Annotated in this window: 42 protein-coding genes and 1 pseudogene (1 of these 43 only partly in view); 32 read left to right on the top strand and 11 right to left on the bottom strand. The window is 61.0% G+C overall.

The window, feature by feature from the left end; all coding sequences use genetic code 11:
* Positions 1-107: 107 nt before the first annotated feature.
* A complete protein-coding gene (gene rtcR / locus ACQ7C1_RS24160; RefSeq protein WP_430960072.1) occupies positions 108-1,715 on the bottom strand; it encodes an RNA repair transcriptional activator RtcR in 1,608 nt (535 codons plus the stop codon).
* A 210-nt stretch (positions 1,716-1,925) separates the two neighbouring features.
* On the opposite strand from rtcR, the gene ACQ7C1_RS24155 reads away from it, so the two are divergent.
* The 3 genes and pseudogenes from ACQ7C1_RS24155 to ACQ7C1_RS24145 all read left to right on the top strand — a co-directional run bounded on the left by ACQ7C1_RS24155 (position 1,926) and on the right by ACQ7C1_RS24145 (position 5,919).
* Positions 1,926-3,479, top strand: a complete 1,554-nt coding sequence (locus tag ACQ7C1_RS24155) for a vWA domain-containing protein (protein WP_430960068.1) — start codon at positions 1,926-1,928, stop codon at positions 3,477-3,479.
* Positions 3,480-4,032: 553 nt separating this feature from the next.
* A complete protein-coding gene (locus tag ACQ7C1_RS24150; protein ID WP_430960071.1) occupies positions 4,033-5,445 on the top strand; it encodes an RtcB family protein in 1,413 nt (470 codons plus the stop codon).
* A 220-nt stretch (positions 5,446-5,665) separates the two neighbouring features.
* Positions 5,666-5,919: pseudogene (locus ACQ7C1_RS24145) on the top strand (DUF2934 domain-containing protein).
* Between the two features lie 63 nt (positions 5,920-5,982).
* Here ACQ7C1_RS24145 and ACQ7C1_RS24140 read toward each other — a convergent pair.
* On the bottom strand, positions 5,983-6,627 hold the full coding sequence (locus ACQ7C1_RS24140; RefSeq protein ID WP_097598229.1) for a ThuA domain-containing protein: 645 nt from the start codon (positions 6,625-6,627) through the stop codon (positions 5,983-5,985).
* Positions 6,628-6,872: 245 nt separating this feature from the next.
* Here ACQ7C1_RS24140 and galE point away from each other — a divergent pair, with 245 nt between their 5' ends.
* Entirely contained in the window at positions 6,873-7,856 is a 984-nt protein-coding gene (gene galE, locus ACQ7C1_RS24135; RefSeq protein ID WP_183706412.1) for a UDP-glucose 4-epimerase GalE, read from the top strand.
* Positions 7,834-9,408, top strand: coding sequence for an alkaline phosphatase family protein (locus ACQ7C1_RS24130; RefSeq protein WP_430960067.1), 1,575 nt, complete (start codon positions 7,834-7,836; stop codon positions 9,406-9,408). The genes galE and ACQ7C1_RS24130 overlap by 23 nt, the downstream gene beginning before the upstream one ends.
* Before the next feature lie 91 nt (positions 9,409-9,499).
* Here the strand turns inward: ACQ7C1_RS24130 and ACQ7C1_RS24125 are convergent, their stop codons facing one another.
* Complete coding sequence (locus ACQ7C1_RS24125; protein WP_430960066.1) at positions 9,500-9,997, bottom strand: DUF1993 domain-containing protein; 498 nt, start codon at positions 9,995-9,997, stop codon at positions 9,500-9,502.
* A gap of 366 nt (positions 9,998-10,363) precedes the next feature.
* Between ACQ7C1_RS24125 and ACQ7C1_RS24120 the strand changes: the two genes are divergently transcribed.
* The 13 genes from ACQ7C1_RS24120 to ACQ7C1_RS24060 all read left to right on the top strand — a co-directional run bounded on the left by ACQ7C1_RS24120 (position 10,364) and on the right by ACQ7C1_RS24060 (position 31,472).
* Positions 10,364-11,293: a sugar ABC transporter substrate-binding protein gene (locus ACQ7C1_RS24120; RefSeq protein WP_430960065.1), complete on the top strand. Its 930-nt coding sequence runs from the start codon at positions 10,364-10,366 to the stop codon at positions 11,291-11,293.
* A 69-nt stretch (positions 11,294-11,362) separates the two neighbouring features.
* Positions 11,363-12,904 (top strand): sugar ABC transporter ATP-binding protein, encoded by a 1,542-nt coding sequence (locus ACQ7C1_RS24115; RefSeq protein WP_430960064.1) that lies wholly within the window; start codon positions 11,363-11,365, stop codon positions 12,902-12,904.
* A gap of 34 nt (positions 12,905-12,938) precedes the next feature.
* Complete coding sequence (locus ACQ7C1_RS24110; RefSeq protein ID WP_064805578.1) at positions 12,939-13,964, top strand: ABC transporter permease; 1,026 nt, start codon at positions 12,939-12,941, stop codon at positions 13,962-13,964.
* Between the two features lie 158 nt (positions 13,965-14,122).
* Entirely contained in the window at positions 14,123-15,181 is a 1,059-nt protein-coding gene (locus ACQ7C1_RS24105; protein ID WP_097598236.1) for a dipeptidase, read from the top strand.
* 99 nt (positions 15,182-15,280) lie between these two features.
* The gene (locus ACQ7C1_RS24100; protein WP_430960063.1) at positions 15,281-16,924 is read left to right on the top strand and encodes an ABC transporter substrate-binding protein; all 1,644 of its coding nucleotides are present in this window, start codon (positions 15,281-15,283) and stop codon (positions 16,922-16,924) included.
* Positions 16,925-16,942: 18 nt separating this feature from the next.
* Positions 16,943-18,010 carry an ABC transporter permease gene (locus ACQ7C1_RS24095; RefSeq protein WP_430960062.1) on the top strand — a complete coding sequence of 356 codons (1,068 nt, stop codon included), beginning with the start codon at positions 16,943-16,945 and terminating at the stop codon, positions 18,008-18,010.
* Complete coding sequence (locus ACQ7C1_RS24090) at positions 18,007-18,942, top strand: ABC transporter permease (RefSeq protein ID WP_097598239.1); 936 nt, start codon at positions 18,007-18,009, stop codon at positions 18,940-18,942. Before ACQ7C1_RS24095 ends, ACQ7C1_RS24090 begins: the two co-directional genes overlap by 4 nt.
* Positions 18,939-19,772, top strand: a complete 834-nt coding sequence (locus ACQ7C1_RS24085; RefSeq protein WP_430960061.1) for an ABC transporter ATP-binding protein — start codon at positions 18,939-18,941, stop codon at positions 19,770-19,772. The genes ACQ7C1_RS24090 and ACQ7C1_RS24085 overlap by 4 nt, the downstream gene beginning before the upstream one ends.
* A complete protein-coding gene (locus ACQ7C1_RS24080; RefSeq protein WP_430960060.1) occupies positions 19,769-20,518 on the top strand; it encodes an ABC transporter ATP-binding protein in 750 nt (249 codons plus the stop codon). The genes ACQ7C1_RS24085 and ACQ7C1_RS24080 overlap by 4 nt, the downstream gene beginning before the upstream one ends.
* Positions 20,519-20,679: 161 nt before the next feature.
* Entirely contained in the window at positions 20,680-20,871 is a 192-nt protein-coding gene (locus ACQ7C1_RS24075) for a hypothetical protein (RefSeq protein ID WP_430960059.1), read from the top strand.
* A gap of 122 nt (positions 20,872-20,993) precedes the next feature.
* On the top strand, positions 20,994-21,158 hold the full coding sequence (locus tag ACQ7C1_RS24070; protein WP_430960058.1) for a hypothetical protein: 165 nt from the start codon (positions 20,994-20,996) through the stop codon (positions 21,156-21,158).
* 453 nt (positions 21,159-21,611) lie between these two features.
* Positions 21,612-30,131, top strand: coding sequence for a GH36-type glycosyl hydrolase domain-containing protein (locus ACQ7C1_RS24065; RefSeq protein ID WP_430960057.1), 8,520 nt, complete (start codon positions 21,612-21,614; stop codon positions 30,129-30,131).
* 102 nt (positions 30,132-30,233) lie between these two features.
* Positions 30,234-31,472 (top strand): OpgC family protein, encoded by a 1,239-nt coding sequence (locus ACQ7C1_RS24060; protein ID WP_430960056.1) that lies wholly within the window; start codon positions 30,234-30,236, stop codon positions 31,470-31,472.
* Positions 31,473-31,596: 124 nt separating this feature from the next.
* On the opposite strand, the gene ACQ7C1_RS24055 is transcribed toward ACQ7C1_RS24060, so the two are convergent.
* Together ACQ7C1_RS24055 and ACQ7C1_RS24050 are read right to left on the bottom strand one after the other, a co-directional pair.
* Positions 31,597-31,950, bottom strand: coding sequence for a VOC family protein (locus tag ACQ7C1_RS24055; protein WP_430960055.1), 354 nt, complete (start codon positions 31,948-31,950; stop codon positions 31,597-31,599).
* Positions 31,951-32,194: 244 nt separating this feature from the next.
* On the bottom strand, positions 32,195-33,958 hold the full coding sequence (locus ACQ7C1_RS24050; protein WP_085779801.1) for a glucan ABC transporter ATP-binding protein/ permease: 1,764 nt from the start codon (positions 33,956-33,958) through the stop codon (positions 32,195-32,197).
* Between the two features lie 382 nt (positions 33,959-34,340).
* On the opposite strand from ACQ7C1_RS24050, the gene ACQ7C1_RS24045 reads away from it, so the two are divergent.
* The 3 genes from ACQ7C1_RS24045 (at position 34,341) to ACQ7C1_RS24035 (ending at position 39,493) form a co-directional block, all read left to right on the top strand.
* The gene (locus tag ACQ7C1_RS24045; RefSeq protein WP_430960054.1) at positions 34,341-35,096 is read left to right on the top strand and encodes a helix-turn-helix transcriptional regulator; all 756 of its coding nucleotides are present in this window, start codon (positions 34,341-34,343) and stop codon (positions 35,094-35,096) included.
* A 174-nt stretch (positions 35,097-35,270) separates the two neighbouring features.
* Positions 35,271-38,735 carry a pyruvate carboxylase gene (gene pyc / locus ACQ7C1_RS24040; protein WP_430960053.1) on the top strand — a complete coding sequence of 1,155 codons (3,465 nt, stop codon included), beginning with the start codon at positions 35,271-35,273 and terminating at the stop codon, positions 38,733-38,735.
* A 185-nt stretch (positions 38,736-38,920) separates the two neighbouring features.
* A complete protein-coding gene (locus ACQ7C1_RS24035) occupies positions 38,921-39,493 on the top strand; it encodes an NADPH-dependent FMN reductase (RefSeq protein ID WP_430960052.1) in 573 nt (190 codons plus the stop codon).
* A gap of 56 nt (positions 39,494-39,549) precedes the next feature.
* Here the strand turns inward: ACQ7C1_RS24035 and ACQ7C1_RS24030 are convergent, their stop codons facing one another.
* From ACQ7C1_RS24030 to ACQ7C1_RS24015, 4 genes are all read right to left on the bottom strand, one after another.
* Entirely contained in the window at positions 39,550-40,311 is a 762-nt protein-coding gene (locus ACQ7C1_RS24030; protein WP_430960051.1) for an amino acid ABC transporter ATP-binding protein, read from the bottom strand.
* On the bottom strand, positions 40,308-40,988 hold the full coding sequence (locus ACQ7C1_RS24025; protein WP_097598247.1) for an amino acid ABC transporter permease: 681 nt from the start codon (positions 40,986-40,988) through the stop codon (positions 40,308-40,310). Before ACQ7C1_RS24025 ends, ACQ7C1_RS24030 begins: the two co-directional genes overlap by 4 nt.
* Before the next feature lie 209 nt (positions 40,989-41,197).
* Positions 41,198-41,971, bottom strand: a complete 774-nt coding sequence (locus ACQ7C1_RS24020) for an amino acid ABC transporter substrate-binding protein (RefSeq protein ID WP_430960050.1) — start codon at positions 41,969-41,971, stop codon at positions 41,198-41,200.
* A gap of 153 nt (positions 41,972-42,124) precedes the next feature.
* Entirely contained in the window at positions 42,125-42,994 is an 870-nt protein-coding gene (locus ACQ7C1_RS24015) for a DMT family transporter (protein ID WP_430960049.1), read from the bottom strand.
* A gap of 206 nt (positions 42,995-43,200) precedes the next feature.
* On the opposite strand from ACQ7C1_RS24015, the gene ACQ7C1_RS24010 reads away from it, so the two are divergent.
* From ACQ7C1_RS24010 to hisC, 4 genes are all read left to right on the top strand, one after another.
* Complete coding sequence (locus ACQ7C1_RS24010) at positions 43,201-43,977, top strand: DeoR/GlpR family DNA-binding transcription regulator (RefSeq protein ID WP_097598250.1); 777 nt, start codon at positions 43,201-43,203, stop codon at positions 43,975-43,977.
* Positions 43,978-44,041: 64 nt separating this feature from the next.
* Positions 44,042-45,235, top strand: a complete 1,194-nt coding sequence (locus ACQ7C1_RS24005; RefSeq protein WP_097598251.1) for an MFS transporter — start codon at positions 44,042-44,044, stop codon at positions 45,233-45,235.
* Between the two features lie 95 nt (positions 45,236-45,330).
* Positions 45,331-46,581, top strand: coding sequence for a flavodoxin-dependent (E)-4-hydroxy-3-methylbut-2-enyl-diphosphate synthase (gene ispG / locus ACQ7C1_RS24000; protein ID WP_430960048.1), 1,251 nt, complete (start codon positions 45,331-45,333; stop codon positions 46,579-46,581).
* A 16-nt stretch (positions 46,582-46,597) separates the two neighbouring features.
* On the top strand, positions 46,598-47,659 hold the full coding sequence (gene hisC / locus ACQ7C1_RS23995) for a histidinol-phosphate transaminase (RefSeq protein ID WP_430960047.1): 1,062 nt from the start codon (positions 46,598-46,600) through the stop codon (positions 47,657-47,659).
* Positions 47,660-47,667: 8 nt separating this feature from the next.
* Here hisC and ACQ7C1_RS23990 read toward each other — a convergent pair whose 3' ends face one another.
* Positions 47,668-48,582 carry a polyprenyl synthetase family protein gene (locus tag ACQ7C1_RS23990; protein ID WP_430960046.1) on the bottom strand — a complete coding sequence of 305 codons (915 nt, stop codon included), beginning with the start codon at positions 48,580-48,582 and terminating at the stop codon, positions 47,668-47,670.
* A gap of 134 nt (positions 48,583-48,716) precedes the next feature.
* On the opposite strand from ACQ7C1_RS23990, the gene mtgA reads away from it, so the two are divergent.
* The 5 genes from mtgA to ACQ7C1_RS23965 all read left to right on the top strand — a co-directional run bounded on the left by mtgA (position 48,717) and on the right by ACQ7C1_RS23965 (position 51,823).
* On the top strand, positions 48,717-49,454 hold the full coding sequence (mtgA, locus tag ACQ7C1_RS23985; RefSeq protein WP_430960045.1) for a monofunctional biosynthetic peptidoglycan transglycosylase: 738 nt from the start codon (positions 48,717-48,719) through the stop codon (positions 49,452-49,454).
* Positions 49,455-49,550: 96 nt separating this feature from the next.
* Positions 49,551-50,273, top strand: a complete 723-nt coding sequence (locus tag ACQ7C1_RS23980; RefSeq protein ID WP_430960044.1) for a DUF1868 domain-containing protein — start codon at positions 49,551-49,553, stop codon at positions 50,271-50,273.
* Positions 50,274-50,286: 13 nt separating this feature from the next.
* Positions 50,287-50,934, top strand: a complete 648-nt coding sequence (locus ACQ7C1_RS23975) for a glutathione S-transferase family protein (protein WP_430960043.1) — start codon at positions 50,287-50,289, stop codon at positions 50,932-50,934.
* Between the two features lie 155 nt (positions 50,935-51,089).
* Positions 51,090-51,275, top strand: coding sequence for a 50S ribosomal protein L32 (gene rpmF, locus ACQ7C1_RS23970; protein ID WP_085779815.1), 186 nt, complete (start codon positions 51,090-51,092; stop codon positions 51,273-51,275).
* Between the two features lie 140 nt (positions 51,276-51,415).
* Positions 51,416-51,823, top strand: coding sequence for a hypothetical protein (locus tag ACQ7C1_RS23965; protein WP_085779816.1), 408 nt, complete (start codon positions 51,416-51,418; stop codon positions 51,821-51,823).
* Here ACQ7C1_RS23965 and phaR read toward each other — a convergent pair.
* Positions 51,818-52,393: a polyhydroxyalkanoate synthesis repressor PhaR gene (phaR, locus tag ACQ7C1_RS23960; protein WP_430960042.1), complete on the bottom strand. Its 576-nt coding sequence runs from the start codon at positions 52,391-52,393 to the stop codon at positions 51,818-51,820. The two genes, ACQ7C1_RS23965 and phaR, sit on opposite strands and share 6 nt — an antisense overlap.
* Positions 52,394-52,631: 238 nt before the next feature.
* Between phaR and ACQ7C1_RS23955 the strand changes: the two genes are divergently transcribed.
* Entirely contained in the window at positions 52,632-53,813 is a 1,182-nt protein-coding gene (locus ACQ7C1_RS23955) for an acetyl-CoA C-acetyltransferase (protein WP_430960041.1), read from the top strand.
* 69 nt (positions 53,814-53,882) lie between these two features.
* Positions 53,883-54,401, top strand: partial view of a beta-ketoacyl-ACP reductase gene (locus tag ACQ7C1_RS23950; RefSeq protein WP_064805631.1) — the 5' portion only. Its footprint extends 207 nt past the window's final position; 519 of the gene's 726 nt are visible here — the first part of the coding sequence; the start codon lies at positions 53,883-53,885; its stop codon lies off the right edge, out of view.

Below are 54,401 nucleotides of genomic sequence, written 5' to 3'. Positions count from 1 at the left end.
CTCTTGCACATCCCGAAGACACAGGTACGGAACGGACTCAAGCGGCAGCCTGCCAGCGACCGGTTGGCGATGGTTCGCAAGGGCCAGGTCTGATGAGGAGACACCGCCTAGCGGGATTTTCTTACGTCTTCGAATTTCAGATCAAAGCGCGCGAGATATTTGGCAAGCCGATCGCCGTCGTTGCTGCTCTTCTTTTCCAGCCGCGAGTTTGCAAACAGTGCCCGGCCCGCGGCACTGGCGCTGACATGCTCCTGGCAGGTGTGAAGAACGGCGGCGAGTTGAACGGCGTCGAAAGGATCGAGGCTGTTAACGGCGTCCTCGCCGAGCAGATCGATGAGGATGTCGTCGGATGACCGGCGTCCCGAGGAGCCGCGCCAGGCTGCCTTCAGGCGTCGGATCTCGTCATCGACTACCTCGACAGTGATTCGGCCTTGAGGCGCGAGCGTTGCCATGCGCGTGACGGAAGCGGACAAGTCTCGGAAGTTCGCGCTCCAGACAGCTTCCGAGCCGGTTGCAAATGCGAGATAGCGGCTTCGCGCCTCTTTGTTGAACGTCACGTTCTGCCCTTCACGTTCAAGGAACCGTCGAAGCTCGAAATCGAGATTGGGCTCGATATCTTCCTTGCGCTCGCGCAACGCCGGCAGCTGGAAAGTCCATAGATTGAGCCGGGCAAAGAGATCTTCGCGGAATTGACCGTGGTGGACGGCTTCACCGAGATCGCGATTGGTACCCGCCAGAAGCTGGAAGTCGGCGGAAACTTCGCGGTCCGCGCCGACCGGCAGGAAGCGCTTCTCCTCGATCGCCCGCAGGCACATGGCCTGTTCATCCAGGCCGAGTTCGCCGATCTCATCGAGAAAGAGCACACCCTTGTCCGCCGACTTCAGCAGGCCGGGCCGTTCGCCTGCCGCGCCGGTAAAGGCGCCTTTGACATGGCCGAAAAGCGCCGACATGGCGTGATCGCCGCGGAGCGTTGCGCAGTTGACCTCAACGAACGGACCGCTGACTTTTCGCTCGACCCTCTTGAGTTCGTAGATGCGCTTGGCAAGCTGGGATTTTCCCGCGCCGGTCGGGCCGGTCAGCAAGACGGGAGCGGTAGAACGGATCACAACGCGCTCGATCTCGTCGATCATGCGGTTGAAGGCGGGGTTTCGCGTCGAAATACCGGATTTCAGAAATGAGGCGGCATCGGCCTGTTCGGATGCGAAGCGCTTGGCGATTTCGTCATAGCGCGAGAGATCAAGATCGATGATGCGATGGGTTCCCGCGAAATCCTGTCCCGGCTCGCGCTCGCGCGGCGGAGAGAGCTGCAGCAACCTGCCGGGGATGATGCGCGCTTCGGTCAGGAGGAACCAGCAGATCTGGGCGACATGGGTGCCGGTGGTGATGTTGACGAAATAGTCTTCAGCCTCGGGATCGAAACTGTAGTCCCGGGCAAAATCCCTGAGGCTCGTATAGACTTCGGAAAAGTCCCAGGGGTCCCGCAGATTGATGATGCGCTGGCGAACCTCCGTCGCGGGCGAAATCGTCTCGATATCCCTGATCACAGTTTTGGCCAGCCAGTCGGAATGGTTGTCGTGGATCAATTCCAGCCGATCGATAAAAAGACCGGCCTGTTGGCAAAGGCCGACGTTCGGCCGCCAGCGCGTCCATCGGTCTTCACGCCGGCCCACGTCGAGAGTCGTTCCAAGCATGCTGATGGCGACTCGGCGCTTCATCATTTATCCAAAATTATAAAATCCTATATCATCAGATAGACTATTCCCCTTTCTCGAACTTGGCAATTTGCAAGGCAGAAATTGTCTTATAAGTTTTTATCATTATAATCAAAAGTTTATGATCTATTTCGCGGAAACTTGTCGCGGACTTTAGAAACTGGCACGCCACTTGAATTGTATTGGGCAGAACCAAATCAAAGAGGTGCTGCCATGGTGAACAAGGCAATCTTCAAATCCTATTTCGGAAAGCTGCTTGCCGGCACGACGACGACCAACCACGAAGGCGCAGCAGCCTATGCTCTCTCGCCGCGTGAAGCCCTGGCGCAATATGCCGTCACCGGAACATTCGGCGACACGTTCTATGCGGATGCCGGGGAACAGCTCGATGCCGTGATGCGCCTAGGTGCGGAGGTCGAGCCGGAATTCCTGGCAAAGCTCGCGGTCTACGCGGCGGAGAAGGGCCATATGAAGGACATGCCGGTCATGCTGCTGGCGATGCTTTCGGGCCTCGAAAGCGATGCCTTTGCGCGGGCGTTTCCGCGTGTCGTGAAGAGCGGCAAGATGTTGCGCGGCTTCGTGCAGGTCATGCGGTCGGGTGTGACCGGCCGGAAATCGCTCGGATCGCGGCCGAAGAAGATGGTGCAGGCCTGGTTCGACCGGGTGACGACGGAACAGTTTCTGCATGCGATGGTCGGCAATGATCCGTCGCTGCCGGATGTGATCCGGATGGTACATCCGAAGCCGCGAGACGCGGAGCGTCAGGCGCTCTACGCCTGGGCAGTCGGCAAGCCGTATGATTTCGCCGCATCGCCGGTGGAGGTAAAGACGTTCGAAGCGTTCAAGCGCGATAGCAGCTTGCCGCTGCCGCCCGTGCCGTTCCAGATGTTGACCTCGCTTGGTCTGAGCAAGGAGCAGTGGTCGGAAATCGCCTTGAAGGGCTCGTGGCAGATGGTGCGCCAGAACCTCAACACCTTTGCCCGAAACGGCGTGTTCGAGGTGAATGGCATGGCCGCACGGCTTGCTGCGCGGATCGCCGATCCGGAAGCGGTGCGCAAGGCGCGTGTCTTCCCCTATCAGTTGATGGTGGCGTGGCATATGGCGAACCGGACGGTTCCGGCTGTCGTTGCGGATGCTCTGCAGGATGCGATGGAGGTGGCAGTCTCCAGCGTGCCGACGATCGGCGGGAAGGTCGTGGTCTGCCCGGATGTCTCCGGCTCCATGTCGTCCCCCGTCACCGGCTACCGAAAGGGCGCGACATCAACCGTCCGCTGCATCGATGTCGCAGCACTCGTGGCTGCGTCGTTCCTGCGGCGTAACCGGCAGACGCGTATCATCCCGTTCGAACAGGACGTCGTGAACGTCCAGCTGAACGGGCGTGACAGCGTGATGACCAATGCGGCGAAGCTCGCGGCAGTCGGCGGTGGCGGAACGAACTGCTCCGCGCCGCTGCGGCTGCTGGCAAAGGAGAAGGCGGCGGTCGACCTCGTGCTCTTCGTCTCAGACAACCAGTCCTGGATGGATGCGCGGGGGCACGGCCAGGCGACCGGGATGATGGCTGAATGGGCGCGGATCAAGAGGCTGAACCCGGCGGCGAAGCTGGTCTGCCTCGACATCCAGCCCTACGTCCAGACGCCGGCAACGGGAGAGGACGTGCTGAATATCGGCGGCTTCTCGGATGCCGTCTACGGAGCCATCACCAGCTTCGCAGCCGGCAAGTCCGGTCCGGGCGAATGGCTTCGCCGGATCGAGGCGACCGATCTTTGAAATTGCTTCGCGCCGCCAGTGAACGGCGCGAGGCACCGTGACGAATGCCGGATGGAACTACAGACTGTCACTCTCCAGGTCGCGGGTTCGAATCCCGTCGGGTCCCCCAGAAAACAAGGACCCGTAGCTCAGCGGATAGAGCGGGTGTTCCACCACATCTCGTCGTCACGGACCAATCGAAAGACATCTAAAAAGACATGGCGAATGCCGGGGAAACTACAACGGTAACCCCGGGCGCGGGTTCAAGGCCCGCCTTGTCGCCCGAATCCCGAAAGGGAGAAGGATGCGCAAGATGTTTCCTCAGGACTTGTCGCCATGACGAGAATTGCAGCGGCGAATGCCGGACGAAACTACAGCCTCCGTATCGAGGTGGCCTGACAGGTTCGACTCCTGTCCCAGCGGCGCTCTCTGGCACGAGCGGGGCCACTCGGTTTCGTCCACCTTTGTCGCCGCTGCAAAAATGCCTGGCGTCCGGGAAAATCGTCGCCCAGGCGAGCATGAAACGTAACCAAGAAGAAGGACTGCAGACGCAGAAAAGAAGATGACCGAGATAATGAGCGGACAGGATCTGATCGACGCAGGCATGAGCCAGGGCAAGTGGTTTCGTCCGGCTCTCGATGCTGCCAACAGGGTTTTGAGCCAGGGCGGTTCGGCCGCGGAGGCGCTTGAAGCAGCAAGGGCTTTTCAGCCGGGGCCGACGCTCGCCCTGAGATCGGATAACGATATCGAGATCTATTCCAATATCCGCGCGGAGAACGCCTTCGAGCAGGACAATGTCGAAAAGGTCAATGCTACGATGCGGGCGCTGGTGTGCACGCCGGTCGTCCGGGCTGCGGCGATCATGCCGGACGCCTGCCCGGCCGGGCCGGTCGGCACCATTCCGGTTGGCGGTGTCGTGGCATCCGAGGCGATCCATCCGGGCATGCACTCGGCTGACATCTGCTGCTCCATGGCAATCTCGATCTTTCCGGATGTCGATCCGAAATCGCTTCTCGACGCCGTGCATGCGGTAACGCATTTCGGGCCTGGTGGCCGTCCGCGCGGTGCGCAGATCAAGCCTTCCGAAGCGACGCTGTCGGCCTTCCAGCAGAACCCGTTTCTGCGCGACGGGGCGCTCAGTGCCGGCATCGAACATTTCGGCACGCAGGGCGACGGCAATCATTTCGCTTTTGTCGGAACGATGAAATCGACCGGCGAGACCGCGCTCGTCACCCATCACGGGTCGCGTGCACCGGGTGCCCGGCTCTACGACAAGGGCATGAAGGCCGCGAACCGCTTTCGCGAGCAGATCTCGCCGGAAACCCTGCGGGACAATGCATGGATTCCCGCCGACACCGAAGAGGGCGACCTCTACTGGTCGGCTCTGCAGGCCATCCGGCAGTGGACGAGGGAAAACCATTATGTCGTGCATGACATGGCGGCAGAGGCACTCTCGGCGAAGGTGGCCGATCGTTTCTGGAACGAGCACAATTTCGTTTTCCGGAAATCGGACGGCCTCTTCTATCACGGCAAGGGAGCGACACCGGCCTTCGACAAATGGGCTGAGGATGCCACCGATCTGACGATCATTCCGCTGAACATGGCGGAACCGATCCTGATCGTCCGCGGCTCCAACGCCGCCCATGGCCTCGGCTTCTCGCCACACGGCGCCGGCCGAAATTTTTCGCGCAGCGCCCATATCAGGCGCCTGGCGGAAGAATATGGCGCGGATGCCCGCGGCTTGAGCCCGAACAACATGGCGGCGATCATGGAAAAGGAGACGGCGGGTCTGGACGTTCGCTTCTTCTCGGGCTTTGCCGACGTCTCGGAACTGCCGAGCGCCTACAAGTCCGCCGCCAATGTGCGTGCGCAGATCGAGCACTACGGTCTGGCCGAGGTAGTCGACGAGGTCGTTCCGTATGGAAGCATCATGGCCGGCGACTGGCAGAAGGACGCACCCTGGCGTCGCAAACGGGAACGCCGTTGATTGCCTCCAGTGCTCCGGCCTTTGCCGTATTGGCAAGGGCCGCAGCACGATACGTGCGGCAATTCTGCCGCCGGTTCCTATTACTTTATCAGGGCCTAAGTATCCGCATCTCTTCGCATTATCTAAAAACTAACGTTGCCTCGTAACCACTCCTAAAGCCAACTCTGGCACCTTGTCGGCTATCGAAATTTGCTTCCAAATTTTTCGGCTGGGGTTTGTTATGAGTCACAATCGGGACGCCTGGGTCAGCCAGCGCGCTTATTCGCTGTGGGAATCGGAAGGTCGGCCGGAGGGGCGCGGGGAAAGCCACTGGATGCAGGCGCTCAAGGAATTCGAGCAACTGGAATTGACCAAAGCCTCGCCCGACGGAAATGACCTTATCGAGAAGCTGAAGGCGGCCGGACGGCTGATGCGGGTCTATGACGGGCGGTCCCCGCCGTCGAGAACGGCCTTCAGCTGAAAGCGGCGCGTTAAAACCTTTTCCAGTCGAATTGAAGCACTCATTCCGCCCGGATGCAGCAATGTGTCATCCTGATACTACTGGCGGGCGGCCCAGCCGAGGCCGCGCCGCAGGATCAGTGGCATAAAGGGATGGTCGAACTCGGCGGCGACATGGCCGAGTGCGGAATAGAAGATGCGGCCGGCGCCGAAATGGCGTTTGAAGACGACGGGCATCACCACATTGCGCGCCGCCGGATCGTAGGCGCCGGTGAAAGTGGTGGTCGCAAGGATTTCGACCGTCGGATCATAATGCAGATAATATTGCTCCGAACGGTAGTCGAAATCGGGAATGCCCTCCATGACGGGATCGTCCTGGCGGGTGACGGCGACACGGAAATCGATGATGTTGCCGGGATGGGCGACCCAGGTGACGCCGGAGACGTAGCGGAAAGGCGCGCTTTCCTTGAAGGAGGTGGCGAGTGCGCCGTGATGGCCGGCTAGTCCGAGACCTCCGCGTACAGCCTCGACCAGGGCGCTAGCATGGGGCTTTTCCAGCGTTCCGCCGGTGATGATGGGCACCAGCAAATCCGCCTTGGCCAGGATCGGAGATCCGAATATGCCGAGATCGCCGGTCACCTCCACGGCGAAGTCGTCCTCGCGCAGGAGATCGGCGACGATATGGGCGCATTGTTCCGGCTCATGGCCCTGCCAGCCGCCCCAGACGATCAATGCCTTCCTCATTCCCGTTCTCCTTGCTGTCTGTCGCGGATCGTTGAGCATCGCCCGATGGTACAAGCCGCTTAAATCGAGCGGTCATGCAAATCACGCGAATAATTGATCGACTTCCCCGTTTCGGCCAAATCGCAAAACCGCCGGTTTCGGCATTTGACGTATTGTCCGCTCGCGCCGATCGAAGTTCCTTCTTTTTATTGACGTGTATCTCGTCTAGGTTTCTTCCATCTCTCACTGATAATTAAGGGTGGTGCATGGCAGGTGAAACGATTCTTGTGGTCGGCGGCGCCGGTTATATCGGCTCGCATACGTGCCTCGACCTGGCGAACAAGGGCTATAGGCCTGTCGTCTTCGATAATTTTTCGAACGGCCATCGCGAGTTCGTCAAATGGGGGCCGGCGGAAGAGGGCGACATTCGCGATCGTGCCCGGCTGGACGAGGTGCTGGCCAAGCACAAGCCGGCCGCAATCCTGCACTTCGCGGCGCTGATCGAGGTCGGCGAATCGGTCAAGGATCCGGTTTCATTCTATGAAAATAATGTGATCGGCACTTTGACGCTGCTTTCGGCGGCGCAGGCGGCTGGCGTCAACGCCTTCGTTTTCTCCTCCACCTGCGCCACCTATGGCCTCCCACAGAGCGTACCGCTCGACGAGACGCACCGGCAGGTGCCGATCAACCCGTATGGGCGGACGAAATATATCGTCGAACAGGCGCTTGCCGATTACGACCAGTATAAGGGCCTGCGCTCGGTGGTGCTGCGTTATTTCAATGCGGCCGGTGCTGATTTCGAAGGTCGGATCGGCGAGTGGCACCAGCCGGAAACGCATGCGATTCCCTTGGCGATCGACGCCGCACTCGGCCGTCGCCAGGGCTTCAAGGTGTTCGGTAGCGACTACGAGACGCGCGACGGCACCTGCGTGCGCGACTACATCCATGTGCTCGATCTTGCCGACGCGCATGTGCGCGCCGTCGAATATCTGCTGAAGGGCGGCGATTCCGTCGCGCTCAACCTCGGCACCGGCACGGGTACGACGGTCAGGGAATTGCTGGGCGCGATCGAGGACGTGTCGAACCGACCCTTCCCTGTCGAATATATCGGCCGGCGCGAAGGGGATTCGCATACGCTGGTCGCCAACAACGACAAGGCGCGCGACGTGCTCGGCTGGGTGCCGCAATATGATCTGTCCGAGATCATCCGCTCCGCCTGGAATTGGCATGCAAAATCCAACCAGCATTGAGCCAAGCAGCATTGAGCCAAAAAGCCTTGAAAAGCTCCGCCGGCCCAATATTCTGCTGATCACCGCGGACCAATGGCGTGGCGACTGCCTGTCGGCGGTCGGTCATACTTGTGTGAAAACACCTCACATCGATGCACTGGCGCGCGAAGGCACGCTCTTCCGGCAGCATTATGCCGGGGCCGCCCCCTGCTCTCCGGCCCGGGCCACGCTTTATACCGGCCTTTATCAGATGAACCACCGCGTCTGCCGCAATGGTTCGCCGCTCGACGCTCGCTTCGACAATCTGGCTCTAGCTGCCCGGCGGGCGGGATACGACCCAACGCTGTTCGGCTATACCGACACGGCGCCCGATCCGCGCGGCATGGATGCGGCTGACCCGCATCTGACCACCTACGAAGGCGTGTTGCCGGGTTTTACCGCTCGCCAACTCCTGCCCGAGCATGAGCGGCAATGGCTCTCATGGCTCAGGTCACGTAGCCATGCAAATGCCGTCAGCCGCGACATCCACATCCCCGTCGGTGCGCGAGCCGGCGAAATTTCCGATGCTGCACCAGCCTATTCCAGCGATGAGACCCAGACCGCCTTCCTGGCCGGCGAGTTCATTCGCTGGATGGGCGAACAGGACCGGCCGTGGTTTGCGCATGTCTCCTTCTTGCGTCCGCACCCGCCATTCTCAGTGCCGGCGCCGTTCAACCGGATGTACAAGCCGGATGACGGGCCGGCCTTTGCGCGTGCGGAAAACCGCGAAGCGGAACAGGAAGCTCATCCCTATCTCGCCCATGCCATGCCGCTCACCGACAAGGGCAGCTTCATTCACGGGGCGCAAGGGCCGCTCAGCGCCTGGAGCAGCGAGGACTTCGCGGCGATCCGGGCGATTTATTACGGGATGATCTCAGAGGTCGATGCCCAGCTCGGCCGGATCTGGCAGGCGCTGAAGGATGCGGGCGCTTGGGAGAATACGCTCGTCGTCTTCACCTCGGACCACGCCGAGATGGCGGGAGATCACTGGACGCTCGGCAAGGGTGGCTTCTTCGATGGCAGCTACCATATCCCGTTGATCATCCGCGATCCCGCAACCGCTGCGGCCGGCAGGATCGTTGACGATTTCACCAGCGCTGCGGATATTTTTCCCACCCTATGCGCAAGGCTCGGCATCGAGCCAAAGAACGGGCTCGACGGTCGGTCGCTGATGCCGTTCATCACGGGCGAGGTCGCCGAAGGCTGGCGCGACGCGATATTCTGGGAATTCGATTTCCGCGACATCGCCAAGGGCGAGGCGGAGCGGCATTTCGGGGGGCCGAACCAATGCAACCTCGCCGTGATCCGCGACGATCGGTTCAAATATGTGCATTTCACCGCACTGCCGCCGCTGCTCTTCAACCTCAGCAATGATCCGATGGAGCTCGACGACGTCGCGACTGATCCGGCCTATGCGGCGATCCGGCTTGAATATGCCGAGAAGTTGCTCTCGCTGAGAGCGCGGCATCTCGACCAGACGCTTGCCTATACCGAGCTGACGGAAAAGGGGCCGGTGACGCACCGACCCCGGTAGAGCGTTTCCGTCTTCTTCGAATGGAGGCAACGCTCGCTTTATTTTTATGTCCAGCAAGACCCGCTGTGCGCTTTGCCGGAATTGCCTTGAATCAGCCCAGATAGTCGCGCTTGCCGATCGGTGCGCCCTGGTTGCGCAGGATGGCGTGGGCGGTGGCGACGTGAAAGTAGAAGTTCGGTAGGGCGAAGGTGGTGACATATTCGTCACCCGGCAGCACGATGCCGCTTTTGCCCGGCAGAGTGATCTGGCGGCTTTCCGCGCCCTCCAGGGCTTGCGCCGAGAAGCCGGCGAGATAGGCTTCTGTCTTTGCCAGGCGCTCGCGCAAATGCTCGATCGTCGTCTCGTTATCGTCGAACTTTGGCGCGTCGGTTGCGGTCAGGCGAGCGAGCGTGAACTTGGCGCTGTCGCTGGCCCGCTGATATTGGCCGGCCAGCGACAGCATGTCGGGTGCAAGCCGCGCGGAGACGAGTATCACCGGATCGATATTCTTTTCCTTCGCATAGGCTTCAGCCTTATCGAGATAGGTCTTCAGGCTGGCGAGGCCGCGCTGGAACATCGGAACGGTAAGGCGATAGATCGAAATGGACATCAGTCTGTCTCCAGGATTTTCAAAATGAGCGGCCGCGGCGATGTCGAAGGGCCTGCGGCGGGGCCTGTCTTCGACCTTTCCATAGATGGAGGCTGCCCACTTCGTGCGCAATGTCGCCGAACGCCTGTGCCACCCGCAATTCCCATGCATTGCCCCATCAATATCCCGAGTGCCGCTAAAGAGAGGCTTGACGTCGCTCCCAGAAAATGGAATGAATATTCCGCAGAACAAATTTTACGGTTTGTTTGTTCCGTTTTCGGAACGCCGCGGGAGAGGCGGCGCAGCAAATTGCGGCTTCAGGGCAGATGCCTGGAGCTCCGGCGTGAGGAGGGTGCAGCCGGGCACCGCTTTGTGGAGGAAGTAAAAATGAAAAAGTTTATCCTGGGCACTGCGATGGCGCTCGTCATGTCGACGGCCGCCCACGCGGAAACGGTTGGCGTGTCGATGGCCAAGTTCGACGACAACTTCCTGACCGTTCTGCGCAACGGCATGACCGATTATGCAAAGACGCTTTCCGGCGTCACGCTGCAGGTCGAAGACGCACAGAACGACGTTTCCAAGCAGCAGAGCCAGATCCAGAATTTCATCGCCTCCAAGGTCGATGCAATCATCGTCAACCCTGTCGATACCGATGCGACGACGGCAATGTCGAAGCTTGCCGCCGATGCCGGCATTCCGCTGGTTTACGTGAACCGCCAGCCGGTCAACGTCGACACGCTTCCGGAAAAGCAGGCCTTCGTCGCTTCCAACGAGCAGGAATCCGGCACGCTGGAAACCAAGGAAATCTGCCGCATTCTTGGTGGCAAGGGCAAGGCCGTCGTCATCATGGGCGAGCTTTCCAACCAGGCTGCCCGCATGCGCACCCAGGACGTCCATGACGTCATCAAGACGGATGAATGCAAGGGCCTTGAGATCGTCGAAGAGCAGACGGCCAACTGGGATCGTACCCAGGGCGCCGACCTGATGACCAACTGGCTCTCCAGCGGCATCGAGTTCGACGCTGTGATCTCCAACAACGACGAAATGGCGATCGGCGCCATCCAGGCGCTGAAGGCAGCCGGCAAGGACCTGAGCAAGATCGTCATCGGCGGTGTCGACGCCACCCAGGACGCGCTTGCCGCCATGCAGGCGGGCGACCTCGACGTCACCGTGTTCCAGGACGCTGCCGGCCAGGGCAAGGGCGCACTCGATACGGCGCTCAAGCTTGCCAAGGGCGAAAAGACCGAGAAGAAGGTCTACATCCCCTTCCAGCTCGTCACGCCTGAAAACGTCAAGGACTTCGTCACCAAGAACTGAGGTAAGTGCCAAGCAGGATGCGGGCTCTGCCCGCATCCTTTCCGCCTGTCCGTATCCGGAGGAGATGATATGGCCGTCAGCCCGACAACCATGGCAGCCGTGCGTGCAAGCGGCGCCGTTCCGAATGCGGAGTTTCTCTTGAGCGCCGAGGGCGTTCGCAAGGAGTTTCCCGGCGTCGTCGCACTCGATGACGTGCAGTTTCGGCTGAAGCGCGCCTCCGTGCATGCGCTGATGGGTGAAAACGGCGCCGGCAAATCGACATTGATGAAGATCCTCGCCGGCATCTATACGCCCGATAAAGGCGATATTCGCCTCAAAGGGGTCGAGATCCAGCTGAAATCTCCGCTCGATGCGCTGGAGAACGGTATCGCCATGATCCATCAGGAGCTGAACCTGATGCCGTTCATGACCGTTGCCGAAAATATCTGGATCCGCCGCGAACCGAAGAACCGCTTCGGTTTCATTGACCATGGCGTGATGCATAACATGACCGAGGAGCTGTTTGCCCGGCTCAATATTGATATCGATCCCGATATCGAAGTCCGGCACCTCTCGGTCGCCAACCGGCAGATGGTCGAGATCGCCAAGGCGGTGTCGTATAATTCCGATGTCCTCATCATGGACGAACCCACTTCGGCCCTGACGGAGCGCGAGGTCGAGCATCTTTTCCGCATTATCCGCGACCTCAGGTCTGAGGGAATCGGCATCGTCTACATCACCCATAAGATGAACGAACTGTTCGAGATCGCCGATGAGTTTTCCGTCTTCCGCGATGGCCGATATATCGGCACGCACGCCTCGACCGACGTCACCCGCGACGACATCATCCGCATGATGGTCGGGCGCGAAATCACTCAGATGTTTCCGAAGGAACAGGTACCGATCGGCGAGGTCGTGCTCTCCGTCAAGGACCTCTGTCTCAAAGGCGTCTTCCGCAATGTTTCCTTCGAGGTCAGGGCCGGCGAGATTCTAGGTGTGGCCGGCCTCGTCGGCTCCGGACGGTCGAATGTCGCCGAAACGCTGTTCGGCGTGACGCCGGCAAGCTCCGGCACGATCGAACTGTTCGGCAAGCCGGTGACGATTTCCTCGCCGACCGAGGCGATCCGTCACCAGATGGCATTCCTGACGGAGGATCGCAAAGACACCGGCTGCCTGTTGATCCTGGATATCCTGGAAAACATGCAGATCGCCGTCCTGCAGGACAAATTCGTCAAGGGTGGTTTCGTGCAGCAGGGCGCAATCGAGGCCACCTGCGAAGACATGGCAAAGAGGCTGCGCGTGAAAACCCCCAATCTCTACGAGCGGGTGGAAAACCTTTCGGGCGGCAATCAGCAGAAAGTACTGATCGGGCGCTGGCTGCTCACCCATCCGAAGATCCTGATCCTCGATGAACCGACGCGCGGCATCGATGTCGGCGCCAAGGCGGAAATCCATCGGCTGGTCACGGAAATGGCGCGAAACGGCGTGGCGGTTATCATGATCTCATCCGAAATGCCCGAGGTTCTGGGCATGAGCGACCGCATCATGGTCATGCATGAGGGCCTGGTGACCGGTTTCCTCAACCGCGATGAAGCAACGCAGATCAAGGTGATGGAACTGGCTGCGCGGTAAGGCGCAGCTTGGGATCGCCTAAGGGAGGTTTGATATGAGTACCAAGGCAGCAGAGGGTACGGCCCCGCTCGCAACCCGGCAGAGACGGCGGCGTATGCCGCCGGAACTCAGCATCTTCCTGGTGCTTGTCGGCATCGCGCTCATCTATGAAGCGCTCGGCTGGATGTTCATCGGCCAAAGCTTCCTGATGAATTCGCAGCGCCTGACAATCATGATCCTGCAGGTCTCCGTCATCGGCATTATCGCCGTCGGGGTCACGCAGGTCATCATAACAGGCGGCATCGATCTATCATCGGGCTCGGTCGTCGGCATGACGGCGATGATCGCAACAAGTTTCGCCCAGTCCTCCACCTGGGGGCGGGCCGTCTTCCCCTCGCTGACTGATCTTCCGGCGCTCGTGCCCATCATGATCGGTCTGCTGATCGGAGCGGCGGCGGGTCTCGCGAACGGCGCGCTGATCGCCTATACGAAGATCCCTCCGTTCATTGCAACACTTGGCATGTTCGTTTCCGCCAGAGGTGTCGCCAAGTGGTATACGAAAGGACAGCCGGTTTCCGGTATCACCGAGCAGTTTCATTTCATTGGAACCAAGGCGTGGCCGGTTGTCGTCTTCCTCGTCGTTGCACTGATCTTCCACATCGCGCTGCGCTACACCCGCTATGGAAAGTTCACCTACGCCATCGGCGCGAACCCCCAGGCCGCCCGCGTTTCCGGTATCAACATCGAAGCGCACCTCGTCAAAGTCTATGTGATTGCTGGATTGCTTGCTGGTCTTGCCGGCATCGTCACGGCGGCGCGCGCGGAAACCGCGCAAGCGAGCATGGGTGTCGGATATGAGTTGGACGCGATCGCTGCGACCGTTATCGGCGGCACCTCGCTCACCGGCGGCGTCGGGCGCATCACCGGCACCGTCATCGGCACCATCATTCTTGGCGTCATGACCTCGGGCTTCACCTTCCTCAGGATCGACGCCTATTATCAGGAGATCGTCAAGGGGTTCATCATCGTCGCGGCCGTCGTCATCGACGTCTACCGGCAAAAGAAGCGCCGCAAGCACTGAGCACGACCATGTGATCCGATGATTTTGCGGGGGCTTCGGCCCCCGTTTCGCTTTTGGTGATGCTCCACGATGCCGATGCCCAAAAAAAGAGGTGGCGAATTCCGTCAGCTTTTCTATTCTGCCGCTTATTGGCCCGCTCGGGCAGCGCAGGAAGACAGATGCAATTCGTATTTGACGGCCACAACGACGTTCTCCTCCGGCTCTGGACACATTCAAAAGACGGCAGCGACCCGATCGCGGAATTCGCCGACGGAACGACGACCGGCCATATCGATGCGCGTCGCGCCAGGGAAGGAGGCCTCTCAGGCGGCCTCTGCGCCATCTACATTCCCTCGGGCGATCTTGTCTTCGCCGATCCGGATGCCGATGGCCGCTACATCACGCCGATGGCGGCTCCTCTCGATCCGCTGCCGTCGCTTGCCATCGCCACCGAAATGGCGGCGATCGCTTTGCGGCTCGACCAGGCAGGCGCCTGGCGGCTCTGCCGGACGGTTAAGGACATCCGCGGCGCCATGCAGGAGGGCATCTTTGCCGCCGTCATGCATATGGAAGGCTGTGAGGCTATCGGCCCCGACCTTTCGGCTCTCGAACTATTTTATGCAGCGGGACTGCGATCGCTTGGCCCGGTCTGGAGCCGGCACAACGTCTTCGGACATGGCGTGCCCTTCGCTTTCCCGATGTCGCCGGATACGGCGCCCGGCCTCACCGAGGCCGGTTTCGAGCTGGTGAGAGAGTGCAATCGGCTCGGTATCCTTATCGACCTCGCCCACATTACCGAAAAGGGCTTCTGGGACGTAGCGAAGACGACGGACCAGCCGCTGGTCGCCAGCCATTCCAATGCGCATGCACTGACGCCGGTGGCGCGCAATCTGACGGATAGGCAGCTCGATGCGATCCGCGAAAGCCGCGGGCTCGTCGGCATCAACTATGCCACCGCCATGCTGCGTCCCGACGGTCGCTCGGACAGCGACACACCGCTTGCCGATATGATCCGCCACATTGACTATCTGGTGAACCGCATTGGCATCGATTGCGTCGGTCTCGGATCGGACTTCGACGGCGCAACCATTCCGGAAGAAATCGGCGACGCGGCCGGCAATCAGAAGCTGATTGCCGCTCTCCGGGAGGTTGGATATGGTGAGGCCGACCTCAAGAAACTTGCCCGTGAAAATTGGCTTCGTATTCTGGCGCAAGCTTGGCGGGAGGACCACGCCTAAAGTGCGGCGCGCCTATCGACGCACTGAAAACGGACAATATTTTAATGGGACATGACCGACAAAACGCCTCGTAATCAATCAAGAACAGGGGAACAGACCATGATGATCGCCAAGCTCAGCCGCAATTTCCGCCTACTTTCCGCAGGGGCCGCCATATCGCTCCTGATGATGACGGCACCCGCCGCCTTTGCCGAGACGCCCAAGGACACGCTGGTCGAAGGGTTTGCCATCGACGACATCATCACCATGGATCCGGGCGAAGCCTTCGAGCTTTCGACCGCGGAGATCACCAGCAACACCTACAGCCTGCTCGTCCGTCTCGATCTCGCCGACACGTCCAAGGTGAAGGGTGATCTTGCCGAGAGCTGGAGCGTTTCGGATGACGGCCTCACCTATACGTTCAAACTGAAGCCCGGCCTGAAGTTCGCCTCCGGAAACCCCATTACCGCCGAAGACGTTGCATGGTCTTTCGAACGCGCCGTCAAGCTCGACAAAAGCCCGGCCTTCATCCTCACCCAGTTCGGCCTGACGGGCGACAATGTCACCGAAAAGGCCAAGGCGGCCGACGCCAATACCTTCGTCTTCACCGTGGACAAGGCCTATGCGCCGAGCTTCGTACTCAACTGCCTGACGGCGACCGTCGCCTCGGTTGTCGACAAGAAGCTCGTGATGGAACATGTGAAGGCGGTGACGCCGGATGCCGAGCATAAATACGACAATGATTTCGGCAATGAATGGCTGAAGACCGGTTATGCCGGCTCCGGCGCCTTCAAACTGCGCGAATGGCGGGCAAACGAAGTCGTCGTGCTTGAGCGGAACGACAATTATTACGGCGACAAGGCCAAGCTCAACCGCGTCATCTACCGCTATATGAAGGAAAGTTCGGCCCAGCGGCTGGCGCTCGAAGCTGGTGATATCGACATCGCCCGCAATCTGGAGCCTGGCGATATCGACGCCGTTTCCAAGAATGCCGATCTCGCCACGACAAGTGCGCCGAAAGGCACGATCTACTATGTCAGCCTGAACAACAAGAACGAGAACCTGAAGAAGCCTGAAGTCCAAGAGGCTTTCAAGTATCTGGTCGACTACGATGCGATCGGCGCAACCTTGATCAAGGGCATCGGCGAGATTCATCAGACCTTCCTGCCCAAGGGCCAGCTCGGCGCGCTCGATGAAAATCCCTACAAGCTTGATGTCGCCAAGGCCAAGGAACTCCTTGCCAAGGCCGGCCTTCCGGACGGCTTCTCGGTGACGATGGATGTGCGCAACACGCAGCCGGTGACCGGTATAGCTGAATCTATGCAGCAGACGCTGGCGCAGGCCGGCGTCAAGCTGGAAATCATTCCGGGTGACGGCAAGCAGACGCTGACCAAATATCGCGCTCGCACCCACGACATCTATATTGGTAACTGGGGATCGGATTATTTCGATCCGAACTCCAATGCCGATACCTTCACAAGTAATCCTGACAATTCGGATGCGGGCACGGTGAAGACACTCGCCTGGCGCAACACCTGGGAAGCGCCGGAACTCGATAAGCAAACCAAGGCGGCCCTGCTTGAACGCGACAACGCCAAGCGCGCGGCAATGTATGAGGATATCCAGAAGAAGTTCCTTGCCAACAGCCCCTTCGTCATCATCTTCCAGCAGACCGAGGTGGCCGGTTATCGGAAGAATCTGAAGGAGTTCAAACTGGGTCCGAGCTTCGATACCAACTTCGTTGGCCCGATCGCCAAGGAATAATCCGGCAGGATTAGCGGCGTGAGCACCATCGAAACCACACGGGAGGCGCGGCCCCGCAAGGGCCGTGCCGGCGCCTTCGCCAAGGCTTTGGGGCGGTTCCTGTTCGCCGCCGTCACCACCTATCTTGGCCTGCTGGCCGTGACCTTCTTCATCGGCCGAGTCGTACCGATCGATCCCGTGCTCGCCATTCTCGGCGACCGCGCTCCCACCCATGTCGTCGAGCGGGTGCGCCAGGAGATGGGTTTCAACCTGCCGCTCTATCAGCAGTTCTACATCTATATCAAAGGCGTCCTGTCCGGCGATTTCGGCAACTCGGTGCTGACGACCAATCCTGTCATGGTCGATATCCGCCGGGTCATGCCGGCGACGATCGAGCTCGCGACGTTGGGAACGCTGATCGGCGCCTGCGTCGGCGTGCCGCTTGGCGTTCTCGCCGCAGTGCACCGCGGCAGCATCGCCGACCAGATGGTACGCGTCATTGGTCTCATCGGCTATTCGGTGCCGATCTTCTGGCTGGCGCTGATCTCCCTCGTCATCTTCTATGCGCAGCTGCGCTGGGTGGCGTTTCCCGGCCGAATCGACATCGTTTTCGAATATACCTTCACGCCGATCACCGGCTTCTATCTTCTGGACAGCGCCTGGCAGGGGCAATGGGATGTATTCTACGACGTCTTCCGCCACATCATCCTGCCCGCGTCGCTGCTCGGCTATTTTTCACTTGCCTATATCAGCCGCATGACGCGCAGTTTCATGCTGAACGAGCTTTCGCAGGAATATATCGTCGCCGCGCGTGCCAAAGGTCTTTCGGAAACACGGGTGATCTGGGGCCATGCGCTGCGCAATGCCGCCGTGCCGCTCGTCACCGTCATCGCGCTTTCCTATGCCGGGCTGCTCGAAGGATCGGTGCTGACCGAGACCGTATTTTCCTGGCCGGGCATCGGGCTCTACATCACCAATTCGCTGCAGAACGCCGATATGAACGCCGTGCTCGGCGGCACGATCGTCATCGGGACGATCTTCATCGGCATCAATCTTCTGTCTGATCTTCTCTACCGGACGCTCGATCCGAGGACGCGAAACCGATGACGGCTCCTGCCAGCCCCTCTCCTGCGATGAGCCGCCGCGAATGGCTGCTTTCCGACCGGCCGCAATCGCGAAGGCAGGCCCGTCTCGGCCGCGCTTACGTCACCTGGCGGCAGTTCACGGCCAACAGGCTTGCCGTCGTCGGCCTGCTGATCATCGTCGCCCTGCTCCTCGTCGCCGCGTTCGCGGATCTCCTCGCCACGCACAACCCCGTCGTCGGCGATCTCCGCAATGCCCGCCTGCTGCCGCCGGGAACGAGCGGCTACCTGCTCGGCACGGATGATCAGGGCCGCGACATCTATTCACGGCTGATCTATGGATCGCGATTGACCCTGTTCGTAGTCGTGCTCGTCGCCATCATCTCCGCGCCGATCGGGCTGATCGTCGGCACGGTCTCAGGTTATGCCGGAGGCTGGGTAGATGCGACGCTGATGCGCATCACCGATATCTTTCTTGCCTTTCCGAAGTTGGTTTTGGCGCTCGCCTTCGTCGCCGCGCTCGGCCCCGGCATCCAGAACGCGGTCATCGCCATCGCCATCACCTCCTGGCCGCCCTATGCCCGCATCGCTCGGGCCGAGACGCTGACGGTCCGGCGTTCCGACTACATTGCGGCGGTGAAGCTGATGGGCGCCTCGCCGTTCCGCATCATCGTGCGCCATGTCATGCCGCTCTGCATTTCCTCGCTGATCGTGCGCGTGACGCTCGATATGGCCGGCATCATTCTGACAGCGGCCGGCCTCGGCTTTCTGGGTCTCGGCGCACAGCCGCCGCTGCCGGAATGGGGCGCGATGATCGCCTCGGGCCGGCGCTTCATTCTGGATCAGTGGTGGGTCGCGGCCATGCCCGGCATCGCCATTCTCATCGTCAGTCTCGGTTTTAATCTCTTAGGCGACGGCCTGCGCGATGCGCTCGATCCGAAGGAGAGCGGCCGATGACGACGCTTCTGACGGTCGACAAGCTCAAGGTCAGTTACCCCACCCGCACTGGCCTGATCGAGGCAGTGCGCGGCGTCTCCTTCACGCTCGGCAGAGAAAGGCTCGGCATCGTCGGCGAATCCGGCTCCGGCAAGTCGCAGACCGGCCGGGCGATCATGGGGCTGACGCCGAAACACGGGATCGTCACGGCCGACAGGCTCGATTTCAGCGGCATCGATCTCCTCAAGGCATCCGCCGGCGAAAGGCGCAGGTTGCGCGGCAAGCGCATCGCCATGATCCTGCAGGATCCGAAATATTCGCTCGACCCCGTCATGACGATCGGACGGCAGATCTGCGAAACGCTGCGCACTCATGAGAAGATCAGCAAAGCGGAAGCGCGCGAACGGGCGCTCGCCATGCTGGAAGCGGTGCAGATCCGCGATCCCAAACGCGTCTTCGACCTGCACCCGCACGAAGTTTCGGGCGGCATGGGACAGCGCGCCATGATCGCCATGATGCTGATTGCCGGGCCTGAACTGCTGATTGCCGACGAACCGACTTCGGCGCTCGACGTGACGGTGCAGCTCGATGTGCTGCGGATCATGGACAGGCTGGTCTCTGAGCGCGGAATGGGGCTGATCTTCGTTTCCCATGATCTGAGGCTGGTCTCTTCCTTCTGCGACCGGGTCATCGTCATGTATGCCGGCAAGATCGTCGAAGAGCTGGCGGCTGCCGATCTCAAACATGCGCAGCATCCCTATACCAGGGGACTGCTGAACTGCATGCCGGAAATCGGCGCGAACCGCCATCCGCTGCCGGTGCTCGACCGCAAGCCGGAGTGGGCGGCATGAGCGCAGCCCTCCACGTCGACAATCTCAGTGTCGCCTACGATGATTTTCATGCGCTGAAGGATGTCAGCATCAGCGTCGAGCGCGGTGAATCTTTCGGCCTCGTCGGTGAATCCGGGTCGGGCAAATCGACCTTGCTGCGCGCCGTTGCCGGACTTGCGCCCATCAGCGGCGGCGCGGTCCGCATCGACGGCGAAGAGTTGAAGGGTTCGAAGCGCAGCAAGGCCTTCTATCGGCGCGTGCAGATGGTCTTCCAGGATCCCTACGGCTCGCTGCATCCGCGCCAGACGATCGATCGGTTGCTGCTCGAACCGCTTGCGATCCACGCCGTTACCGACAGCGACAAGCGTATTGCCCGCGCGCTCGACGAAGTCGGTCTCGGCAATGGTTTCCGTTTCCGCTATCCGCATCAGCTTTCCGGTGGTCAGCGACAGCGTGTGGCGATCGCCAGGGCGCTGATCGTGCAACCGTCGATCCTGCTGCTCGACGAGCCGACATCGGCGCTCGACGCCTCGGTGCAGGCGGAGGTGCTGAACCTGCTCGAACAGATACGCCGCGACCGCAAGCTCACTTTCGTCATGGTCAGCCATGACCTCGGCGTCATCACCCATATGTGCGAAAGGCTCGCGGTGATGCGCGGCGGCGATGTCGTCGAACGATTGAGCTCGGAAGAGCTGGCGCGGGGCGCGGTCAAGGAGGATTACACGAAAAATCTGATGATCGCGAGCAAGGGTTTCGTCAAAGCCTAAAGGTAATCATTTCAAGCCATTGAAAAGAAAAGGCCGGCGGGGGCGTTAAGGATAATGTTCCCTTAAAAGACGACCATTCGACTAGACTATTGACAGCCGCCGCGCTTCTGTCATGATCCTGTTAACGATTGTTAGCTTTCGTGATCGATGGAGGTCGAGGCATGTTCTTTCTCGGTGGGATGACCATGGGCTATCTCGATCCTCCGGTGAAAGCCAATCGCAAGGAACAGATCACGGTCTCCATACCGGCGGAACAGGACCGGCGCCTGATCGGGACCGAGACCTCCGATCTGCAGCAGAACGAGAACGCCATCGAGCGCTCCTTGATCTGGGCATGGCGCACGCTCTGCTAAAGAGCGGTTGAATTTTCTCTTCCGCCCGCTCTGGAAGGAAATTTATCTCTACCTACCTGATAGGGAATAAGAAATAACAGCGAGCCGCACAACCGGCCGCACGAGAACAACGGAGGCGACACATGGCAGAGCTGGGTATTTCGCATACTCACGTGAACCACTATGGTTCGGTAGCCACCAAGAAGCCGCACGCGACGCGCTACAGGCTTCAGACGGTGCTCCATGGGACGATCTTCACCGCGGCATTCCTGTTCGTGGTGGCAATGGTCTGCGGCGTCCTCGGATAGTCGGCAGATGATAGGCCTCGGCACGTGCCGGGGCCGCCTGCGCCTCATGCGGCGCGTTTCCTCGCTCGGGGCAAGCCCGATCAAAGCGCAGCCAGACCATGATCTGGCGAACCATCCTCCTATCGACAAGCCGCGGCCGGGCCGCAAGGTTGCGACATGCACGGCGCTCTGCCTTGCGCAGCAAGTGCGCCGGCCCGCTCGGCTCACCATTCTTGACTTGAATTATCGCGATAGTGTCCAACTTTTCGCCATGGTTTTGCGGAGAGGGTATTGATCGACCTTCAGGCCGCGCTGGACCAAGGCTAGGCCCGGTTACATCGCTTGCCCAGACGTCATTCACCCGGCTTCATCGATCTTCGAAGAATCGGGCCCCGTTCATGTAGCAGTCATGATAAGCAGTGCAAAAGGCTGAGCAAAACAGCCATAACTTTGTTTGGATCCAGAACCGAACCCATGTCTATTGCCAATCTTTCTCCGAGCCTTCCGCGCGAATCCGATACGAAGCAGATTGATCACAATGATTCGATCCGCTCGACCTATCTTTCCATCGAGGACATCAAGGCGATGGGCGAAGCGGTCGTCGTCAACGGCGTCGACAAGCTGCCGGCTTTCGCACCCTTTGATTTCTTCGCGCGCCACAAGGAAAACGAGAAGGAAATTCTGCGCGTCTACCGCACCACGGCAACCGACGTCGAGGCCGGAGAGACGATCACGCCGGCGGCGGAATGGCTGCTGGACAATCACTACATCGTCGAAGAGGCGATCCAGGAGGTGCGGCGCGACTTTCCCCGGCGCTTCTACCGCGAACTGCCGACGATGCGTGTCGGCGGCGTCGACATTCCGCGCACGCTGGTGCTTGCCTGGCTCTACGTCGCCCATACCCACAGCACGATCTCGCAGGAAAGCCTGACGGCGCTGGTCGACGGCTTCCAGAGCAGGGAGACGCTGAGGATCGGCGAACTCTGGGCCCTGCCCTCGCTGGTGCGCTATGTGCTGGTGGAAAACCTTCGCCGCATTTCGAGCCGTGTCGAAGCCAGCCGCCGCCTGCGCCGCCGCGCCAATGAGGCGGCCGACGAATTGGTGCGCCTGACCGATCCGGCCAAGGCGGCCGCCTATCTGAAGACGCTGGAACCGCTTGCCGAAGACAATACCTTCTCGACGCAGTTCCTCTATCGCCTGCGTGACGGCTCACAGACGTCGAGTCTGGCGATCACCTGGCTCGATGAACGCCTGGAAGAGCTCGGTCGCAACACCGAAGAGGCGACGACGGCCGAACACAGCCGTCTCTCTTCCGGCAACGTGACGATGGGCAACATCATCCGTAGCCTGCGCGAGATCGACGATACCGAATGGTCGGTCTGGGTCGAACAGGTCAGCCATGTCGACAAGCTGCTCTGGGAGCATTCGGATTACGGCATCCTCGATTCCGGTTCGCGAAACAAATACCGCAAGCAGATCGAGAAACTGGCCAAGCGCTCGCCGCTGACCGAAATGCAAATCGCCCAGCTGGCGCTCGACATGACCGAGGCCGCCAAGGCCTCCGACGAGCCGCAGCCACATGAGCCGAATGTCGGCGGCTTCCTGTCAGGCGCGCAACGGCCGAAGCTCGAGGCGCGAGCGAGTTATCGCCCGACGATCACCCAGCACTTCGTGCGCGCCGTGCGCCGCTTCAACTGGCTGTCGATCGCGCTACCCGTCATGCTGCTGACGATCATCGCCATGGCGATCGTCGGCAGGTTCATGGCAAGTGCCGGAATGGGCGCCATTGAAATCGCAATCCTGCTGATCATGTTCTCATTGCCGGCCTCGGAGGGCGCAACAGGTCTCTTTAATACCCTGCTGTCCTTCTTCGTCACCCCGGCCCGCCTCGTCGGCTACGAGTTCAAGGAAGGCATTCCGGAGGATGCGCGCACGCTGCTCGTGGTGCCCTGCCTGATCTCGAACCGCGACAGCGTCGACGATCAAGTGCGCAATCTCGAAGTTCATTATCTCGCCAATCCGCGTGGAGAGATTTATTTCGCGATGCTCAGCGATTGGCCCGACAGCGATGCCGAGGAAACGCCTGCCGATCTCGAGGTTCTCGACTATGCAAGACGCGAGATCGCTAATCTTTCCGCCCGCTATGCCTATGACGGCAAGACGCGTTTCTACCTGCTGCATCGCCGCCGCCTCTACAATCCCTCGGAAGGTGTGTGGATGGGCTGGGAGCGCAAGCGCGGCAAGCTGCATGAGCTGAACATGCTGCTGCGCGGCGACCGCGACACGACCTATCTGCCCGGCGCCAACACCGTGCCGGCCAATGTGCAATATGTCATGACGCTCGATGCCGACACACGCCTGATGCGCGATGCCGTCACCAAGCTCGTCGGCAAGCTCTATCATCCGATCAACCGACCGGTCATCAATCCGAAGACCGGACGCGTCGAGAGCGGCTATGGCGTGCTGCAGCCGCGCGTGACGCCATCGCTGACCACGGGCAAGGATGCCTCGGTCTTCCAACGCGTCTTCTCGATCAACCGAGGTCTCGACCCCTATGTCTTCACCGTGTCCGACGTCTATCAGGATCTCGCCGGCGAAGGCACGTTCACCGGCAAGGGCCTCTATCACGTCGATGCTTTCGAAGCCTCGCTGAAGGGCCGCATCGAGGAGAACTCGGTGCTCAGCCACGACCTTCTCGAAGGCTCGATGGCGCGCTGTGCGCTCGTCACCGATCTCGAATTGGTCGAGGATTTCCCGATCCGCTATGAGGTGGAGACCTCGCGCCAGCATCGCTGGGCGCGCGGCGACTGGCAGCTCCTGCCCTATATGTTCAATCCGAAATACGGCGTTACGGCCCTTGGCCGCTGGAAGATGTTCGATAATCTTCGCCGTTCGCTGACGCCGATCGCATGGTTCTTCGCCTCCGTGCTCGGCTGGTATTTCATGGGTCCGCTCGGCGCGCTCGTCTGGCAGATTCTCTTGATCTTCTGCCTGTTCGTGGCGCCGACGCTGTCGCTCATCAACGGCATCATCCCGCGCACCAGCGATATCGTCGCCCGCGCCCATCTCTATACGGTCTGGTCGGATATCACCGCCGCCAATGCGCAGGTCGCATTGCGGATCGTCTTCATCGCCGATTCGGCGGCGATGATGGCGGATGCGATCGGCCGGTCGCTCTACCGGCTGTTCGTCAGCCGCAAGCTGATGCTGCAGTGGCGGACCGCCGCCAGCGTCCAGGCAGGCGGCCAAGGCACCCTCGCCTCTTATTACAGGCAGATGTGGCATGCGCCGGTACTGGCGCTGCTGGCGCTCGGTTTCGCAGCCCTTCCCGGCGGCAACGCTTTCCTCGTCGGCATCCCCTTCGCGCTTTTATGGATTCTCTCGCCTGTCGTCGCCTGGTATGTCAGCCAGTCGGCCGAGACCGAGGACCGGCTCGAGGTCGCCGATTCCGTATCGAGCGAGCTGCGCAAGATCGCCCGGCGCACCTGGCGTTATTTCGAGACCTTCACCACGCCTGAACAAAATTATCTGCCGCCGGACAATATCCAGGAAACGCCGCACGTCATCGTGGCGGCGCGCACCTCGCCGACCAATATCGGCGTCTATCTGCTCTCCGTCGTTTCTGGCCGGCATTTCGGCTGGTTCTCCTTTGAGGAGACGCTCGAGCGGCTGGAGCAGACGATCGCGACGATCGACAAGATGGAGAAATTCCGCGGCCACCTGTTTAACTGGTATCACACCGATACGCTGCAGACGCTCGGGCCGCGTTACGTCTCTGCCGTCGACAGCGGCAATCTCGCGGGCCACCTCATCGCGATTTCCTCGGCCTGCCGCAACTGGGCTGAGGCGCCGTCGGCCCACATGCAGGGCAATCTCGACGGCGTCGGCGACACCGCCGGCATCCTCGGCGAAGTGCTGGCGGACCTGCCCGACGACCGCAAGACCGTGCGCCCGCTGCGCCGGCGCCTGGAAGAACGGATCGTCGGCTTCCAGAATGCGCTTGCCGCCGTCAAGCGCGAGCACGAGTTCGCCTCGATCCGCATCATCAACCTCGCCGTTCTCGCACGCGACATCGAAAAGCTCGCCGCCAATCTCGACCATGAGGTCAAGTCGAAGCAGAGCGAAGAGGTCACCCAATGGGCGGCGTCGCTGGTCAAGGTCTGCGAGGCGCATATATCAGACAGCACCTTCGATCTCTCCAAGGTCGATGCCCTCAGGCCGCGCCTGGTGGCGTTGCGCGACAAGGCCCGCGATCTCGCCTTCTCGATGGATTTCGGCTTCCTGTTCCGGCCGGAACGGCGCCTGCTGTCGATCGGCTACCGCGTCGAAAGCGGCGAACTCGACCAGGCCTGCTACGACCTTCTCGCCTCGGAATGCCGCCTGACCAGCCTCTTCGGCATCGCCAAGGGCGACCTGCCGACAGAACACTGGTATCGTCTGGGCCGCCAGGTCGTGCCGGTGGGTTCACGCGGCGCGCTGGTCTCCTGGTCCGGCTCGATGTTCGAATATCTGATGCCGCCGCTCGTCATGCAGGAGCGTGGCGGGGGTATTCTCAATCAGACGAACAATCTGGTCGTCATCGAGCAGATGAATTATGCCCGCAAGCTCGGTATCCCGTGGGGCATTTCGGAAGCGGCTTTCAATGCCCGCGACCATAACCTCAATTACCAGTACACGAATTTCGGCGTGCCGACGCTCGGTCTCAAGCGCGGCCTCGGCCACAATGCCGTCATCGCCCCCTATGCTTCGCTGCTGGCCAGCCAGTACGACCCGCCGGGCGCGCTCGAAAACCTGCAGAGGCTGCGCAAGGTCGGCGCACTCGGCAAGTTCGGCTTCCACGACGCGGTCGATTTCACGCCGACGCGCGTGCCGGAAGGCAAGAAATGCGCGGTGGTCTACAATTATTATGCCCACCATCACGGCATGTCGATCGCGGCCGTCGCCAACGTCGCCTTCAACGGCCATCTGCGCGAACTCTTCCACTCCGACCCGGTGATCGAGGCGGCGGAGCTTCTGCTGCAGGAAAAGGCGCCCCGCGACATTCCCGTCATGAGCGGCAAGCATGAATCCGATACGCCGGCCAGCATCCAGGACGATCTCATGCGGCCGGAAATCAGGAAGATCAGCGATCCCCTTTCGCGCGACCGCGAGCTCGTGTTCCTGTCGAACGGCCATTATTCCATGATGCTGACGGCGACGGGCGCCGGTTATTCCCGCTGGAACGGCCTTTCCGTTTCCCGCTGGAAAGCCGATCCGACCGAAGACCGCTGGGGCACCTTCATCTTCCTGCGCGATACCGCCACCAACGAATGGTGGTCGGCGACAGCGGAGCCGAAGGGTGTCGAGGGCGAAAAGATCAAGGTCGAATTCGCCGACGAAAAGGCGCAGTTCACCAAGACGGTCGGGGACCTGACGAGCGAGGTGGAGTGCATCATCGCCACCGAGCACGATGCCGAAGCCCGTCGTGTCACCCTGCTCAACATGGGAACGGAAGATCGTTTCATCGAAGTCACGTCCTATCTCGAACCAGTGATCACCTCGGATGATACCGACAGCGCGCATCCGGCATTCGCCCGCATGTTCGTCAAGACCGAGATCGGCAAGCGCGGCGACGTCATCCGCGCCGAACGCAACAAGCGTGATCCGAACGAGCCGAACATCAGCCTCGCACATCTGATCGTCGACAATGCCGGCGACACCCGTCACACCGAATTCGAAACCGATCGGCGCAAGTTCATCGGCCGCGGTCGCAGCCTTGCCGATGCGGCGGCGTTCGATCCGGGTGCGACACTTTCCGGCAGCGACGGCTTCACGCTTGATCCCGTGATGTCGTTGCGCCGCACCGTGCGGGTGCCGGCCGGCAAGAAGGTCAGCGTGTTCTTCTGGACGATTGCCGCGCCAAGCCGCGACGAGGTCGACAAGGCGGTCAACCGCTATCGTCATCCCGACGCCTTCAACCACGAGCTCGTCCAGGCCTGGACGCGCACGCAGGTGCAGATGCGCCATGTCGGCGTCACCTCGCAGCAGGCGGCAGCGTTCCAGCATCTCGGGCGCTACCTCGTCTATCCCGACATGCAGCTGCGCAAGGATGAGGCGACGGTCGAGGCCGGGCTGCAATCGCAATCGGCGCTCTGGCCGCTGGCTATCTCCGGCGATTTCCCGATCTTCACGTTGCGCGTCGACGACGACATGGATCTCGATATCGCCCGCGAGGCACTGCTGGCGCAGGAATATCTGCGTTCGCGCGGCGTCACCGCCGATCTCGTCATCATGAACGAACGCGCCTCTTCCTATGCGCAGGACATGCAACACGCGCTCGACGCCATGTGCGAGAACGTACGCCGCATGGGTCAGGCCGACGGCTTGCGCCAGCATATTTTCGCGGTTCGCAAGGACCTGATGGAGGAAAACACCTACAAGGCATTGATCGCGGCTTCCCGGGTTACCCTGCATGCGAAGAACGGCAAGGTGGTCGACCAGATCAACCGCGCTGTCGCCCTCTTTGCGCCGTCAAAGGATGAACTGCAGGAGATGGAGCGCGCCGAGCGCAACAGGGCGCCGGTCAAGCGCATCGCGCCGGTGCCGCCGCCCGTGGTGCCGGCCGTTGCCATCGAGGAGGAAGGCGACCTCGACTTCTGGAACGGCATTGGCGGCTTTGCGCGCGACGGCCGCGAATATGTCGTTCGCCTGCCCGGCGGTCATGCGACGCCGCAGCCTTGGATCAACGTCATTTCCAACGACAGCTTCGGTTTCCACGTGTCGGCCGAAGGCGCAGGTTTCACCTGGAGCGTCAACTCGCGCGATTATCAGCTGACGTCCTGGTCGAACGATGCGGTGATCAACCGGTCGGGCGAGGCCTTCTATCTCGCCGATCTCGAAAGCGGCGCCGTCATGACGCCGTTCGCAGCGCTTTCGCGCCGGCCGGATATCCGTTTCGAAGCCCGCCACGGACTCGGCTATTCGGTCTTCTCCACCGTTCAGCACGAGATCGCGCTCGAGCTGACGCAGACGATCGACCGCGAGAAGCCGGTGAAACTGCAGCGCCTGCGCCTGCGCAACACCGGTTCGACCGGCCGCAAGCTGCGTCTCTACGGTTACGTCGAATGGGTTCTTGGCAGCAACCCGGGACGCACTGCGCCCTTCATTCTGTCGAGCTATGACGAGGAGACGGGGGCGCTGTTTGCCACCAATCCCTACAGCATCGATTTTTCCAACCGAACCGCCTTCTTCGCGGCGAGCGAGAAGCTTTCAAGCTTCTCGGCAAGCCGGCGCGAATTTATCGGCAAGGCTGGCACGATCCAGATGCCTCAGGCCGTCACCTCCGCAGCCCCGCTTTCCGGCATCACCGAGCTCGATGGCGATCCGGCCGCGGCTCTGGCGATCGACATCGAACTCGGGGCCGGCGAAGAGCGCGACGTCACCTTCTTGTTAGGCGATACGCCGACGGAGGAAGAAGCGCGCGCCTTTATCGCCGAGATCCGCAAGTCTTCGTTCGACGATGCGGTCGAGGCAAACCGCGCCTTCTGGCGGGATTTCACCGGCAGGCTACAGATCTCCACGCCAGATCGCGGGATGAACAATCTCGTCAACACCTGGCTTCCCTATCAGAGCCTCGGCTGCCGCATCATGGCCCGCACCGCCTTCTACCAGGCAAGCGGCGCCTTCGGTTTCCGCGACCAGTTGCAGGATACGCTGGCCTTCCTGATGCACGAACCCTCGATCGCCCGGCGTCAGATTCTGAATGCCGCCTCACGGCAGTTCCGCGAAGGTGATGTTCAGCATTGGTGGCTGCCGGGAACGGGTGCGGGCGTTCGCACCTTGATTTCGGACGACGTCGTCTGGCTGAGCTACGCGATCCACCATTATTGCAGCGTCACCGGCGACAAGACCGTGCTCGACGAGGAGCTTGCCTTTCTGGAAGGACCCGCTCTCCTCGAAGGTCAGCACGACTCGTTCTACAAGCCGGAGATTTCGGAGGACAAGGCGAGCGTCTACGAACATGCGGCCCTGGCGCTCGATCTCGCCATCGCCCGCAAGGGCGCAAACGGTCTGCCGCTGTTCCTCGGCGGCGACTGGAACGACGGCATGAACCGCGTCGGCATCGGCGGGCGCGGCACCAGCGTCTGGCTTGGCTGGTTCCTGGCGGGTGCATTGCGCGCCTTCATTCCCTATGCCGAAGAGCGCGGCGATTCGGCCCGAGTGGACCTCTGGTCCGCCCATCTCGCCGAATTAAAGAAGGCGCTCGAAACTGCGGCGTGGGACGGCAGCTACTATCGCCGCGGCACATTCGACGACGGCGCGCTGCTCGGCTCCAAGGAGAGCCCCGAATGCCGGATCGACTCGATCGCACAATCCTGGAGCGTTCTGTCCGGCGAAGGCGACCCGGCTCGTGCCGGAAAGGCGATGGATGCCGTGCTCGACCAACTGGTCGATGAGGAGGCGCGCATCATCCGACTGTTCGCGCCGCCTTTCGTCAATTCCGCCAGGGATCCCGGTTACATCAAGGCCTATCCGCCGGGCGTGCGTGAAAACGGCGGGCAATATACCCATGCCGCGACCTGGGTGGTGATGGCGCTTGCGGAACTGAAGCGGGGCGACGACGCGCTGCGCTGCTTCCAGATCCTCAATCCGATCACGCACGCGCTCGACAAGGCTTCGGCCGAACAATACCGGGTCGAACCCTATGTCGTGGCAGCTGACGTCTATGGGCATGAGCCTTATACGTCGCGCGGCGGCTGGACCTGGTATACCGGATCGGCCGGCTGGCTCTACCGAGCCGCCGTCGAGGGCATTCTGGGGATCCGGTTGAAGGACGGCCGGCTTCATGTGCGTCCGTCGCTTCCGTCGGAATGGGACGGTTTTGCGGCGGAGGTGGAGCGGGGCGGCGTCAAATACCGCATTTCGGTCTCAAAAGCGTCCAATGCCAGCGGCTACACTCTGTCGATCAACGGCAGCGAAGTCACCGATCCCGAAGAGGGATATCCGCTCGGATAACAGCGTTCTCCACGCTGAAGAACACGGCGATTCGCGACGGCCAAAAGGGAACCCTTTTGGCCGTCGTCGCGTTTGCAAAACCGGACAACAGGAGAAACCCATATGGCAAGCACGCTGACCGAAGCCATCGGCACCGAGCGCAGTTCCTCATCCGCAGCTGCGACGGGGCGCGATACAAGGCTTGACGTGCTGCGTGGCCTGGCCCTGATCATGATTTTCATCAATCATGTGCCCGGACAGATCTTCGAATATGTGACGACGAAGAATTTTGGTTTTTCCGACGCCGCCGAGGCCTTCGTCCTGATCTCCGGCATCGCCGTCGGTCTCGCCTATGGTTCCCGCTTCAAGCCGGGCGGCCGCATCAAGACGGCAATCAAGGCGGCGCGGCGTGCCTTCACGCTCTACCTTGCGCATATGATCACCACCTTCATGACGCTGGCGCTCTTCATCTGTGGTGCCTGGCTGTTCCACCGGCCGGGGCTGCTGGTCGAGATCAACATCCTGGCGGTTCTGATGAACCTGAAGGAAGGCATTCCGGCGCTGCTGCTGCTCGGTCACCAGATCGGCTACAACAATATCCTGCCGATGTATGGCGCATTGTTGCTGATGGTGCCGATCATCCTGCTCCTCAACGAGCGAAGCCCGCTTCTGGCGCTCGCGGTTTCCGGCACGGTCTGGCTGCTGGCCGGCATTTACGAAGTGGCGCCGCACAATTTGCTGATAGAGGGCTACTGGTTCCTCAATCCGCTCTCCTGGCAGTTCCTGTTTTCGATTGGCATTATTTCGATCCTGCATATCAAGCGCGGCGGCACGATCCCGCAGCATCCGTTGTTGTTTGCGGCTGCCGCCTTCTATGTCCTGCTGTCCTTCGTCTGGGTAACCGGCCATCTCTGGATTTTCGGCAATTCGCTGGCAGCGCTCGGCCTGCCCACCGTCATCACCGGTTTCGACAAGACTTTCCTGTCCCTGCCGCGGCTGCTGCATGTGCTGGCGCTCACCTATCTCATCATCAGCATCCCGGCGTTCTCCCGCATCCTGCGGCGCCCCGCCGACCACCCGCTGACGATCCTCGGCCGCCATTCGCTGAACATCTTCGTCGCCGGCACGATCCTCGCCATGATCGGCCAGGTCGTGCTTTATATCACCAACAAGGATCCGCTGGTCGGCCCGTTCTTCGTCATCGCGGGCATCGCGACGCAATTCGCCTATGCCTATTATCTCGAGCACAAGCGCCAGCTGGGCAAAATCAAGCACAAGCTCGTGACGGAGATTGCCGCCGTCCCTGTGCCCGTGCGGGTCGGCGGAGCGGCAAATACCTATCGCCGCACCAATCGGAAATAGGGTCCACCGGTCTGATTGAACGGCCGCGGGCTTAGCGGCGTTCCGAAATCGCATTGAAAGCCCCACGGCATTGCAGCGCCTTTCGCGCGTCTGAAAGGACGCGCTGCGCTGTAATGCCGCCGGCTCAACTTTTATGAACAAGAATATTCACCAGCCGGTCGAAAGGATCGCGCACGTAGAAGCGCCTGACGCCCCAGGGCTCGTCGGCCGGACCGTATTCGATCGAAATGCCGGCGCCAGACATCGCCTCGAAAGCAGCATCGAGATCATCCACCTCGATGGAGAGATCGGGCACCGGAGTCCCTGAACCGCCTTGGCTGGCGACACTGAGCTGAACCTTCATGGAAGTATTCGCGCCGAACGTGACGATCCAGCCGAGATCCATCATCAGATCGAGCCCGAGAATATCCTGATAGAAGCGTTTGGCGGCCATGAGGTCGGGCGCCTGGATATTGGCAACGATGCGCAGGACTTTCATGCCGCTCTCCTGAGTATCGGGTAAGGACAAGAATTTAGAGGGGATCGGCGGCGCGATCAGTCAGTCCCGCCGCCAGACACGTAGTGCCTCTGACGACATCCCCGGCGCCGCCTTCTGTCTCTACCCTTGCCTGGTAGGGGGTGGCCGGCGGGATAGAGGGAGCTACGCGGCCTTCCGCTCCCAAGAAAAACAAAAGGCCGGAAGAGCGCCTGCCCTTCCGGCCTTATCCTGTAACCCGGAGCGCTCAGGCGGCTTCGGTGGTGTGGGCCTTGCGAACTTCTTCATCCGTCAGGATGCCGCTGGCGCGCAGCAGCGCGGCGAAGCGGCCGTTGCTGTGGCTGAGCTCATCGAAGCCGCCCTGCTCGACGACACGTCCATCATCGAGGAAGAGCACCATATCGGCTTCGCGGACCGTCGAGAGGCGGTGGGCGATGATGAAGGTGGTGCGGTTCTGCCGCAGATTGTCGATCGCGGCCTTGACGCGCGCTTCGGTCTCGACGTCGAGCGCCGAGGTCGCTTCATCGAGCACCAGGATCGGCGCATCCTTGAGGATGGCGCGGGCGATCGCAATGCGCTGGCGTTCACCACCGGAGAGCTTGTTGCCGCGTTCGCCGACATGGGTATCGTAACGATCTTCACGGGTCTCGATGAAATCGGCGGCGGCGGCGGCTTCGGCAGCACGGCGCATGTCCTCCTCGCTCGCACCTTCGCGGCCGAGGCGGATATTGTCGCTGATCGAACGATTCAGCAGGCCCGCATCCTGGAAGACGGTAGCGATATGGCGACGGAGCGACTTTCGGGTCACCTTGGTGATATCGGTGCCGTCGACGAGGATCTGGCCGCCCTGCGGGTCGTAGACGCGCTGCAGCAGGTTGACCAGTGTCGTCTTGCCGGCGCCGGTCGGGCCGACGATGGCGACCGTCTGGCCTGCCTTCACCGAGAAGGAGACATTGTGCAGGCCCTGCGAGCTGTTGCCGAAGCCGAAGGAGACGTCGCGGAATTCAACCGCACCCTTGACGTTCTTGATCTCACCATTGCCGGCCGGCTCTTCACGATCGCGCACCGAATCCTCAAGCGTATAGAAATCCTGCAGCTTGGAGCGGGCCTCGAAGATCTGCGTAGCGAACTGACGCATCAGGTCGAGACGGGCAATCAGCAGGTTGGCAAAGCCAATGAAGGCAATGACGTCACCGACGCGCAGCTGGCCGGACTGGACGAGCATCGTGCCGATGATCAGAACCACCATCATTGCGATGGTCGAGGCCATGCGGTTCAGCGCGCTGGCGAGCGCCCACCAGTCGAGCACCGGATATTGCGCTTCGAGCAGGCGGTTGGCGAAGGACTTCAACGCCTTGGTTTCCGCTTCGATGCGGTTGTAGCTATGCAGAACGGAGACGTTGCTGATCGAGTCGCTGACATGCGAGAAGACGGTATGGTAGTGGTTTTCGACCGAAGCCTGGCCATCCTTGGTGCGGCTCATGACCACGCGGCCGATCAGCCAATAGGCGATGCCAAGCACGATCAGCACGGCGGAGAGGCGCAAGTCCATCGATATTGCGGTCGGCACCAGCAGAGCCAGCGCAATGACCGTTGACAAGTGGTTGCGCATGAACTCAAGCCAGAGGCCGAACAGCGTCTCGCAGGCCCGCAGCAGCGTATGCAGCGCGTTGGAGGTGCCGCGCTGATGGTGCCAGGCAAGCGGCATGGAAATGATGCGCCCGAAGGCTTCCGTCAGCAGCGTTGCCCGCCGGCCATGGGCAAGCCGGTCGGCCTCGCGGGATACCAGAACGAAGGCGACAGTATTGAACACGGCGAAACCAGCCCACATGAAGAGGATGGGTTTGACTTCGCCCTTGCCCGATATCGCATCGATGATGCGACCGAACAGGATCGGTTCCGCAATGGTGATGGTCGCCAGAACAATGTTGGCGATAACGACCAGGGATACGCGGAGCTTGTAAGCGCCTAGATAGCGCAGAGCTCTTGCATAGACCTTGAATAGCGACACGTCTAACCTCTTGTGCATCTGCGAAAACGGGAATGGTGGGATGCTACAAAAGGCTACCTGAACCGGCGATTAACGGAGTATTCGGGATTCAGTCCGCCGGGTGGTTAACTTGATCGCACGATCGCATCTGCGATGAAATTGAAGCTGCCTCAATAGGATAGAACAGAGAGACATTCTCGGGCTCATCAGATTTTTCGGCAGCGGGGTCTGGCGCCGGAATTCCACCATGATTATATCTCGCAGCAATTTGCGCTTGCATTTTAATCAATGTTTAGCGCAGCATTAAACTAGAGACTGCATTTTCTGCAGAAGACCGTTACGCGACCAATCTGAACAGCCGCCAACGGCCTGCGGGCATCTAGTCCGGACAAAGGCGCTATTTGTGAATATTAATTCTTTAATTCAATTGCTTGTAATTCTGGAAGAGTGCCCAAATCCGGACGCCGTCGTCACCGAACTCGAGCAGGCCCTCCACGGTTCCGGTTTCGAATATTACGGTCTGCTGCGACATTTGCAGCAAGGCCCGGCGCAGCAGAATATCGAATTGCGCGCCGCCCCGCTTGCCGGCCGCTGGCCGGAACAATGGCTACAGATATATGCCGCAAAAAAATATGTCCGGATCGATCCGATGGTGCGTTATCTCGCGCATGCGCAACGGCCTTTCCGCTGGCGGGAGAGCATGGCAGCCTTCGACGGTGACGTGCATCAGCGCCGCATGGAGCAGATGATGGTCGATGCCTTCGGCCACGGATTGGAGGACGGCTATCTCTTTCCGATTCACGGGCGCAACGGCATTCTCGGCAGCCTCAGCCTAGGCGGCAAGCCGATCGATCTGTCGCCGGTTGAAATCGCGCTGCTTGAGGCGGTGGCGCGCAAGACCTTCTGGCGATTACTCGACCTGAAAGGCGAGGCCGAGGCGCTGGAAACGGTGCTGCCGACCGAGACGCCGCTGACGCGGCGCGAGATGGAAATCCTCCACTATCTCGCCGAAGGCATGACGTCGATGGAGATCAGCAAAATGCTGAAGATCTCAAACCATACCGTCGACTGGTATATGAACGGTCTGCAGGCCAAGCTGAAGGCAAAGAACAGGCAGCAGGCAGTGGCGCTTGCCTTCCGCCACGGTCTGATAAGCTAGGCTTTTCCTTATCCACTCCGTCGAAATCGCTGCATACTGCCGGCCGACATGCGCTGGCATGGCGAGAAAGTGCGTTTCGCAGTCGCAAGAGAAATTGAACTTCCCGTGACAAGAAGTTAAGGATTTTCTTCGCGGGTGCAGCATGCCCGTGTCTGAACGACGGAGGAGACCGTTTTGCCCATATCGAAGATACTCGTTGCCAACCGCTCCGAAATAGCCATTCGCGTGTTCCGCGCGGCCAACGAGCTCGGCATAAAAACGGTGGCGATCTGGGCGGAAGAGGACAAGCTGGCGCTACATCGCTTCAAGGCGGACGAGAGCTATCAGGTCGGCCGCGGCCCGCATCTTGCCCGCGATCTCGGGCCGATCGAAAGTTATCTGTCGATCGACGAGGTGATCCGCGTCGCCAAGCTTTCCGGTGCCGACGCCATCCATCCGGGCTACGGCCTCTTGTCGGAAAGCCCGGAATTCGTCGATGCCTGCAACAAGGCCGGCATCATCTTCATCGGCCCGAAGGCCGATACGATGCGCCAGCTCGGCAACAAGGTGGCGGCGCGTAATCTGGCGATCTCCGTCGGCGTGCCGGTCGTGCCGGCGACCGAACCGCTGCCGGACGATATGCAGGAAGTCGCCAGAATGGCCGCCGAGATCGGCTATCCCGTCATGCTGAAGGCCTCTTGGGGCGGCGGCGGTCGCGGCATGCGCGTCATCCGTTCCGAGGCCGATCTCGCCAAGGAAGTGACGGAAGCCAAGCGCGAGGCAATGGCCGCCTTCGGCAAGGATGAGGTCTATCTCGAAAAGCTCGTTGAGCGCGCCCGCCACGTCGAAAGCCAGATCCTCGGCGACACCCACGGCAATGTCGTGCATCTCTTCGAGCGCGACTGTTCCGTTCAGCGCCGCAATCAGAAGGTCGTCGAGCGCGCGCCCGCACCCTATCTCACCGAAGCGCAGCGCCAGGAACTCGCCGCCTATTCGCTGAAGATCGCAGAGGCGACGAACTATATCGGCGCCGGCACCGTCGAATATCTAATGGACGCCGATACCGGCAAATTCTACTTCATCGAAGTCAATCCGCGCATCCAGGTCGAGCATACGGTGACCGAAGTCGTCACCGGCATCGATATCGTCAAGGCGCAGATCCACATCCTCGACGGCTTCGCCATCGGCACGCCGCAATCCGGTGTGCCGAAGCAGGAAGACATCCGTCTCAACGGTCACGCCCTGCAGTGCCGCGTGACGACGGAAGATCCGGAGCATAATTTCATTCCGGATTACGGCCGCATCACCGCCTACCGTTCGGCCTCCGGCTTCGGCATCCGCCTTGACGGCGGCACCTCCTATTCCGGCGCCATCATCACCCGCTATTACGATCCGCTGCTCGTCAAGGTCACGGCCTGGGCGCCGAACCCGCTGGAAGCCATTTCCCGCATGGACCGGGCGCTGCGGGAATTCCGTATCCGCGGCGTCGCCACCAATCTGACCTTCCTCGAAGCAATCATCGGCCATCCGAAATTCCGCGACAACAGCTACACCACCCGCTTCATCGACACGACGCCGGAGCTCTTCCAGCAGGTCAAGCGCCAGGACCGCGCGACGAAACTCCTGACCTATCTCGCCGACGTCACCGTCAACGGCCATCCCGAGGCCAAGGACCGGCCGAAGCCGCAGGAAAATGCCGCCAAGCCGGTGGTGCCCTATGCCAATGGCAATGGGGTGAAGGACGGCACGAAGCAGCTTCTCGACACGCTTGGTCCGAAGAAGTTCGGCGAGTGGATGCGCAAGGAGAAGCGGGTGCTTCTGACCGACACGACGATGCGCGACGGCCACCAGTCGCTGCTCGCCACCCGCATGCGCACCTATGACATTGCCCGCATTGCCGGCACCTATGCGCATGCGCTGCCGAACCTGCTCTCGCTCGAATGCTGGGGCGGCGCCACCTTCGACGTCTCGATGCGATTCCTCACGGAAGATCCGTGGGAGCGGTTGGCGCTGATCCGCGAGGGGGCGCCGAACCTGCTCCTGCAGATGCTGCTGCGCGGCGCCAACGGTGTGGGCTACACCAACTATCCCGACAATGTCGTCAAATACTTCGTCCGCCAGGCCGCCAAGGGCGGCATCGATCTCTTCCGCGTCTTCGACTGCCTGAACTGGGTGGAGAATATGCGGGTATCGATGGATGCCATTGCCGAGGAGAACAAGCTCTGCGAAGCGGCGATCTGCTATACCGGCGACATCCTGAATTCGGCGCGGCCGAAGTATGACCTGAAGTATTATACCGACCTTGCCGTCGAGCTCGAAAAGGCCGGCGCCCATATCATCGCTGTGAAGGACATGGCGGGCCTGTTGAAGCCTGCGGCGGCGAAGGTTCTGTTCAAGGCGCTGCGCGAGGCGACCGGTCTGCCGATCCACTTCCACACGCATGATACCTCGGGCATTGCGGCGGCAACGGTTCTTGCCGCGGTCGAAGCCGGCGTCGATGCCGTCGATGCGGCAATGGATGCGTTGTCCGGCAATACATCGCAGCCCTGTCTCGGCTCGATCGTCGAGGCGCTCTCCGGCTCCGAGCGCGACCCTGGTCTCGATCCGGAATGGATCCGCCGTATCTCCTTCTATTGGGAAGCGGTGCGCAACCAGTATGCCGCCTTCGAAAGCGATCTAAAAGGGCCAGCCTCCGAAGTCTATCTCCACGAGATGCCGGGCGGCCAGTTCACCAACCTGAAGGAGCAGGCCCGCTCGCTGGGGCTGGAAACCCGCTGGCATCAAGTGGCGCAGGCCTATGCCGACGCCAACCAGATGTTCGGCGATATCGTCAAGGTGACGCCCTCCTCCAAGGTCGTTGGCGACATGGCGCTGATGATGGTCTCCCAGGACTTGACCGTTGCCGATGTCGTCAGCCCCGACCGCGAGGTTTCCTTCCCGGAATCGGTGGTGTCGATGCTGAAGGGCGATCTCGGCCAGCCACCGTCTGGATGGCCGGAAGCGCTGCAGAAGAAGGCATTGAAGGGCGAAAAACCTTATACGGTGCGTCCAGGCTCACTGCTGAAGGCCGCCGATCTCGATGCGGAACGCAAGGTCATCGAGAAGAAGCTGGAGCGCGAAGTCAGCGACTTCGAATTCGCTTCCTATCTGATGTATCCGAAGGTCTTCACCGACTTTGCGCTTGCTTCGGATACCTACGGCCCGGTTTCGGTGCTGCCGACGCCCGCCTATTTCTACGGGTTGGCGGACGGCGAGGAACTGTTCGCCGACATCGAGAAGGGCAAGACGCTCGTTATCGTCAACCAGGCGATGAGCGCAACCGACAGCCAGGGCATGGTCACTGTCTTCTTCGAACTCAACGGCCAGCCGCGCCGCATCAAGGTGCCCGATCGGGCCCATGGGGCGACGGGCGCTGCCGTGCGCCGCAAGGCCGAGGTCGGCAACGCCGCCCATGTCGGCGCGCCGATGCCCGGCGTCATCAGCCGCGTCTTCGCCTCGCCGGGCCAGGCGGTCAGCGCCGGCGACGTGCTCGTCTCCATCGAGGCGATGAAGATGGAAACCGCCATCCATGCGGAAAAGGACGGCACCATTGCCGAAGTGCTGGTCAAAGCCGGCGACCAGATCGACGCAAAGGACCTGCTGGTGGTTTACGGCGGATGAGCGAGCGGCACGAAAGGTTTCGTCCGCCCTCCTTAGATCGGGCTAATCACCCGATTGTGTAGAACTAGGCTGTTAAAAGGCCGCGTTTTTCGAAAAGCGAATGGCCTCCTCGCCTTGCCCGGCGGGGAGGCTTTTTCGTAGACTTGCCTGCCTGCCCCTCCCAAGATCAATCAGGAAACGATTTCATGAGCAAATTGAAGATCGCCGTCATTGTCGGCAGCACTCGTATTGGGCGTTTCGCCGAACATCCGGCAAAATGGATTGCCGCGCTCGTCGGCCAGCGCTCCGATCTGGAAGTCGAGGTTCTCGATCTTCTCGACTATCCCATGCATTTCTTCGGCGAAGAGCGCGCCACCACGGCAGAAAGCGACACCGCCGAGCGCTGGAAGAAGAAGCTGCGCGAATTCGACGGCTACATATTCACCGTTGCCGAGTACAATCATGCGCCGACGGCGGTTCTGAAGAACGCAATCGATCTCGGCGAGTTCATTCAGAAGCCAGTCGCCTTCGTCGGTTACGGCGGCGTTGGCGGTGCGCGCGCCGTCGAGCAGCTTCGGCTGATCTTTGTGGAAATGGGCGCCGCCTCGGTGAAAACGGGCGTGCACATCGCTTTCAGCGAATATCTGAGCGTGCTCAAGGAAGGTAAGAGCCTTGGCGATTACCCGCACCTCAACGAGGCGGCCAAGAACCAGCTCGATCAGCTCGTCTGGTGGGGCAACGCGTTGAAGGCGGCGCGTTCGGTCGTCACCTCGGCCTGAGGCAGGCCGCTTAAATCAAAAGCGTCTCACGTGAATCACGATTCACGTGAGACAGTTCAGATGTCGTATGTATGGGCGGCGTTGATCGTCGAGATGAAGCGCTTGGTACGCTCGCGCTTAGGCGCGCTGAAAATAGCTTTCGCACTGCCGGTTTCGACCACGCTCCCGGCTTCCAGGAAGACGACGTCGTTGGCGATTTTCGAGGCGAGTCGGAGATCATGGGTGGCCATGACCATCGTCGTGCCTTCGCGGGCAAGCTGGCCCAGCACATCGACCACTTCCGCCGAAAGTTCCGGATCGAGCGCCGAGGTCGGCTCGTCGCAGAGAAGCACCCGCGGCGACGGCGCAAGCGCCCGAGCGATTGCCACGCGTTGCTGCTGACCACCCGATAAGGTCGAGGGCCAGGCATCGGTCTTGTGCGCCATTCCGACCTTGGTCAGCAGTTCCATGGCGCGTTCGCGCGCTTGCTCCTTCGGCCATTTCAGCACCGTGACCAGACCTTCCATGACGTTTTCGATCGCGGTCTGATGCGGGAAGAGCTGGAAATTCTGGAAGACCATGCCGGTCTGACGGCGGATTTTCTGGATCGCCTGCCATCCCAAGCGTTTGCCGGGCGCGAAGGAAAGCTCTTCCTCACCGAGGCGGATCCCGCCTGATGTCGGGATTTCGAGCAGGTTGATGCAGCGCAGTAGCGTGCTCTTGCCACCACCGGACGGCCCGACGAGAGCGGTGACGCTGCCCTCGGGAATGCGGATGCTGATATCCTTCAGAATGACGGCATCACCGAAGCGCTTTTCGATGTTGGAAAGCTCGATCATGCGTTTGCCTCCAGCATGCCGCCATAACGCGCGAAACGGCGTTCCAGTCGCACCTGCAGCTGCGAGAGGACGGAGCTGAGGACGAGATAGATCAGCGCCGCCTCGATATAAAGGATCAGCGGCTCGTAGGTGGTGGCGACGATGCGTTGTGCCGCCTGGAAGAGCTCCGGCACGGTGATGGCGGCGGCAAGCGAGGTATCCTTGACCAGCGAGATGAAGGTATTCGACAGAGGTGGCACGGCGACGCGGCCGGCCTGCGGCAGGATCGTCCGGCTCATCGCCTGGCGCCAGCTCATGCCGATCGAATAGGCCGCTTCCCACTGGCCCTTCGGCACGGAGGAGATGACCGCGCGGATGATTTCGGAGCTGTAGGCGCCGATATTCAGGGTAAAGCCGATCAGGGCGGCAGGAAAGGCGTCGAGCAGGATGCCGATGCTCGGCAGCCCGTAAAAGATGACGAAGAGCTGGACGAGCAGCGGCGTGCCGCGAATGACCCAGACATAGAAACGGGCAATCGCCGCGACGGGCGTCGGGCCGAAAAGGCGGGCGATCGCCGTGATCAGGCCGAGGATCAGACCAAAGACGAAGGAGAGCAGCGTCAGTGGAATGGTGAAGATCAATCCCGCCCAGAGGAGCGAGGGAAGCGATTCCGCCATCAGTTGGAGCCAGTGCGGCAAGGGATATTCCCTCTCGTCGGTTGAGCAGCAATACTTCGAATTACCCCTCCCCAACCGCTTCCCACAAGGGGCAGGGACTTAATCTGCCTCCCGCGCTGCATGAAATGACCACCGAGCTGCAAGTCGGGACGTCTATTTTGAGGTGAGGCGGTCCCCCGGCCAAAGCCCCTCCCCTTTGTGGGGAGGGAGGGGAGTTTTTTAGACGAAGCTTACTTCGAGACGTCCTGGCCGAAATATTTGTCGGCGATCTTCTTGTAAGTGCCGTCGGCCTTGATATCGGCGAGCGCCTTGTTGATCGCTTCCAGCAGTTCCGGCTCGTTCTTGCGGATGATGATGCCGGAGTAATCGGCATTTTCCTGCTCGGCGGCGATCTTTACCGGCGCGTCCGGCTTGTGCTTCTTGAAGTCGAGGAAGGACAGGCTGTCGTTGATCGTCGCATCGGCGCGTTTGGTCAGCACAAGCTGGATCGACTGGTCGAAACCGTCCGTGCCGACGAGCTCGGCCCCGGATTCGGTGGCGATCTTGCCGAAGTTGCTGGTCAGTGACTGGGCTGATTTCTTGCCCTTCAGGTCGGCAAAGGTCTTGATGCTGTCGTCGCCCTCGCGAACGATGAGCACGGCCTTGGAAGCGATATAGGGTTCGGAGAAATCATATTTCTGCTTGCGGGCTTCGGTGATGCCGACCTGGTTGATGACGGTGTCGTAACGCTTGGCGTCGAGGCCGGCGATCAGGCCGTCCCACTTGCCTTCGACGAACTCGGCCTTGACGCCGAGCTTGGCGGCGATGGCTTCGCCGATCTCCACGTCGAAGCCGACGAGCTTGCCGCTTTCGTCATGATAGGTGAAGGGCGCATAGGTGCCCTCGGTGCCGATCTTGAAGACGCCGGCCGATTTGATGGCGGCGAGGTTTTCGCCCGCATGGGCGGGCAGGAGGGCTGCGGCCTGAATAAGGGCAGCGGCGGCGACGGTTTTCAACCAGTTCATTGTTCTATCCATCCTTGGGAAGTTGCGATCGGATGAGCGATACTTTGCAGAAAACTAGGGCGCCGGAAGCGTAGAAAACTGCGAATAAAAGCGGCAACTGCGAATATTTTTCTCAAGCCGTCTTCTGAAGCATCAATTCCATGGAAACGGGCATCACACCGCGGCCCGGCGGCGCAGCCTTTCGCTGACGATGATGATCAAACCGGCGCCGAGGATCATCGCCGCGCCGCCGGCGACATTCGGCGGTGGGATATCGCCCCAGATCAGATCGCCGAGGACGAAGGCCCAGACGAGGGAAGTATATTCGAACGGCGCAAGCACGGAGACGGGTGCTTGTCGCATTCCCTCGAAGAGGGCGAACTGCGCACAGCCGGCGACTACGCCGGTTGCGATGAGAAGCGCCAACTGCGTCATGTCGGGTGTCTGCCAAGTGTAAAGAACGGCAATGCCCGTCATGGCGAGGAAAAAGACGTTCGAAACCGCAAGCTGGACGATGGTCTTTTCGTGCAGCGAGGTCTTGCGCAGCAGCACCATGGCCGCCGCCCAGAGGACCGCCGCCTGTAGCGCCAGATACACGGGCCAGGAAACAGTGAGACCGATCGGGTCGCAGGCGATGAGCACGCCGACGAAACCGACGCCAACGGCCAGCCATCGCGCTGGCATGACGTCCTCCTTCAGAACGAACCATGCAAGCAAGGTGCCGACGACGGGTGCGGCGTAATAAAGCGTGGTGACTTCGGCCAGTTGCAGGCGGCTTGCGGCGGAGTAGTAGGAAAGCCACGCGCAAAGGAGAAGGATACTGCGGGCAATCATTGGTTTGATGATCGGCGATGTCATTGTCTGACGGATGAGCCTGACGCGACCATAGGCGAGACAACCGAGCAGGATCGTCAGGCTGCGGAAAAACAGGATCTGCCAGACGGGAATGCTTGAAGTCAGAATCTTGATGATCGCATCATGGAACGTGAACGCCATGTAGGCGAGGCTCGTGAGCAGAATGCCCAGGCTGACGGAATTTTTCACGGGGACGCACCAGGGGGCGGGTTTGCCTGCGGGAATCGGGAATAGTGAATCGATAATCCTGCCTACTGGGCCGGTCAATAGTAAGTTCGCCCGGTGGTGGCGCTTTGTATCACCGCGTCAGAAAACGTGTGATCGCGCATATTGCCTGCACGGTCGTAAACGGTTATGCACGTTGTCCATACTTCACACGCAGATTCGGCAGGAACATGCAGGATTTTCTGTTACGAGAGCGCCAAGGCGTCATTTCCGAACGGCTGCGGCTGAATGGCCGCGTGCTGGCGGCGGAACTTGCGCTCGAATTCGGCGTCTCCGAGGATACGGTGCGGCGCGACCTGCGTGAGATGGCGGCGGCGGGCCTCTGCGAGCGGGTCTATGGGGGCGCGCTGCCGGTTTCGCCGGCGCATGGAAGCCTGACGCAGCGCACGGGATTTGCCGCCGACCGCAAGCAGGCCTTGGCGCGGGCTGCCGCGAAGCAGATCACTGCCGGTTCGTGCGTGTTCTTCGATGCCGGCAGCACCAATCTGGCGATTGCCAACGCCCTGCCTGCCGAACTTGAACTGACGGCTGCGACCAATGCGCCGGTGATTGCAGCAGCGCTGATCGACAAGCCCGCCGTCAACGTCATCCTGATCGGCGGCATGATGGACCGGCAGACAGGTGGAGCGCTCGGCGCAAAGGCCTTGCGGGATATGGAGCAGATTTCGCCCGATCTCTGCATTCTCGGCGCCTGCGGCATCGATCTCGAGGCCGGCATCACCACCTTCGGATTCGAGGATGCGGAATTCAAGCGGTTTGCAACATCGAGAAGCAAAAGGGTTATGGCGGCAGTAACTTCGGAGAAATTCGGCACGGCTGCGCCCCACAGCATCCTTCCGGTTGCGCATTGCGAATGCCTGGTCGTCGAGCACGATGCCGATCCCGCCATTCTTGCGGGTTATCGCGAGCGCGGCTGCCGGACCGTCATCGCCGAAAAAACGAACTGAGCCGTCGTCACGGAGTTTAGAAAAAGCGGGCGCTCCCAAGCCCGTTAGCGAGGAAAGACCGAAAATGGACAGTCATGTGAATGCGCCGTCGGGGGTCCGCAGCGGCTTCATTACCAGAAGCAGGGCAGCGGTTTCCCTGCTCTTTCTCATGAACGGCTTTGTCGTCGGCTGCTGGGCACCGAAGATTCCGGATTTTGCCGAGCGTCTCGGGCTGAGCAAGTTCGAGCTTGGGCTGATGATCATCGTCTTCGGTGTCGGCTCGCTGGTCATGATGCCGATCGCCGGCGCGCAGATCGCCAGGCACGGCTCTCGCGTCGTTGTACGGGCAACCGCCGTCTGCGTGCTGCCGCTGCTCCTGGCTCTGACGCTCGCGCCGAATGTGTTTACCGCGGCAATCTCGCTCTTCCTGTTCGGCGGCTTCATCGGCGCCATGGATGTGGCGATGAACGCCAATGCGGTGTCCGTCGAAAAATCCATGCGGCGGGCCATCATGTCATCCTGCCATGCTTTCTGGAGCCTCGGCGGCTTGATCGGCTCGGGCCTCGGCGGCATCGTGATTGCCAAACTCGGCGTTCTCGGCCATGCCCAGCTCGCGACTGCGCTGGCGGCGATCTTCCTCGCTGTCGCCTGGCCGATGATCCTTGCGGATCCACCCCATCCCGATGCGAAAAAGGAGAAGACGAGGCTGCCGATGGTGCCGCTGCCGTGGCTGCTCGGCTTGATGGCGCTGTTCTCCATGGTGCCGGAAGGCGCGGTTCTGGATTGGGGTGCGCTCTATCTCCGGCAGGACATGGATGCGTCGGTGGCGCTTTCCGGTCTCGGTTTCGCAGCCTTTTCGGCGACCATGGCGACCATGCGCTTTGCCGGCGACCTGGTGCGCGACCGCCTCGGAGGGGTCAAGACACTGCGCATCTGCACGCTCTTTGCCATCGTCGGCATGTTGCTTGCGAGCCTTGCGCCGGACGCTGAGATCGCCATTCTGGGCTTTGCGCTTTGCGGCATCGGCATTTCAAACATGGTGCCGATCGCTTTCTCGGCTGCGGGCAATATACCCGGTCTCAAACCCGGCATCGGCATCTCGGTGGTTACGACGATGGGCTATTCCGGCATGCTGGTCGCGCCGTCGGTGATCGGCTTCGTTGCCGAACATATCGGCTTTGCCGTCGTCTTCATGGCGCTGCCGGTGCTGCTGCTGTTCGTTCTCATGTTCTCCAAGCTGGCCCATTATGCCGATGGGGTCTCCGGAGGCGGCCACTGAGCGCCTCCAAACAAAAGTGATATAGTCGGCGGTTGACAAGGAACCGGGCTTGATCCACCTGAAAGGCACTGTTTCTAGGGGTGCAAGAACTCTGCATGTTGTCAGCCGCCGATTTTGATCCGAAACCGCGCCGCGCTTCCGTCGCCGTCAATGTCGGCGGCGTCATTGTCGGCGGTGGTGCGCCGATTGTCGTGCAATCGATGACGAATACGGATACCGCCGATATCGATTCGACCGTTGCGCAAGTCGCAGCCCTGCACCGGGCGGGTTCGGAACTGGTGCGTATCACCGTCGACCGCGACGAGAGTGCCGCCGCCGTGCCGAAAATCCGCGAGCGGCTGCTGCGGCTCGGCATGGACGTGCCGCTGATCGGCGACTTCCATTATATCGGCCACAAGCTGCTTGCCGATCATCCTGCCTGCGCCGAGGCGTTGGCGAAATATCGCATCAATCCCGGCAATGTCGGCTTCAAGGACAAGAAGGACAAGCAGTTCGCCGAGATCATCGAGATGGCGATCCGCTTTGACAAGCCGGTACGCATCGGCGTCAACTGGGGCTCGCTCGATCAGGACCTGTTGACGGCGCTGATGGACCAGAACGCCGAGGCCGGCTCGCCGCTGTCGGCCCGGCAGGTGACGCGCGAGGCGATCGTGCAGTCGGCACTGCTTTCGGCCGCCCTTGCCGAGGAAATCGGCCTGCCGCGCAACCGCATCATCCTGTCGGCCAAGGTCAGCCAGGTGCAGGACCTGATCGCCGTCAATTCCATGCTCGCCGAACGTTCCGATCACGCGCTGCATCTCGGCCTCACCGAGGCCGGCATGGGCAGCAAGGGAATCGTCGCCTCGTCGGCGGCGATGGGCTTCGTGCTGCAGCACGGCATCGGCGATACGATCCGCGTGTCGCTGACGCCCGAGCCGAACGGCGATCGCACCCGCGAGGTCCAGGTGGCGCAGGAAATCCTGCAGGTCATGGGCTTCCGGCAGTTCGTGCCCGTCGTGGCCGCCTGTCCCGGCTGCGGGCGCACGACCTCGACGGTGTTCCAGGAGCTGGCGCAGAACATCCAGAACGACATCCGCAAGAACATGCCGGTCTGGCGCGAGAAATATCCCGGCGTCGAGGCGCTGAACGTCGCCGTCATGGGCTGCATTGTCAACGGACCGGGCGAAAGCAAACATGCCGATATCGGCATCTCGCTTCCCGGTACCGGCGAGACTCCGGCCGCTCCCGTTTTTATCGACGGCAAGAAGGCGCTGACACTGCGCGGCCCCAATATCGCCTCCGACTTCGAGGCGCTTGTCGTCGACTATATCGAGAAGCGCTTCGGCCAGCGGACGGCTGCGGAATGAAGGCCCGCGCGTTAGAATGAGCCGGTATTGGTCTGATATTGTCAGCAAGCTTCGGCCCTATGTCGCGGGGGAGCAGCCTCGTATTCCCGGCCTGGTCAAGCTCAACACCAATGAGAATCCCTACGGACCGTCCCCAAAGGCGATCGAGGCGATCAGGCAAGCGACGGACGACCATCTGCGGCTCTACCCCGATCCCGCCGCCACCGAGTTGCGCGAGGCGATCGCTGCCCGTTTCGGGCTGACGAGCGAACAAGTGTTCGTCGGCAACGGCTCCGACGAGGTTCTCGCCCATACGTTCCAGGCGCTGCTGAACCACGATCTGCCGCTTCTCTATCCAGATGTGACTTACAGCTTCTATCCGACCTATAGCCTGCTATATGGCATCGAGACTATCGAGATACCGCTCGACGATCAGTTCCGGATCCGGCTGTCGGATTACGCCAGACCTTGCGGCGCCATCATCATCCCCAATCCGAATGCTCCGACGGGTATAGGCTTGCCGCGGACCGGGATCGAGACGCTTCTTGCTGCTCATCCGGATGCGTTAGTCGTGATCGACGAGGCCTATGTCGATTTCGGCGGCGAAAGCGCAGTGCCGCTCATTTCTCGCTATCCGAACCTTTTGGTCATCCAGACCTTGTCGAAATCTCGTTCGTTCGCAGGTCTGCGCGTTGGCTTCGCACTGGGGCACCGGGACCTGATCGAGGCGCTGGTGCGCGTCAAGGACAGCTTCAATTCCCATCCGCTCGATCGCCTGGCACAGGTCGGGGCGACGGCGGCGATCAGAGACGAGGCTTGGTTCGAGACATGCCGGCGGAAAATCATCGCCAGCCGGGAAAACCTCGTCCGGGAGCTTGAGGCGCTGGATTTCGAGGTGCTGCCGTCGCAGGCGAATTTCATATTTGCGAGGCACGCAGGCCGGCCGGGCGCTGCACTTCTGACTGAGCTGCGGGAGCGTGGCGTGCTCGTCCGGCGTTTCGCCGAGCCGCGCATTTCGGAATTCCTGCGCATCAGCATCGGCACCGACGAGGAATGCGCCCGCCTGGTTTCCGCCCTCAAAGAGATATTGGCGGCCTGACCTTCGCCTCAGCTCTTGCGGTCGGCGATGAAATGCGCAGCGGCGGTGAGGGTGGAGGCGCGCCCCCCGTAGGGGGCGAGCAGATCCTCGGCCTCGCGCACATGCCGGCGGAGCTCGGTCTCGGCCCATTCCACGCCGTGAAGCGCCACCAGCGTTCCCTTGCCGCGGGCCGCATCCTTGCCGGTCGCCTTGCCCATGGTCTCAGCATCCGAGGTCAGGTCGAGGATGTCGTCGGCGAGTTGGAAGGCGAGGCCGATCTTTTCGCCAAAGGCACGCAGGCGGCGGCGATCTTCGGGCGGGCTTGCCGCGATAATGGCGCCCGCCTCGCAGGCGAAGCGGATCAGCGCGCCTGTTTTCATCGCCTGAAGACGGATGATGCCGGCTTCGTCGGGCGCCTGCTTTTCCGCCGCCAGATCGAGGGCCTGGCCGCCGGCCATGCCGCCGAGACCTGCTGCGCGGGCGAGCGCCAGCACCAACGCCGCTTTGCTCGTATCGGGAAGGGCGGTTTCCGGCGCGGCAACGATGTCGAAAGCATAGGTCAGCAGGCTGTCGCCGGCGAGGATTGCGGTGGCTTCATCGAACTTGATGTGCACTGTCGGTTTGCCGCGGCGCAGGTCGTCATCGTCCATGGCCGGCAGGTCGTCATGCACGAGAGAATAGCAGTGCACGCATTCGAGTGCGGCGCCGACCCGAAGGGCCGCCTGTACATCGCCGCCGAGAAGGGCCGTACTTTCGGCCACAAGGAATGGGCGCAATCGCTTGCCCCCATTCAGCACGGCATAATGCATGGCGCTGCGCAGGGTGTCAGGCCTGACGATTTCATCGGAAAGAGGGCTCGGCGAAAGCAATGTATCGAGCAGCGCCTCGATTTCGCGGGCGTTGTTGCTAAGCCTCGTCTCGAAAGTGTTCCGGTTCGCGTCCATGGGCGCTGTTTGGCATGGGGCATCGGGGCTTGCAACGGAATTGTCGATGACTGCCGCAAGATTTCCCTTGTCCTCTGGCATAAGCGGCTCACAGGCGTTATGAGAACGAAAGGGAGAGAAATGGGCTGGGGACATTGGACATAGCGACGGAGAGAGAGGATATCGCCGACATGCCGGCCCGTCGGCGATTGTTCGAAGATCGGCCTGTGCTGAGACGCGTCGGTCTTGCCGTTCTGGCCGTGCTGATCCTTCCTTACGCACTGATCTTCCTCTACCTGCTGCCCTTCATCCATCCCGTCTCGACGCTGATGCTGCGCGATCTGGTGCTGCTGCGCGGCTATGACCGCAGATGGGTGTCGCTGGATGAGATCTCTCCGGTCCTGGTGCAATCGGTGATGATGTCGGAAGACGGTCAATATTGCTTCCACGGCGGCGTCGACTGGGCAGAGATGCGGATGCTGGTCGAGGACACGCTGAAAGGTCAGGCGACACGCGGCGGCAGCACAATCCCGATGCAGACGGCCAAGAACCTCTTCCTCTGGAACAGCCGCTCCTTCGTGCGCAAGGCGATGGAGCTTCCCCTCGCCGTCACCACGGATTTCGTCCTGTCGAAACGGCGGCTGATGGAAATCTATCTCAATATCGCCGAATGGGGCCCCGGCATTTACGGCATCGAGGCCGCCGCCCAGCATCATTTCAAGGTGCCGGCCTCGAAGCTGACGCGACGCCAGGCATCGCTGCTCGCCGTTTCGCTGCCCAACCCGATCGACCGCAATGCCGGGAAGCCCGGACGAGGCCTTCGCCGGCTTGCCGGCGTCATCGAGAGGCGTGCGCAGGGCTCAGGCGATTACATCAAGTGCATCTATGAATAAGATCACAACTTGTCATTAGAAGCGGTGGGCGTCATCTGCCATTCTTGGTTCTGCCATATGGGCGAATGCAGTTCAATCAGAGCCCTCGAATCGCCCATGACCGCCCCGACCTTTTCTCCCGAACTTCTCCTTTACTCGAAGACGCACAATCAAAACCCGCCTGCCCATCTCGGCAGCCGCTATCGCAGGATCGGCGGTTTCCTGCCCGAAGCCGGCAACACCATCGTCTGTCATCCCGAGAAAGGTTCAACGACGCTCACGGCACTGATCGAGGCGCGTGAAAAATATCTGGCGATGCCCGAGGCGTCGCAATTTCTCTTCACGCCGATCTCGAGCCTTCACATGACGCTTTTCGAAGGCGTCATTGAGACCAGGCGCCGGCAGGACTGCTGGCCTGCAGACCTCCCTCTCGACACGCCGATCGACGACATGACCGCGCTGCTGGCCGCGCGTCTCGATAGTTTTTCGATGGCCGAGCCCTTCAATGTCGCGGTCATCGGTGCTCGTCCCTCGGGTCTGCTTGTCGATGGGGCGACGGAGAAGGACCGCAGGATCATGCGCGCCTGGCGCGACGCCATTGCCGATCTTCTTGGCTATCGGCAGCCGAACCATGCGGACTACAAGTTCCACGTCACTTTCGCCTATCCTATCGACTGGCTGGAGGACGAAGCCCTGCCGCGCTGGCAGGCGATGCTCGACGACGTGGTCGAGGACGTCAGCCGCAAAGTGCCCGTTTTCGAGCTGACGCCACCGGCATTCTGCGTGTACGAGGACATGAACCATTTCCACGAACTGCTGATCTTCGATTTCGATGCCTGAACGGGAGAGGCCTATGGACAGACCGACGCTCTACATCGCCAACAAGAATTATTCTTCCTGGTCGTTCCGGCCGTGGATGGCGCTGACGAGCGCCGGCGTCGATTTCGAAGAAATCCTGATCCCTTTCGATGATGCGGGCCGCAATCCCAAGATCAAGGCGATATCGCCGAGTGGCCGGGTGCCGGTCCTGCAGCACGGCGCGTTGAAGATCTGGGAATCGCTGGCGATCATCGAATATGCGGCCGAGCTTTATCCGGACGCCGGCCTTTGGCCGCGCGCCCGTGTCGAACGGGCGCTCGCCCGTTCTGTTTCGATGGAAATGCTGTCCGGCTTCCGAGCCCTGCGCAATGCCTGCCCGATGAATATTCGCCGGCCGAAGGGGACGATCGCATTGCCTGACGGCGTCGACGCCGATGCCAGCCGTATCGAGACGATCTGGCGAGACCTTCTGCAGAAATCCGGCGGGCCGTTTCTCTTTGGTGCGTTCAGCGGCGCGGATGCGATGTTTGCGCCTGTGGTCAACCGGTTCGACATCTATGAACTGGTCAGTCGGGAGGATACCCTCGCTTATATGGAGACGATGAAAGCGCATGCAGCCTGGCGCAAATGGGAAGAGGCGGCCCGAGCTGAGCCCTGGATCGTGGCGGAAGACGAGGTCTGAGGCCCGAATCATCGGCCTCGCAAAAATTATGCATGGGGACTGGTCAAGGCCGCCCCATGCATGTATAAGCGCGCAAATTTCCGAAATCGCGACATGTCCGTTTCGGCCGCCAGTCTGGCCGTAGGAATGTTTTGCCCGCAAGTGGAGTAAGAAAAATGGCTGTACCGAAGAGAAAAACGAGCCCGTCCAAGCGCGGCATGCGCCGTTCGGCTGATGCGCTGAAAGCTCCGACCTACGTCGAAGACAAGAATTCCGGCGAACTGCGCCGCCCGCATCATATCGACCTGAAGACCGGCATGTATCGCGGCCGTCAGGTTCTGACGCCGAAGGAAGGCGCGTAATTTCCGACCGGCTCGTCCGATCGCAAGCTTCGAGGCCGGCTTCATGCCGGCCTTTTGCATTTCGGCAAGATAATATTTGCAACGACTTGCAGTAGGACAGCGGTTTGCGGCAGTATTCTTGCTGCGCAAGGAGATTGCCGATGGTAGCCGCAATGCCGCTGATGATTATTCCGTTTATTCTTTACAATCTGGCGATGCTCGGCCTGATGGGCGGCGGCGGCATCGCCGCCTTGCAGCATGACATCATCGTGCTGTCGATGCTCTCGGGCGCGATCTGGAGCATGGCGCTCGGCGATCTCTTCATCGTCGTCGCCCTCGTCGTGTTGTTCTTCGAAATCCTGAAAGCAACGCGAACCGGGCCCGGCAACCTGCTCAATCACATATTGTCGATGCTGGTCTTCATCGCCTTCCTGGTCGAGTTTCTGCTCGTCCAGGACGCTGCGACGCAGGTGTTCTTCATTTTGATGACGATCGCTCTGATTGATGTGATCGGCGGTTTTGCCGTTTCGATCCGAAGCGCCGGGCGGGATGTCTCAATCGGCCTATAGGTTGTCGAGTTTATTCTGGAGAGCTCGGAGCTGCTCCTTCAGCTCGTCGATATCCTTGGCCTCGGCCTTGCGGCTCTCCTTGGCCGCCGGCGGTGTCATGAAAGGCGAGAACATCTGCATTGCCTGCTGAAACAGCTCGGTATTGCGGCGAACCTGGTCCTCGATCATCTGCATCGGCAATTGCAGGTTCTTGCCGAGCGGCGTTTCGCCGAAGGCACGGTTTACCTGTTCGCGCATCTGAGACTGCTGCTCGCTGAAGGCGCGCATCGAATGTTCGAGGAAGCTCGGCACGACCATCTGCATCTGGTCACCGTAATAGGTGATCAGCTGGCGCAGGAAGGAGATCGGAAGCAGTGTGTTGCCGGTCTTCGATTCTTGCTCGAAGATGATCTGGGTCAGCACCGAATGGGTGATGTCGTCCCCGCTTTTTGCGTCCTGGACGGTAAAGTCTTCGCCCTTCTTCACCATCTCCGCCAGATCTTCCAGCGTCACGTAGGTGCTGGTGCCTGTATTGTATAGGCGACGATTGGCGTATTTCTTGATGACTATCTGACCCTCGTTCTTCGCCATATCAGCCTCCTGAACCCCCGTCTGATTTTTGGATGTTCCTCCACTACAGACTGTAAACGCAAAAGAAGGCCGGTGACAATCTCTTTGTGCGTTGCGGCAAACCTTTAACAGATCAAACGAATCGGCTTTGACGGCGGCCGCCGAAAAATCGCGGCGGTCAGTCTTCGCGTTTGACTTGTGCTCAAAGCTTTGCCAGTTTCCCCTTATGTAAGTGGGACGAAAAACGAGGAGCCTCCCCATGAGCAATTCATCCGTCGTCATCGCCAGCGCAGGTCGGACAGCCGTCGGCTCGTTCAACGGCGCTTTTGCAACGGTCCCCGCGCATGAACTCGGCGCGGCCGTCATCAAGGGCGCGCTCGCGCGTGCCGGCGTCGACGCCGGCGAGGTGGATGAGGTGATCCTCGGCCAAGTGCTGGCCGCGGGCGAAGGCCAGAACCCGGCCCGTCAGGCAGCGATCAAGGCCGGCCTTCCGAAGGAAACGACGGCCTGGGGCGTCAACCAGCTCTGCGGCTCAGGCCTGCGCGCAGTCGCGCTGGGCATGCAGCAGATTGCCACCGGCGATGCGAGGATCATCGTTGCCGGCGGCCAGGAATCCATGTCGATGGCGCCGCATGCCGCGCATTTGCGCGGCGGTGTGAAGATGGGCGACATGAAGATGGTCGACACGATGATCAAGGACGGCCTGACCGATGCCTTCCACGGCTACCATATGGGCATAACCGCCGAGAATATTGCGCGGCAGTGGCAGCTGTCGCGCGACGAGCAGGATCAGTTCGCCGTCGCCTCGCAGAACAAGGCTGAAGCCGCGCAGAAGGCTGGCCGTTTTGCCGATGAGATCATCCCCTACCTCGTCCAGACGCGTAAGGGCGACGTGACCGTCGATTCCGACGAATATATCCGCCACGGCGCGACGATCGAGGCGATGGGCAAGCTGCGCCCGGCCTTCGACAAGGATGGCACGGTCACCGCCGCCAATGCCTCCGGCCTCAACGACGGCGCTGCCGCCGCCGTGCTGATGAGCGAGGCAGAAGCGGCCCGGCGCGGCATTCAGCCGCTTGCCCGCATCGTTTCTTGGGCAACGGCGGGCGTCGATCCGTCGATCATGGGCACCGGCCCGATCCCGGCGTCGCGCAAGGCGCTGGAAAAAGCCGGCTGGTCTGTGAACGATCTCGATCTCGTCGAGGCCAACGAGGCCTTCGCGGCTCAGGCTTGCGCCGTCAGCAAGGATCTCGGCTGGGATCCGTCGATCGTCAACGTCAATGGCGGCGCGATTGCGATCGGCCATCCGATCGGCGCCTCCGGCGCGCGCATTCTCAACACCCTGCTGTTCGAGATGAAGCGCCGCGGCGCGAAGAAGGGCCTCGCCACGCTTTGCATCGGCGGCGGCATGGGCGTCGCCATGTGCTTTGAAGCACTTTAAACAGCATACGATCCGTCATTGATTGAAATGCCGCCGCGAGCGGGCGAAAACACAGAGGGGGAGCGGAACATGAGCAGAGTGGCTCTGGTCACCGGAGGTACACGCGGCATCGGCGCAGCGATATCCATGGCGCTGAAAAATGCCGGCTACAGGGTTGCGGCCACTTATGCCGGTAATGACGAGAAGGCTCATGCCTTCCACGACGTCACCGGCGTTGCGGTATTCAAATGGGATGTTTCGGACTACGCTGCCTGCGGTGAAGGGATCACCAAGGTCGAACGAGAGATCGGACCGGTCGAAATCCTCGTCAACAATGCCGGCATCACCCGCGACGCAATGTTCCACAAGATGACGCCGCAGCAGTGGCACGAGGTGATCAACACCAACCTGACCGGCCTGTTCAACATGACGCATCAGGTCTGGAGCGGCATGCGCGACCGCAGCTTCGGCCGCATCGTCAATATCTCGTCGATCAACGGCCAGAAGGGCCAGATGGGCCAGGCAAACTATTCGGCGGCCAAGGCGGGCGATCTCGGCTTTACCAAGGCGCTTGCCCAGGAAGGGGCGGCGAAAAACATCACCGTCAAT

The sequence above is a fragment of the Rhizobium sp. Nf11,1 genome, from assembly GCF_050587665.1.
Classification (GTDB): Bacteria; Pseudomonadota; Alphaproteobacteria; order Rhizobiales; family Rhizobiaceae; genus Rhizobium.
The sequence above is the reverse complement of the archived record's forward strand: the minus strand, read 5'-3'. Positions and strand labels throughout refer to the sequence as shown.

What these genes read in the sequence shown, in the direction of transcription:
- rtcR (WP_430960072.1), bottom strand. Translation starts at nt 1,715, where the DNA reads ATGAAGCGCCGAGTCGCCATCAGCATGCTTGGAACGACTCTCGACGTG.
- ACQ7C1_RS24155 (WP_430960068.1), top strand. Translation starts at nt 1,926, where the DNA reads ATGGTGAACAAGGCAATCTTCAAATCCTATTTCGGAAAGCTGCTTGCC.
- ACQ7C1_RS24150 (WP_430960071.1), top strand. Translation starts at nt 4,033, where the DNA reads ATGAGCGGACAGGATCTGATCGACGCAGGCATGAGCCAGGGCAAGTGG.
- ACQ7C1_RS24140 (WP_097598229.1), bottom strand. Translation starts at nt 6,627, where the DNA reads ATGAGGAAGGCATTGATCGTCTGGGGCGGCTGGCAGGGCCATGAGCCG.
- galE (WP_183706412.1), top strand. Translation starts at nt 6,873, where the DNA reads ATGGCAGGTGAAACGATTCTTGTGGTCGGCGGCGCCGGTTATATCGGC.
- ACQ7C1_RS24130 (WP_430960067.1), top strand. Translation starts at nt 7,834, where the DNA reads ATGCAAAATCCAACCAGCATTGAGCCAAGCAGCATTGAGCCAAAAAGC.
- ACQ7C1_RS24125 (WP_430960066.1), bottom strand. Translation starts at nt 9,997, where the DNA reads ATGTCCATTTCGATCTATCGCCTTACCGTTCCGATGTTCCAGCGCGGC.
- ACQ7C1_RS24120 (WP_430960065.1), top strand. Translation starts at nt 10,364, where the DNA reads ATGAAAAAGTTTATCCTGGGCACTGCGATGGCGCTCGTCATGTCGACG.
- ACQ7C1_RS24115 (WP_430960064.1), top strand. Translation starts at nt 11,363, where the DNA reads ATGGCCGTCAGCCCGACAACCATGGCAGCCGTGCGTGCAAGCGGCGCC.
- ACQ7C1_RS24110 (WP_064805578.1), top strand. Translation starts at nt 12,939, where the DNA reads ATGAGTACCAAGGCAGCAGAGGGTACGGCCCCGCTCGCAACCCGGCAG.
- ACQ7C1_RS24105 (WP_097598236.1), top strand. Translation starts at nt 14,123, where the DNA reads ATGCAATTCGTATTTGACGGCCACAACGACGTTCTCCTCCGGCTCTGG.
- ACQ7C1_RS24100 (WP_430960063.1), top strand. Translation starts at nt 15,281, where the DNA reads ATGATGATCGCCAAGCTCAGCCGCAATTTCCGCCTACTTTCCGCAGGG.
- ACQ7C1_RS24090 (WP_097598239.1), top strand. Translation starts at nt 18,007, where the DNA reads ATGACGGCTCCTGCCAGCCCCTCTCCTGCGATGAGCCGCCGCGAATGG.
- ACQ7C1_RS24085 (WP_430960061.1), top strand. Translation starts at nt 18,939, where the DNA reads ATGACGACGCTTCTGACGGTCGACAAGCTCAAGGTCAGTTACCCCACC.
- ACQ7C1_RS24080 (WP_430960060.1), top strand. Translation starts at nt 19,769, where the DNA reads ATGAGCGCAGCCCTCCACGTCGACAATCTCAGTGTCGCCTACGATGAT.
- ACQ7C1_RS24075 (WP_430960059.1), top strand. Translation starts at nt 20,680, where the DNA reads ATGTTCTTTCTCGGTGGGATGACCATGGGCTATCTCGATCCTCCGGTG.
- ACQ7C1_RS24070 (WP_430960058.1), top strand. Translation starts at nt 20,994, where the DNA reads ATGGCAGAGCTGGGTATTTCGCATACTCACGTGAACCACTATGGTTCG.
- ACQ7C1_RS24065 (WP_430960057.1), top strand. Translation starts at nt 21,612, where the DNA reads ATGTCTATTGCCAATCTTTCTCCGAGCCTTCCGCGCGAATCCGATACG.
- ACQ7C1_RS24060 (WP_430960056.1), top strand. Translation starts at nt 30,234, where the DNA reads ATGGCAAGCACGCTGACCGAAGCCATCGGCACCGAGCGCAGTTCCTCA.
- ACQ7C1_RS24055 (WP_430960055.1), bottom strand. Translation starts at nt 31,950, where the DNA reads ATGAAAGTCCTGCGCATCGTTGCCAATATCCAGGCGCCCGACCTCATG.
- ACQ7C1_RS24035 (WP_430960052.1), top strand. Translation starts at nt 38,921, where the DNA reads ATGAGCAAATTGAAGATCGCCGTCATTGTCGGCAGCACTCGTATTGGG.
- ACQ7C1_RS24030 (WP_430960051.1), bottom strand. Translation starts at nt 40,311, where the DNA reads ATGATCGAGCTTTCCAACATCGAAAAGCGCTTCGGTGATGCCGTCATT.
- ACQ7C1_RS24020 (WP_430960050.1), bottom strand. Translation starts at nt 41,971, where the DNA reads ATGAACTGGTTGAAAACCGTCGCCGCCGCTGCCCTTATTCAGGCCGCA.
- ACQ7C1_RS24010 (WP_097598250.1), top strand. Translation starts at nt 43,201, where the DNA reads ATGCAGGATTTTCTGTTACGAGAGCGCCAAGGCGTCATTTCCGAACGG.
- ACQ7C1_RS24005 (WP_097598251.1), top strand. Translation starts at nt 44,042, where the DNA reads ATGGACAGTCATGTGAATGCGCCGTCGGGGGTCCGCAGCGGCTTCATT.
- ispG (WP_430960048.1), top strand. Translation starts at nt 45,331, where the DNA reads ATGTTGTCAGCCGCCGATTTTGATCCGAAACCGCGCCGCGCTTCCGTC.
- hisC (WP_430960047.1), top strand. Translation starts at nt 46,598, where the DNA reads ATGAGCCGGTATTGGTCTGATATTGTCAGCAAGCTTCGGCCCTATGTC.
- ACQ7C1_RS23990 (WP_430960046.1), bottom strand. Translation starts at nt 48,582, where the DNA reads ATGGACGCGAACCGGAACACTTTCGAGACGAGGCTTAGCAACAACGCC.
- ACQ7C1_RS23980 (WP_430960044.1), top strand. Translation starts at nt 49,551, where the DNA reads ATGACCGCCCCGACCTTTTCTCCCGAACTTCTCCTTTACTCGAAGACG.
- ACQ7C1_RS23975 (WP_430960043.1), top strand. Translation starts at nt 50,287, where the DNA reads ATGGACAGACCGACGCTCTACATCGCCAACAAGAATTATTCTTCCTGG.
- rpmF (WP_085779815.1), top strand. Translation starts at nt 51,090, where the DNA reads ATGGCTGTACCGAAGAGAAAAACGAGCCCGTCCAAGCGCGGCATGCGC.
- ACQ7C1_RS23965 (WP_085779816.1), top strand. Translation starts at nt 51,416, where the DNA reads ATGGTAGCCGCAATGCCGCTGATGATTATTCCGTTTATTCTTTACAAT.
- phaR (WP_430960042.1), bottom strand. Translation starts at nt 52,393, where the DNA reads ATGGCGAAGAACGAGGGTCAGATAGTCATCAAGAAATACGCCAATCGT.
- ACQ7C1_RS23955 (WP_430960041.1), top strand. Translation starts at nt 52,632, where the DNA reads ATGAGCAATTCATCCGTCGTCATCGCCAGCGCAGGTCGGACAGCCGTC.